Origin of the sequence: Xenorhabdus sp. KJ12.1 (assembly GCF_963876495.1) — a bacterium.
GTDB classification, from domain to species: Bacteria; Pseudomonadota; Gammaproteobacteria; order Enterobacterales; family Enterobacteriaceae; genus Xenorhabdus; species Xenorhabdus stockiae.
The window spans coordinates 57,672-114,695 of sequence record NZ_CAWNQH010000013.1 but is presented as its reverse complement, the minus strand read 5'-3'; the positions used below and the strand labels follow the sequence as shown (position 1 = coordinate 114,695).

63 protein-coding genes and 2 pseudogenes (1 of these 65 cut by a window edge) are annotated in these 57,024 nt (G+C 42.8%); 33 read left to right on the top strand and 32 right to left on the bottom strand.

Annotated elements, in window-relative coordinates; all coding sequences use genetic code 11:
- Nucleotides 1–34: 34 nt before the first annotated feature.
- The 14 genes from AACS92_RS02650 to AACS92_RS02585 form a co-directional block, all read right to left on the bottom strand.
- Nucleotides 35–550, bottom strand: a complete 516-nt coding sequence (locus AACS92_RS02650) for an antiterminator Q family protein (protein ID WP_099109816.1) — start codon at nt 548–550, stop codon at nt 35–37.
- Nucleotides 538–837 carry a Ref family recombination enhancement nuclease gene (locus AACS92_RS02645; RefSeq protein WP_099109815.1) on the bottom strand — a complete coding sequence of 100 codons (300 nt, stop codon included), beginning with the start codon at nt 835–837 and terminating at the stop codon, nt 538–540. The genes AACS92_RS02650 and AACS92_RS02645 overlap by 13 nt, the downstream gene beginning before the upstream one ends.
- A gap of 16 nt (nt 838–853) precedes the next feature.
- Entirely contained in the window at nt 854–1,447 is a 594-nt protein-coding gene (locus AACS92_RS02640) for a DUF1367 family protein (protein WP_099109814.1), read from the bottom strand.
- A 93-nt stretch (nt 1,448–1,540) separates the two neighbouring features.
- The gene (locus tag AACS92_RS02635; RefSeq protein ID WP_099109813.1) at nt 1,541–2,218 is read right to left on the bottom strand and encodes a hypothetical protein; all 678 of its coding nucleotides are present in this window, start codon (nt 2,216–2,218) and stop codon (nt 1,541–1,543) included.
- 82 nt (nt 2,219–2,300) lie between these two features.
- On the bottom strand, nt 2,301–2,639 hold the full coding sequence (locus AACS92_RS02630) for a hypothetical protein (protein ID WP_099109812.1): 339 nt from the start codon (nt 2,637–2,639) through the stop codon (nt 2,301–2,303).
- Complete coding sequence (locus AACS92_RS02625; protein ID WP_099109811.1) at nt 2,632–2,877, bottom strand: hypothetical protein; 246 nt, start codon at nt 2,875–2,877, stop codon at nt 2,632–2,634. Before AACS92_RS02625 ends, AACS92_RS02630 begins: the two co-directional genes overlap by 8 nt.
- 2 nt (nt 2,878–2,879) lie before the next feature.
- The gene (locus tag AACS92_RS02620) at nt 2,880–3,059 is read right to left on the bottom strand and encodes a hypothetical protein (protein ID WP_099109810.1); all 180 of its coding nucleotides are present in this window, start codon (nt 3,057–3,059) and stop codon (nt 2,880–2,882) included.
- 14 nt (nt 3,060–3,073) lie between these two features.
- A complete protein-coding gene (locus tag AACS92_RS02615) occupies nt 3,074–3,841 on the bottom strand; it encodes a phage antirepressor KilAC domain-containing protein (protein WP_099109809.1) in 768 nt (255 codons plus the stop codon).
- A gap of 2 nt (nt 3,842–3,843) precedes the next feature.
- Nucleotides 3,844–4,092: a hypothetical protein gene (locus tag AACS92_RS02610; RefSeq protein WP_099109808.1), complete on the bottom strand. Its 249-nt coding sequence runs from the start codon at nt 4,090–4,092 to the stop codon at nt 3,844–3,846.
- Entirely contained in the window at nt 4,089–4,526 is a 438-nt protein-coding gene (locus tag AACS92_RS02605) for a hypothetical protein (protein WP_099109807.1), read from the bottom strand. The genes AACS92_RS02610 and AACS92_RS02605 overlap by 4 nt, the downstream gene beginning before the upstream one ends.
- 66 nt (nt 4,527–4,592) lie before the next feature.
- Nucleotides 4,593–5,393 (bottom strand): conserved phage C-terminal domain-containing protein, encoded by an 801-nt coding sequence (locus tag AACS92_RS02600; protein WP_241537930.1) that lies wholly within the window; start codon nt 5,391–5,393, stop codon nt 4,593–4,595.
- A 252-nt stretch (nt 5,394–5,645) separates the two neighbouring features.
- Nucleotides 5,646–5,816: a hypothetical protein gene (locus tag AACS92_RS02595; protein WP_193756915.1), complete on the bottom strand. Its 171-nt coding sequence runs from the start codon at nt 5,814–5,816 to the stop codon at nt 5,646–5,648.
- 15 nt (nt 5,817–5,831) lie between these two features.
- Nucleotides 5,832–6,293, bottom strand: coding sequence for a toxin YdaT family protein (locus tag AACS92_RS02590; protein WP_241537929.1), 462 nt, complete (start codon nt 6,291–6,293; stop codon nt 5,832–5,834).
- 42 nt (nt 6,294–6,335) lie between these two features.
- On the bottom strand, nt 6,336–6,584 hold the full coding sequence (locus AACS92_RS02585; protein WP_099109805.1) for a helix-turn-helix transcriptional regulator: 249 nt from the start codon (nt 6,582–6,584) through the stop codon (nt 6,336–6,338).
- A 111-nt stretch (nt 6,585–6,695) separates the two neighbouring features.
- Between AACS92_RS02585 and AACS92_RS02580 the strand changes: the two genes are divergently transcribed.
- From AACS92_RS02580 to AACS92_RS02520, 13 genes are all read left to right on the top strand, one after another.
- Nucleotides 6,696–7,100, top strand: coding sequence for a helix-turn-helix domain-containing protein (locus tag AACS92_RS02580; protein WP_241537928.1), 405 nt, complete (start codon nt 6,696–6,698; stop codon nt 7,098–7,100).
- 861 nt (nt 7,101–7,961) lie between these two features.
- Nucleotides 7,962–8,294, top strand: coding sequence for a hypothetical protein (locus tag AACS92_RS02575; protein WP_099109803.1), 333 nt, complete (start codon nt 7,962–7,964; stop codon nt 8,292–8,294).
- Nucleotides 8,295–8,304: 10 nt separating this feature from the next.
- Nucleotides 8,305–8,556, top strand: a complete 252-nt coding sequence (locus tag AACS92_RS02570; protein WP_241537927.1) for a hypothetical protein — start codon at nt 8,305–8,307, stop codon at nt 8,554–8,556.
- 15 nt (nt 8,557–8,571) lie between these two features.
- Nucleotides 8,572–10,671, top strand: coding sequence for a hypothetical protein (locus AACS92_RS02565; protein ID WP_099109801.1), 2,100 nt, complete (start codon nt 8,572–8,574; stop codon nt 10,669–10,671).
- Entirely contained in the window at nt 10,668–11,162 is a 495-nt protein-coding gene (locus AACS92_RS02560) for a siphovirus Gp157 family protein (protein WP_099109800.1), read from the top strand. The genes AACS92_RS02565 and AACS92_RS02560 overlap by 4 nt, the downstream gene beginning before the upstream one ends.
- Before the next feature lie 43 nt (nt 11,163–11,205).
- Nucleotides 11,206–11,385 (top strand): hypothetical protein, encoded by a 180-nt coding sequence (locus AACS92_RS02555; protein WP_099109799.1) that lies wholly within the window; start codon nt 11,206–11,208, stop codon nt 11,383–11,385.
- Nucleotides 11,386–11,437: 52 nt separating this feature from the next.
- The gene (locus AACS92_RS02550) at nt 11,438–11,629 is read left to right on the top strand and encodes a hypothetical protein (protein ID WP_099109798.1); all 192 of its coding nucleotides are present in this window, start codon (nt 11,438–11,440) and stop codon (nt 11,627–11,629) included.
- A 66-nt stretch (nt 11,630–11,695) separates the two neighbouring features.
- Entirely contained in the window at nt 11,696–11,887 is a 192-nt protein-coding gene (locus tag AACS92_RS02545) for a hypothetical protein (RefSeq protein ID WP_099109797.1), read from the top strand.
- A complete protein-coding gene (locus tag AACS92_RS02540; RefSeq protein ID WP_099109796.1) occupies nt 11,856–12,113 on the top strand; it encodes a DUF4224 domain-containing protein in 258 nt (85 codons plus the stop codon). Before AACS92_RS02545 ends, AACS92_RS02540 begins: the two co-directional genes overlap by 32 nt.
- A gap of 2 nt (nt 12,114–12,115) precedes the next feature.
- Nucleotides 12,116–13,138, top strand: coding sequence for a tyrosine-type recombinase/integrase (locus AACS92_RS02535; RefSeq protein ID WP_099109886.1), 1,023 nt, complete (start codon nt 12,116–12,118; stop codon nt 13,136–13,138).
- Between the two features lie 376 nt (nt 13,139–13,514).
- Complete coding sequence (locus AACS92_RS02530; protein WP_099109795.1) at nt 13,515–14,777, top strand: tyrosine-type recombinase/integrase; 1,263 nt, start codon at nt 13,515–13,517, stop codon at nt 14,775–14,777.
- 240 nt (nt 14,778–15,017) lie between these two features.
- On the top strand, nt 15,018–15,425 hold the full coding sequence (locus AACS92_RS02525; protein ID WP_193756914.1) for an ester cyclase: 408 nt from the start codon (nt 15,018–15,020) through the stop codon (nt 15,423–15,425).
- A gap of 693 nt (nt 15,426–16,118) precedes the next feature.
- On the top strand, nt 16,119–16,328 hold the full coding sequence (locus AACS92_RS02520) for a helix-turn-helix transcriptional regulator (RefSeq protein ID WP_038190420.1): 210 nt from the start codon (nt 16,119–16,121) through the stop codon (nt 16,326–16,328).
- Nucleotides 16,329–16,400: 72 nt separating this feature from the next.
- Here AACS92_RS02520 and AACS92_RS02515 read toward each other — a convergent pair whose 3' ends face one another.
- Nucleotides 16,401–16,580: a hypothetical protein gene (locus AACS92_RS02515; RefSeq protein WP_099109885.1), complete on the bottom strand. Its 180-nt coding sequence runs from the start codon at nt 16,578–16,580 to the stop codon at nt 16,401–16,403.
- A gap of 132 nt (nt 16,581–16,712) precedes the next feature.
- Between AACS92_RS02515 and AACS92_RS02510 the strand changes: the two genes are divergently transcribed.
- Complete coding sequence (locus AACS92_RS02510; protein ID WP_099109793.1) at nt 16,713–19,487, top strand: DUF927 domain-containing protein; 2,775 nt, start codon at nt 16,713–16,715, stop codon at nt 19,485–19,487.
- Between the two features lie 439 nt (nt 19,488–19,926).
- Here AACS92_RS02510 and AACS92_RS02505 read toward each other — a convergent pair whose 3' ends face one another.
- From AACS92_RS02505 to AACS92_RS02485, 5 genes are all read right to left on the bottom strand, one after another.
- Nucleotides 19,927–20,568: a hypothetical protein gene (locus AACS92_RS02505; protein ID WP_099109792.1), complete on the bottom strand. Its 642-nt coding sequence runs from the start codon at nt 20,566–20,568 to the stop codon at nt 19,927–19,929.
- 77 nt (nt 20,569–20,645) lie between these two features.
- Nucleotides 20,646–21,278 carry a hypothetical protein gene (locus AACS92_RS02500; RefSeq protein ID WP_099109791.1) on the bottom strand — a complete coding sequence of 211 codons (633 nt, stop codon included), beginning with the start codon at nt 21,276–21,278 and terminating at the stop codon, nt 20,646–20,648.
- 155 nt (nt 21,279–21,433) lie between these two features.
- The gene (locus AACS92_RS02495) at nt 21,434–22,069 is read right to left on the bottom strand and encodes a hypothetical protein (protein ID WP_099109790.1); all 636 of its coding nucleotides are present in this window, start codon (nt 22,067–22,069) and stop codon (nt 21,434–21,436) included.
- 76 nt (nt 22,070–22,145) lie between these two features.
- Nucleotides 22,146–22,769, bottom strand: a complete 624-nt coding sequence (locus AACS92_RS02490; protein WP_099109789.1) for a hypothetical protein — start codon at nt 22,767–22,769, stop codon at nt 22,146–22,148.
- Nucleotides 22,766–23,053 carry a DUF2515 family protein gene (locus AACS92_RS02485; RefSeq protein WP_099109788.1) on the bottom strand — a complete coding sequence of 96 codons (288 nt, stop codon included), beginning with the start codon at nt 23,051–23,053 and terminating at the stop codon, nt 22,766–22,768. The genes AACS92_RS02490 and AACS92_RS02485 overlap by 4 nt, the downstream gene beginning before the upstream one ends.
- Nucleotides 23,054–23,057: 4 nt before the next feature.
- Here AACS92_RS02485 and AACS92_RS02480 point away from each other — a divergent pair.
- Nucleotides 23,058–23,756 (top strand): annotated as a pseudogene (locus AACS92_RS02480) (transposase); the annotation flags it as partial.
- 130 nt (nt 23,757–23,886) lie between these two features.
- Here AACS92_RS02480 and AACS92_RS02475 read toward each other — a convergent pair.
- The 6 genes and pseudogenes from AACS92_RS02475 to AACS92_RS02450 form a co-directional block, all read right to left on the bottom strand.
- Nucleotides 23,887–24,093, bottom strand: coding sequence for a hypothetical protein (locus tag AACS92_RS02475; protein WP_099109787.1), 207 nt, complete (start codon nt 24,091–24,093; stop codon nt 23,887–23,889).
- 133 nt (nt 24,094–24,226) lie between these two features.
- Nucleotides 24,227–25,090, bottom strand: coding sequence for a Thoeris anti-defense Tad2 family protein (locus AACS92_RS02470; RefSeq protein ID WP_099109786.1), 864 nt, complete (start codon nt 25,088–25,090; stop codon nt 24,227–24,229).
- A gap of 478 nt (nt 25,091–25,568) precedes the next feature.
- On the bottom strand, nt 25,569–26,156 hold the full coding sequence (locus tag AACS92_RS02465; protein WP_099109785.1) for a DUF1133 family protein: 588 nt from the start codon (nt 26,154–26,156) through the stop codon (nt 25,569–25,571).
- A 187-nt stretch (nt 26,157–26,343) separates the two neighbouring features.
- The gene (locus AACS92_RS02460; RefSeq protein ID WP_099109783.1) at nt 26,344–26,964 is read right to left on the bottom strand and encodes a recombination protein NinG; all 621 of its coding nucleotides are present in this window, start codon (nt 26,962–26,964) and stop codon (nt 26,344–26,346) included.
- Nucleotides 26,965–27,097: 133 nt separating this feature from the next.
- Nucleotides 27,098–28,450, bottom strand: a complete 1,353-nt coding sequence (locus AACS92_RS02455) for an SIR2 family protein (protein ID WP_099109884.1) — start codon at nt 28,448–28,450, stop codon at nt 27,098–27,100.
- A gap of 171 nt (nt 28,451–28,621) precedes the next feature.
- A pseudogene (locus AACS92_RS02450) lies at nt 28,622–28,711 on the bottom strand (hypothetical protein); the annotation flags it as partial.
- A 319-nt stretch (nt 28,712–29,030) separates the two neighbouring features.
- Between AACS92_RS02450 and AACS92_RS02445 the strand changes: the two are divergent.
- The 7 genes from AACS92_RS02445 to AACS92_RS02415 all read left to right on the top strand — a co-directional run bounded on the left by AACS92_RS02445 (nt 29,031) and on the right by AACS92_RS02415 (nt 35,961).
- On the top strand, nt 29,031–29,642 hold the full coding sequence (locus AACS92_RS02445; RefSeq protein WP_099109782.1) for a hypothetical protein: 612 nt from the start codon (nt 29,031–29,033) through the stop codon (nt 29,640–29,642).
- A gap of 13 nt (nt 29,643–29,655) precedes the next feature.
- The gene (locus AACS92_RS02440; RefSeq protein WP_099109781.1) at nt 29,656–30,492 is read left to right on the top strand and encodes a hypothetical protein; all 837 of its coding nucleotides are present in this window, start codon (nt 29,656–29,658) and stop codon (nt 30,490–30,492) included.
- A gap of 76 nt (nt 30,493–30,568) precedes the next feature.
- Nucleotides 30,569–32,581, top strand: coding sequence for a type VI secretion system Vgr family protein (gene tssI / locus AACS92_RS02435; RefSeq protein WP_099109780.1), 2,013 nt, complete (start codon nt 30,569–30,571; stop codon nt 32,579–32,581).
- Entirely contained in the window at nt 32,578–33,387 is an 810-nt protein-coding gene (locus AACS92_RS02430; RefSeq protein WP_099109779.1) for a DUF4123 domain-containing protein, read from the top strand. The genes tssI and AACS92_RS02430 overlap by 4 nt, the downstream gene beginning before the upstream one ends.
- Before the next feature lie 71 nt (nt 33,388–33,458).
- The gene (locus AACS92_RS02425) at nt 33,459–33,728 is read left to right on the top strand and encodes a type VI secretion system PAAR protein (RefSeq protein WP_099109778.1); all 270 of its coding nucleotides are present in this window, start codon (nt 33,459–33,461) and stop codon (nt 33,726–33,728) included.
- An 837-nt stretch (nt 33,729–34,565) separates the two neighbouring features.
- On the top strand, nt 34,566–35,441 hold the full coding sequence (locus AACS92_RS02420; protein ID WP_099109883.1) for an integrase domain-containing protein: 876 nt from the start codon (nt 34,566–34,568) through the stop codon (nt 35,439–35,441).
- A 250-nt stretch (nt 35,442–35,691) separates the two neighbouring features.
- Nucleotides 35,692–35,961, top strand: a complete 270-nt coding sequence (locus AACS92_RS02415; RefSeq protein ID WP_099109777.1) for a helix-turn-helix domain-containing protein — start codon at nt 35,692–35,694, stop codon at nt 35,959–35,961.
- A 453-nt stretch (nt 35,962–36,414) separates the two neighbouring features.
- Here AACS92_RS02415 and hppD read toward each other — a convergent pair whose 3' ends face one another.
- Nucleotides 36,415–37,488, bottom strand: coding sequence for a 4-hydroxyphenylpyruvate dioxygenase (hppD, locus tag AACS92_RS02410; RefSeq protein WP_099109776.1), 1,074 nt, complete (start codon nt 37,486–37,488; stop codon nt 36,415–36,417).
- Between the two features lie 193 nt (nt 37,489–37,681).
- Complete coding sequence (locus AACS92_RS02405) at nt 37,682–38,215, bottom strand: cupin domain-containing protein (RefSeq protein ID WP_099109775.1); 534 nt, start codon at nt 38,213–38,215, stop codon at nt 37,682–37,684.
- A 678-nt stretch (nt 38,216–38,893) separates the two neighbouring features.
- On the opposite strand from AACS92_RS02405, the gene tyrP reads away from it, so the two are divergent.
- From tyrP to AACS92_RS02390, 3 genes are all read left to right on the top strand, one after another.
- Nucleotides 38,894–40,099, top strand: coding sequence for a tyrosine transporter TyrP (tyrP, locus tag AACS92_RS02400; RefSeq protein ID WP_099109774.1), 1,206 nt, complete (start codon nt 38,894–38,896; stop codon nt 40,097–40,099).
- A gap of 141 nt (nt 40,100–40,240) precedes the next feature.
- The gene (locus AACS92_RS02395; RefSeq protein WP_099109773.1) at nt 40,241–40,981 is read left to right on the top strand and encodes an SDR family NAD(P)-dependent oxidoreductase; all 741 of its coding nucleotides are present in this window, start codon (nt 40,241–40,243) and stop codon (nt 40,979–40,981) included.
- Nucleotides 40,982–41,143: 162 nt separating this feature from the next.
- A complete protein-coding gene (locus AACS92_RS02390; protein WP_206602243.1) occupies nt 41,144–42,580 on the top strand; it encodes an MFS transporter in 1,437 nt (478 codons plus the stop codon).
- Between the two features lie 383 nt (nt 42,581–42,963).
- On the opposite strand, the gene AACS92_RS02385 is transcribed toward AACS92_RS02390, so the two are convergent.
- Nucleotides 42,964–43,272 carry a hypothetical protein gene (locus AACS92_RS02385; protein WP_099109772.1) on the bottom strand — a complete coding sequence of 103 codons (309 nt, stop codon included), beginning with the start codon at nt 43,270–43,272 and terminating at the stop codon, nt 42,964–42,966.
- An 80-nt stretch (nt 43,273–43,352) separates the two neighbouring features.
- Nucleotides 43,353–43,658 carry a hypothetical protein gene (locus AACS92_RS02380; protein WP_099109771.1) on the bottom strand — a complete coding sequence of 102 codons (306 nt, stop codon included), beginning with the start codon at nt 43,656–43,658 and terminating at the stop codon, nt 43,353–43,355.
- Between the two features lie 596 nt (nt 43,659–44,254).
- Here AACS92_RS02380 and AACS92_RS02375 point away from each other — a divergent pair.
- The 7 genes from AACS92_RS02375 to AACS92_RS02345 all read left to right on the top strand — a co-directional run bounded on the left by AACS92_RS02375 (nt 44,255) and on the right by AACS92_RS02345 (nt 53,226).
- Nucleotides 44,255–47,572, top strand: coding sequence for an inverse autotransporter beta domain-containing protein (locus AACS92_RS02375; protein WP_099109770.1), 3,318 nt, complete (start codon nt 44,255–44,257; stop codon nt 47,570–47,572).
- A 518-nt stretch (nt 47,573–48,090) separates the two neighbouring features.
- Nucleotides 48,091–48,297 (top strand): hypothetical protein, encoded by a 207-nt coding sequence (locus AACS92_RS02370; RefSeq protein WP_099109769.1) that lies wholly within the window; start codon nt 48,091–48,093, stop codon nt 48,295–48,297.
- A gap of 2 nt (nt 48,298–48,299) precedes the next feature.
- A complete protein-coding gene (locus AACS92_RS02365; protein WP_241537926.1) occupies nt 48,300–49,469 on the top strand; it encodes an isochorismate synthase in 1,170 nt (389 codons plus the stop codon).
- Nucleotides 49,463–51,079 (top strand): (2,3-dihydroxybenzoyl)adenylate synthase, encoded by a 1,617-nt coding sequence (locus tag AACS92_RS02360; RefSeq protein WP_099109767.1) that lies wholly within the window; start codon nt 49,463–49,465, stop codon nt 51,077–51,079. The genes AACS92_RS02365 and AACS92_RS02360 overlap by 7 nt, the downstream gene beginning before the upstream one ends.
- 11 nt (nt 51,080–51,090) lie before the next feature.
- Nucleotides 51,091–51,975: an isochorismatase family protein gene (locus tag AACS92_RS02355; protein WP_099109766.1), complete on the top strand. Its 885-nt coding sequence runs from the start codon at nt 51,091–51,093 to the stop codon at nt 51,973–51,975.
- Nucleotides 51,972–52,715 carry a 2,3-dihydro-2,3-dihydroxybenzoate dehydrogenase gene (dhbA, locus tag AACS92_RS02350; RefSeq protein ID WP_099109765.1) on the top strand — a complete coding sequence of 248 codons (744 nt, stop codon included), beginning with the start codon at nt 51,972–51,974 and terminating at the stop codon, nt 52,713–52,715. Before AACS92_RS02355 ends, dhbA begins: the two co-directional genes overlap by 4 nt.
- A 181-nt stretch (nt 52,716–52,896) precedes the next feature.
- Nucleotides 52,897–53,226, top strand: coding sequence for a cupin domain-containing protein (locus AACS92_RS02345; protein ID WP_099109764.1), 330 nt, complete (start codon nt 52,897–52,899; stop codon nt 53,224–53,226).
- 392 nt (nt 53,227–53,618) lie between these two features.
- Here AACS92_RS02345 and AACS92_RS02340 read toward each other — a convergent pair whose 3' ends face one another.
- Entirely contained in the window at nt 53,619–54,215 is a 597-nt protein-coding gene (locus AACS92_RS02340; RefSeq protein WP_099109763.1) for a class I SAM-dependent methyltransferase, read from the bottom strand.
- A 345-nt stretch (nt 54,216–54,560) separates the two neighbouring features.
- On the bottom strand, nt 54,561–56,705 hold the full coding sequence (locus tag AACS92_RS02335; protein WP_206602242.1) for a TonB-dependent receptor: 2,145 nt from the start codon (nt 56,703–56,705) through the stop codon (nt 54,561–54,563).
- Nucleotides 56,706–56,918: 213 nt separating this feature from the next.
- Between AACS92_RS02335 and AACS92_RS02330 the strand changes: the two genes are divergently transcribed.
- On the top strand, nt 56,919–57,024 hold the 5' portion of the coding sequence (locus AACS92_RS02330; protein ID WP_206602241.1) for a condensation domain-containing protein. The gene runs 2,738 nt beyond the window's last position; 106 of the gene's 2,844 nt are visible here — the first part of the coding sequence; the start codon lies at nt 56,919–56,921; its stop codon lies beyond the right edge, outside the window.

Sequence of the window (57,024 nt, the reverse complement as noted above, 5' to 3'; positions counted from 1 at the left end):
TATACTGAAATAGTGGCTCATTGGCTCAAGGATGTCAACACGTTCGTGACAAGATTTTTGTTTTTCTTTCCTGTTCCCGACACGAAAAGGCATCTTGCAACGGTTGATAAAGTAAATATTCGGTGGACTTTAATATCTCTTCAACCTCACGGCGGCAGGTTGATAGTGAAGGTTTTCGAAAAACCAGTTGACCGCTACGGCGTACCATTTTTCTCGGTTTAATGATGGCATGGTAATAACGAGAAATGGCTCTATCTGAACGATTAAAGACATATCGGCTTAACAATATGGCAAAGGCTACCCGGTCCAGATGGTAGATATGATCAACCACTCTGGCAATTAGCATACCTTCGTCGTCATTGCATATCGGGCGTTCTGGATAATCTCGAGGCTCTACTCGTGCCATAAATTCCGCAATCACGCTACTTTGACGTTTATCCAACCTGCCGGAGTAAATCCACGCACCAAATTTTGCTAACCATTCCTGTAACCAGATCGCCTGTGATGTGGTCAATTCCAGCCCATCCGTTGAAAATCTCAAACCCGACATAACCGTACCTCTTTCACTTCCCTTTTAATCTGCGCTAATAATTCAATTTCTGTCCCGTGAGCCGCCTGCCAACTCTTTGGTGCGGCATGAAAACCCGTGGGATAACCAGCTCGATGGTGGCGAGGACATAATGGTAGAACGGAGAAGTGATCGGCGCGTTGTGCCGTGCCCTGCCCGGTTCGTACATGATGAATTTCCGCAGGTGATGCACCCAGTCCCAGATTCCGGCAGGCAATACAGCCGAGCGAGGCGACATCTGACAGCCACTGTTTTTCACTGTTGGTCATTGGTCTTGCCTCTCCTTTACGCAAAATCAAACAACTGAGCCGCCGCATTTTCAGCAGCGTCTCTGGTCGGGAAGTTGCGATACAAGATGAAGTTCCACAGTACGTTTAGGGTGGATTGATAGAGTGCCTGAAATTCCAGCTCATCCATTTTGGCGAAGCTGACGGAACGGGGTTCTCGATACAGGCTGCCGTCTGGCATTTCATAGGTGTCATAGTGACCGGATTCCACCGTCACCCAGCGCCTGAAAGCATCAATGGATTTAGTGGCCGTAATATTGTGAGCACGATTTTTGGATAAACCAGCAAGGTATTCATCAGCGGCAGATTGTAAGGCATCTTCACTGCCAGCGAAGTGAGCCAGAAATTGTACGTAGCCGCGCACAATCGCTTTTTCTTCGGGGGAAATCGTACCACCAGTGGGCTCCCAGTATTCAAAACCGAGATTCAGCAGGGCAAAGTATTTACGGTGGAAACGGGGATTACGGGCCTTCTTAAAATCAGCCTGCAGCACATCGCCGCATTTGATTTTCGAATGCAAGTATTCTCTTGCGGCTGGAGTAGCAGGCCGTAAGGTGTCGTCGGAAATTTTGATAAAACTATGCTGTGCCATTCTGGTTCCCTTAAGGTAATGGCACAGCAGCGTAAGTTTAGGTTCGGATGTTCAGGCCGATGGTATGATTTTAGCGGGTTACAACCCGTTATGCTACCGACTATTTTCTCTTGGTACTCGTTGACTAACAAACGCATCAAATTCGCTGTCTGAATCTGAGCGCTGAAGTCTTGATACTCGTTGACTAGCAAACTCATCAAATTCACTATCTGAATTTGATGATTGAGGATAGTACCACTTATACAAACCATAAGCGGGATCATGCCTCAACTGCCTCTCCTCCTCCTCTGAATAATAGTGGCCTCCTCTATCTGTCTTATCAATAAAATGTCGGTTTATATTGGGTATTGAACGAAATTGCGTCGTTGGATAAACTCGTGTACCCCCTAACGAGCCTTTAACTGGCATATTGATATGATTAGCTAATGCTTGAGCAAGCCCATTTGCTCCAGAGTGGCAAGCTATTATTCTGATACATAGAATATTTTGTCCTCTGTTTTTTATATCAGTTAATAATGCTTTGATTGTTTGGCAAAAAACATTCAAATTCATTCCAGGATTATACGCACATGCTCCCGCAAATAGTATTGAACTGCCTACTGGAGATGCGTGTCCTATAATATTAAGCCGACTTCCCGGTTTATGTTTTGGTGTATCTAAAAAATAATGAAATCGCTTCTCCTGATGAAAATTCAACTCAACCGTTTTCTGCAGCAACACATCATTAGGCATTGCTATAATATTGGAGATTGTGTCCCGATATTGTCCCATAACTCCCCCTACATAAAATTCGGCTTTTAATATACGGGACAGACACAATCTGCAAATGCAACGATACGCCAGAAATAACACTTTATAGCGTTAATTTCAGTTCATGCCAGCCCAATGTATTCCAACACGCGGCCTCACCTGCAAAACAGCATTCCGTCACGGGTAACGATTCACCGCATTTTTCACAACATTGTTGCTGTAACTCAGCCATTTGCTTTTTTAATGAACGGTCATCCATTCGAATTAACATTGTGAGATATTCATTGATCTCATAAGGCTCCCTGCCCGGTCTACGCAATGTACAATTGTGTTTGAGCATCTCCAATTCTTGGGTATCCACCAGCAACTCTATTTTGGTCACGCCAGCCTCCTGCTGGCGTTGACGTTGGGCTGCCTTACGTTCTGCCGGGGATTTAGCCATGGTTAGGCACCCTGAGCTTGTAAACCGAATTCTGGGTGCGGATAAATCCATCGACATTAAAGGTGTGAATATTCTCAACGGGTGATGTAATGATTTCAGCGCCATCAAACCAGCGCTGATGGACATCATGGTAAATACGCCCACTTGCCCGAAAATCATTGTTGCCGTAGAGAATAAACCCGGTCAGTTCAATTTCAGCCGTGTATGTCATGGTTTGTCTATTTAATTGTTTATCCATTATTATTCCCCCAGACAGTTATACACAAATCGGATCAATGCCATCACTGGCAATGAAACCGGAAAGGTCAGGAGCAAGAACAAGGCGAGCATATAGAGCCGGAAATCTTCATCAATAAGGATTTGCCAGTAGCCGATCACTTCTTCTTTCAGGTAATGCAAAAAGCTGTTTGATTGTTTCATTGGTCTTGCCTCTCTCAGTTAGCTTGGTTTCTCAGTGCCCACAGTCGTTGTAATTGGGTTAATCCCTTTCCCGTAATCAGTGATGTCACACATTCCTGAATTCCGCGTTCTGGGTGTTCCCAGCTGCCTAATTTCACATCCATCAGTCCCAACTGTATTTTCTCCTGATACGGTTCATTGCGGCGGGTGATCCAGCCGATTTGTCGCAGAAACGCGAACAGCCGGGTTCTTCCCGTACCCAAAATCTTAGCGGTCTGTGCCATGCTGAGCGCACCGTGTGAAGCTGATACTTGGTCATGAAACTCGACCTTCGGCGCATCCTCAAAAATCTGGTGCTCTAACTGATTCACAGCCAGTGAAAGGCGCTCTTTTTCTTCTTCGGCCTGAATGACCATCAGCGCCAGTTGTTTGGCATTGGGTAAAGTGGATTGCAGTGTTACCAGTCTGCCAGAATGGTAGTCGATAAAGGTCTGGTTAACCTGCAACTGAAATGTCGGACTTATCCAGCCAGCGTAGGAAACAGCCAGCAGTTCATGAGCGAAAGTACCTCGATTTTCCCCGCTTTTGATCGCAGTTACAGGCGATGTGCATTTCTGCATATCAATTAATTTCTGCACTAATTCTTTAGCTGACTGAGTTCTCAGCCACTGTGCAGGGGCTTTATTGGAACCTGCTCCACTTGCCTTATGCAACGCATTCAAATTGAAGCGTCCTTCTGCATCGGTGGTAATTTCAACACCTGCGATCACTGGCAAGCACTTTCGGTTTATGGCATCTAACATCGTTATTCCTTTGTTTGGAGTCTCATTACGCCACGCCAGTAATTCAGGCGTGTTTTAAAAAATGCTTGGTATTTGCCGGAGGTATGTTCAATTTCCCTGAAAATGGTGGCCCGGCTTATCTTCCTCAGTTTGAGCTGCTTGATTAACCGACTGGCCCTTAAATCCAGATGTTCCAACTCACGGTATTTTTGTGGCCATAACCCCCGGTTGTGGGGTAACCCCGCAGGCAAATAATCAGACGGCCTGCTCATGGCTGTTCCTTGGACTCTGCCGAAAGACGTTTAATGATCGCTTTTTCAGTCGGTCTCGGTGCAGCCATGACCTGTTTGTAGATGCGCTTTTTCTTCGGCGTATCGCATACCAAAGTACGCTGAACCGCATTGAGGGGCATTCTCAGTAAAACCGCAATACTTTCCGGCGTTCTGCCAAGACGGGATAACTCATAAATTCCTCTGACAATAGCTTGCCCATAGTGGATACGCTTACCGATACTGATACTGGGTTCAGATACTCTTGCAGGCAGGGAAACCTGAGTTAATTCCGGTTTGGGTTGGAAGGGCTGACGACTGCGTGCCCGTGCAGCCTGATTCAGATTATCGATAATACTGGCTGAATGGTCGCAGCCATCATCCGTAATATTGCGCCGATCAAGGATCAGTTTGTTGACATCGTTTTCGTTGCTCATGGGGTCTTGCCTCGTTTTGGATTTTTCCGCTTTTGGTCAGAAAGCGTTTTACTATTGGTCAGTGTGTTACTCTTTCGCCGCTTGTTCTGCAGCCTGTTTCCAAATCCCCCCCCAAGCGGCTAATGCCGGGACTTCGCTCATTCGCCCTATGCCCGCTTTGCGGGCCAATTGTTGCGCCAGCTCTTGAATACGGTTCGTCGGTGTCCAGCCAGTTGAAAACAGCAATCGGAACGTGGCATCACGCTCTACGGTATCAATAGTGATGGCCGTTTCTCCGGCTTTTAGCCAGCGTCCGTTAACACAGGCAGGACGTCCTGCTTTGTCCCACTTACACGCTTTGTCGAAATATTCCGTACAGTTCTCCGGGCCAAACAGGGTCTTCGGGCGTAAATAATCCCGCATCTTGCCATCATCCCGCCATTTGGTGGTCAGGTAGTCAGTGATCAACATCAGGTCCTCCACCGAATAACCCTCTCCCAACCGCGCACGGATATACCCCATCGTGGTTTTACCATTGCGGTAGTTAGAATCAGTGACCTGATTGAAATAAACCAGAACTTGCCGGGCTGGGTCGTCGGGTTCGGTGAGAACCTGACAAGATTCTGTTGTACTCTCTGTAGTAATCTCTGTTGTAGTCTCTGTAAGATCAGACCAATTTGACCCATTCAGAATGGCGCATTCTGACCCGTTGGAGTGTTTCAAATTGCCCTTGTCGATAAGGTCATTCTGACCCGCTCGAATGTCTTCATTTGCGCCGTTCGAGGGTGTCATTTTGATCTTATCGGCCAACAATGGATGGTCATAATTGATGGCGTAATAATTGGTCCGATCGTGGCTGGATTTATTAATCTGTTCAATCCGCAACACGCCCAGCTTCTTCAAATTCCCCAGCGCCCGTTTAATGGTGGATACCGATAAAAAGGGAAACTGCTCCTGCCATTTCTCAACTGAGTTATAAATCCAGCGGCAACCATAGACCTCAACACCAGATGACGTCTCCGTCAGCCAGTATTGGATCTGCTGCAAGATAATGGCCTCGTTCAGTCCCAGGCGCGTAGCCAACTCAGGAATAACCACCAGTGGGCGACTTTTTAACAATAACAAACTCATATCACGCCCTTACTCATCTTGGCTCTGCGATTTGACCTTCTGCTTTTGGTACTGCTCCCAGTCAGTCAGCGCCGCTTCCTTACGGCTTTCATAAATTTCTGACACTTCCTCAAAAGTGGCAGGCTTATCGTTCCGGCGAAAGCCATTGCGATAAGTGATCTTATCGATGGGTTTCATCATTGGTCTTGCCTCTCGTTAATGCACGTTGGTCAGACGCGGTTCAATGGCATTTAACGCGGATATGGCTATCGCTATTCGGTGTGACATGTCACGCCCTCCTAACAGGGTTTCACTAATGGCAGCGGCAAATTCTCTGATTGCAACCGAAGCGAGATAATTTAACCGGTCTTCACTCGTTATCCTTGCCCGTCGTTCTGCGGGTAATGCCGCTTCTATCGCTGGCAACAGTTCCGTGATCTTACGTTGTGCCGCAGTCGAATCACTGCGTAACCACCGGAAGATCTGTTGGCGGTTATTGTTGATGGCTTTCCAGTCCGCATTTCCTAATGCGTCTTCAATCCGGTGTAACCGGGATTGAGAACCACCGCGATACAGCAGGAAATACATACGACTGACTTCAATGGCTACATGCTCCTGACCTCTCTCCATGGCCCAAGCCTCAACTTCAGCTTTGAGCGTACTGATGCTTTGCTCCACGATTTTCGTCTCCTGTCGCAATTTAATGTTGATTATTAAAAATCAGATTTCGGCAGCCTGTACTGATACGCTACATCTTGTCGAACGATCCTCAGGAGGGAAAACATCATCAAGAGAAAATTCACCACCTAACTCATTCAGTGCTAATACAATTTTTCTACATGAATCTAAATCAGGCTTTCTGATACCAGACTCATAGTTGCCAATTCTGGACTGTGACCATTTGAGTCTTTTAGCTAATGCAAATTGAGTAGCTCCGACTCGTCGTCTGGCATCTGCAATTTTATTCATACTTAATCCTCATTTATTAATGCGGACTCAGTTAAACACAAATCGTGTTATCTGTAAACACAAATCGTGAAAGCGAAATAACACGCTATGTGTTAAATAATGATCATGAAAATGAGTAATCAAATCGGTATGCGCATTAAGCGCCTTAGAGAACAACTAGGACTAAGCCAAGCGGCACTGGCAGAACGTTGTAGTTGGTCATCTCAATCTAGGATAGGTAATTATGAATCAGGCTCACGTAACGTCAGCGCTGACGATGCGGTGATCTTGGCAAATGCCTTAGGTGTTACCCCCGCTGAGCTGATGTTCGGTTCAACTGCTTGTGTGAGCGATCCAATATCTCATGCAACAGGAGATGCCAACCTTACTCCACGTCAAAGAATACTTTTAGAGTTATTTGATGAGTTACCGGATAGTGAAGCCGATCAACTCCTAAAAACTCTTGAGGAGAAAAAACAACATTATAATCAGCTACTAGAAGAATTATTACATAAAAGAAATCAAAAGAAAGCATAGCACTGATAGTTTGCTTGATTATCAAGCTAATAAATTATGTTGATTTTAACTAACTCTACTTATTGAGAAATTAAAATCTTTTTTACTGAAAATTTTAGCGTTAATTGATGTGACTATGACTTTCGCAAGGGTTACTTTCTAAAAGTAAGTCACTATTAACCACAACGCACCACCCGTTAGGGTGGTTTTCTGTATTGTTACAATTCCATTCAAATTTCATCTGCTTTCAAATCGTTAAATTACTCAGATTTCTAACCATAATATTAATAATCACATTTTGTGTTGACAACAAAAACACACTATGTGATTATGATTACATCAACAGCAAACAGGCAGGACGCCCACGAAGTAGCCGCTACCGGCGTAAGAAGAGGTAGATGATTTGCTCAGACAACACGGCACAGCAGCCGTTTAGGTGAAATGTTCAAAATCGAATTTACAGTTTCAGTTGTTATGAAGGAGGAGAACCGCAGCGCTCATTACGACCTGCCACGATTACCACTTGATAACAACTGGCTTTTATCCCAACACCAGGGGATGCCGTTAGCAAGAGACCAATCACCGTAGAGTGATGCTTGAAGAGGCAACTAAACCGGTCGTCAGCCTTGACCAGGGTAAAGCGACGCTGGATAGCGTAACCAGCATAGCTCCTTGACTGTGGGAGTGAAGGAAGCGCCGCAAGGCTGACAGCCCGGAAAGACGGGCAACTTATTACAGACGTAAAAAAACCCACCAAAGTGGGCTCTTTTACCCCGGATCGCCGACCAAAGCTACCGGGAGTTCTTGAGGCGGAGACCAATCCGCCAAAAGAGGCAAGACCAATGATTACTCATCGATCCACCATAATATATAGGAGTTGCTATGAAAGCACAACCTAAGACACTGAGTGTCACCCTCTACATCTATGCCAAAGAAGGTTTTGATAAACAGGTTGAATTCAACACCCTCACTTGCGCACCTGCTAATACAACTTATTGGGGGGCGTTAATCCACCAGCAGGATGTGGAAATTACCCTTCCCTCTATCAATAAATCTGATCTCATCCATGCGCAGATCAACGCACTCAAGGCTGAAAAAGAAAAGGTGCTGGCCAGTGCGCAATTGGAAGTGAACCGGATTGAAGACCACATCCAGTCACTCTTATGCATTGAAGGTCAACCTGTTCCCGCTGCCGATATGGAACTGCCTTATTAGCCCCGGAGGAATGATGCAAAACATCAATGATGTTATTGAAATGATTCTGGACGCTGGTTTAACCGCTGTTGAACATGAAAACAACAGCGATTTCGTGGGAGGAGTCACCCATATCTCCCTTCTTGGCGGGAAACGCCGGGTGGAATATTACCCAACTACGGGCATGGTTTATTCTAACCCGGTGAAGGCGCTTTATTCCACCGTCAGGCTGCCCAAAGCGGGCATCCGAAGAGCCATCAAACTGGCCAAAACAGGCAACTAATAAGAGGCAAAACCAATGAAAGTTTATATTTGTGTATTTGAGCCTACACCGGAGGCTCAAAAGGATGGCGCTATCTCTTTAGCTATCGCGCTTGAGGCTAATTCAGTCAAAATGGTTAAAGCCATGGCCATCGTAAAATTAGGTGAAGTGCATCCTGATGATATGGATAAATTTAATACCGATGCACCCATTATTTGTGAAGATCAGGTAGGTTCACCTCGTCCACCTGTGGGTAAATTTGATGAGCGGTTTGCTGCTGAATATGAATTTGATGGCACAACGTGGAAAACCAAAACCATTAAACAGGATACTCGACATGATCTCGCCAATTTTGGCAAAGTTGCCACTATTGTTCGTGTTGCAGCCATTTTGTTATTCAACACCACTGAGCTGACAAATGGACAGATGACTGATGCAACTAAGTTTATTCATCAAGGAACAGAACAACCCAAACTCCGCAATATCGCCTACGGGTTAGGTGGCATCATAAAAACGTCATTGATGGATGCCGCACAGACACAGAAAATTGCTCTGGCCACTCAGGAACACTTTTCACCAGCAGAACATGTTGATCCAGAACAAGTGACCCAGTTCGGGGAACAGTGGCTGTCAGAGTCATATCAAAAACGCGAATTTAATCATAGCTACGCCACACTGGACTTAGAAATTGCCATGGCCTTACTGGATGGTGATTTTGACTGCTGGGAAATTATGTCACAGGAAATGGCTGCAGCGAAAAAACTGATGACTGACAGTGATGAGACATGGCGTCGCTGGTCTACGCAATTTCGCATCAGAACCGATGCCCTGTCTATCCCGCGTGAAGATATCTTTCGGGTAGTACGTGCAGGTAAGCAACGTCCTGAGTTCCTGACCGATACAATCGCAATGAAGGCATTTATCAGCCATGCGTTGGGTGATACTCCATCTTCCGATGAATTATCCGATACCACGGACAAATCTGTGCCAACACCAGAAACTGCCGTCACAAATGACTCTGCCGGTGAACCTGAGACTCAGCAGGCCGTCCCTGAAATTAAAGAAGCCAAACCCCGCAGAACGAGAAAAGCCAAACCAACCAAAGAGGAAATCGTACCAGAACCCGAAGAAATCACGCCAAAAATGGATACAGACGTACCAGCAATAGCGGAAACCGTACCGGAAACTGACAAAACCGCACCAAAAATGGCAGCAAATGATGAAGGCACTCTATTACCGCCAGACAGTCGCCAGAACGCCAGTAATGATAATTTCCAACACCGGGCCGATCTGTTGGAAGAAACTATTAAGGCACAAGGTAACGAACAGCAGGCCAATCTTCGCATTTGGAAAGCGGTCCAACGTACCGACCCGCGTTTTACTAAGCCACTGGATGGTATGGGATATAGCGGTACCAGCATCAACAGTAATTATATGTTTATGCGGGCGACTGAACAATTTGGCCCAGCAGGTGGCAGTTGGGGATATCAGGTTCTGGAAGACAAAATGCTGGACGGTGCTCCAATGACTGAACCTGTTTATGACGCCAATAACAAGCAAACGGGTTTTCGTTTACTGCGTGATGGTGATGGCACTTTAATATTTGAACAAAACCACTCTATCAAAATTGTATTGTGGTATCCGCTTGGTGACGGCACACGTGGTGAAATCGAAAGCTACGGTGCAACACCTTACCGCTATAAATCTAAAAACGGCATCAAAACGGATGGCGAAGTACTTAAAAAATCCCTGACAGATGCCATTAAAAAAGCCTTATCTATGCTGGGATTCAGTGCCGATGTCTTTATGGGGATGCACGATAATCCGGAATATCTGGCTGAAAACAAAATTGAATTTGGTATCAAGGCAGCCAGTGACAAAGCCGAAGATCTCACCCGCTTACGTAAAGAGCTGGACGAGAAGTTCGCACGTAATACCGAGACCATGAAAACGTCGGTCACTAAAAATGAACTGAGAGGCATCACATCCACCCTAACCCGTGAAATCGATGTACATCTCAAGAATGCGAAATCGACAGGTGACAAAGAGTATGAACGTTACCTGTCAGGTCGTTTACGCCGTTTAACTGAAATTGAAAAAGTATGCTTAACCAAATTGGAGGAGGCAAACCCATGACCACCGCTATTGCATTAGCTGCCGATTATGATCAGCTGCAAAAACTGATAGCCACCGGTGAATTTTCTCCGGAAGCCATCGCCGACACACTCGAAGGTTTGGAAGGTGCTTTAGGTGACAAGCTGGATGCGGTCATGATCCATGTCCGTAACCTTGAAGGACAGGCCAGAACGCTGGACGATGAAGCCAAGCGACTGGCTGATCGCAAAAAGTCCTTTGAAGGTCAAATCAAACACCTGAAAAAATATGTGTTGGATTGCTTGCTAAAAGCGGAACTGAACAGCCTGAAAACCACGAAAAACACGTTCAGTGCGCGTCAGGGTATCGCCAGAGTCATTATCGATAACGAAATGTTATTGCCTGATGAGTTAGTGGATGTTCAGACCATTACCGCCCCGGACAAGAAAGCCATCAAAGAAGCGATTGAACGCGGAGAAACCATTCCAGGCGCACATATCGAAATTGGGGAACGAAGTTTGCAGGTTCGTTAACTATCAGATTATGCCCGATAATTCGGGCATGGAGGAGCACATTATGGCAGCAAGACTTGAAGTCAGTATCTTTTATAACGAAGAAATCGGGCAGTGCGAAGTAACGTGGGCTGCGGACAAAACCGAAGATTTTTCGCCAATGGAAAAATCAACATTGGAACAATTGAAAAGTGCTTTGATGAACCAACTCAATTCCGGCATCCGTCACGGTCAAGTGCATTGAGAATGTATACATCATAAAAATACCTAGACCAATAATAAAAGAGGCCAGACCCATGCTTAAACATCAACATAAACGTTACCAGCCAGTCACGATCACTCTGCCCGATGGTACAAGCGGCCAGATCATTGCTGACCGCCGCTGTGCCATCTTCTACGACTTCCCGCCCGAAGTAAAAATCGAGCAGGCTAACAACAGTCAAAAGGCGGAGGTCGATAGTTCATTCCTCACCCGTAAACCTGATTAAGCATAATCAGAAATTCAGCCACGTAATCACTAGCATGATGGTACATCCACCGAATGGAGCACCATCATGCAACCCTGGCAACCGGGACAACAACTATTAACTGACTTCGATATTAAACTGGGACGATTAGCCGCCAGCGTCAAAAATACGCCCTGTGATCAGGTGGATATTATCCGCGCCTGTGACACTGCTGATCGAATCATTGCATCGATGATGAGGCAAGACCATGACCATAAATCGCGATATTACCATCGGTAAAAATAAAGAACTTATAAATAGTGACATTATCACCGATAAAGAAATGGAAGAGCTGACCGGTTTTGAAATGCCTTCCAAACAGTGCCTGTCATTGGCTAAACACGGCATTTTCTTTATCACACGCCAAGATGGTAAGCCCAGAACGACTTGGACGCATTTCAATAATCCAATGGCTGCTATACGCCGTTCTCATACTGCTGAAGAGCCTGATTTTGAGAGTATGTGATTGTGGCCAGAACAAGAAAAAATGCTGCCGATAAACGTTTGCCAAAACGTGTTTATCGGGGAAAAACCAAATATGAATTTCATCCGGCAAGAGGGGGATCTATCTCCCTATGCCCACTGGATGCCCCTCTTTCAATTATCTGGGCTGAATACGAAAAAATTCTTTGTGACATGTCACGGGAGGAAAATTCAGTGTCTAACTTAATCAAACAATTTCTGGCCTCTGCTGATTTTAAGGATCTGGCCCTTGATACCAAAAAAGACTACCGGAAATACGCCAACAAGCTGACTCCAGTCTTTGGAAAGATGTCACCGGATAATGTCAAACCTGAACATATCAGGAAGTACATGGATAAACGCGGATTAAGTAGTAGAACGCAGGCGAACCGAGAAAAAACGTTCTTTTCCCGTGTCTACAAATGGGGTTATGAGCGTGGGATGGTGAAAGGTAATCCCTGTAAAGGTGTAAAGCAATACAAGGAAAAAGCGCGAGAGCGGTATATTACCGATGCCGAATATGCGGCGCTTTATTCAGTATCACCTACAGTGGTTAAGGTCGCAATGGAATTAGCCTATTTATGCTGTGCCCGACAAGCGGACGTTCTGACATTAACCCATTCTCAATTAATGGAAAAAGGTATATTTATTCGTCAGGGAAAAACTGGGAAACAACAAATTAAAGCCTGGACAAAACGCCTAGAAGATACCATCAAAATGAGTGACACATTAATTACCGAACCCGGCATTGCGAGTATTTATGTAATTTGTCAGGCCAATGGTCATAAATATACGCGTGACGGTTTTAACAGTCGTTGGAGAAAAGCCAGACAAATGGCAAAAGATGAATTTCCTAATTTAGATTTTAACTTCACTTTCCATGATTTAAAGGCGAAAGGTATTTCTGATTTGGAAGGTACGCTGGCAGAGAAACAGGTAATATCAGGTCATAAAAACATAACCCAAACTGCACGGTATGATCGGAAAATTGAAGTTGTCCCGGTTGTAGGAGGGCAGAAGAAAATATAGAAGTTACTTAAAGTACCTTGTGCCAAATCAAGGCTTTTTTGTTCCTAATATTCAACAAAATAATCGCCCAATAGTCTGATTTTAAAGGGTGAAAATAAAAGCTCATATTAGGCAGAACACCTGTAATATATTGATTTTAAACAAAACAACAACGATTTTAAAATCCCTCGGCTGTAAGGCTGTGCGGGTTCAAGTCCCGCCCTGGGCACCAAATATAAGTTTACTAACGTCTACACTAGTAAACTAACTCCTAGAAAGACCTGATTAATCAATCAGGTCTTTTCTTTTTAGGTCTACTCTAGTCTATTGCAATCAATATGCACGGCGGGGCATAATCAGGGGCACCTACACTTCTATTTTAAATGTGCCCCTTATAATGAAACTAAACGCACGACAAATCGAAACAGCAAAACCCAAAGAAAAAACCTACAAACTCGCTGATGGTGGTGGCCTCTATTTAGAAGTCACGACACGCGGCTCGAAGTACTGGCGTATGAAGTACTACCGCCCCACCGATAAAAAAGAAGACCGACTGGCTTTCGGTGTCTATCCGGCCATCTCTTTAGCTGATGCTCGCACCAAACGAGATGAAGCAAAAAAGCTAATTGCTCAAGGGATTGATCCCAAAGCCGAGAAAAAAGACGCACATGCTGGAGTAAAGGGAAAACATACCTTTGAAAAGGTCGCCCGTGACTGGCACGCCAGCAACAAACGCTGGAGCGAAGATCACGGCAACCGCATTCTACGCAGCCTTGAACATTATATATTTCCGCATATTGGCAAGCTTGATATTTCCACTTTACGGACAAGCCAACTGTTAGCGCCGATCAAAACCGTTGATGCTGATGGAAAACATGATATTGCCCAGCGATTACAGCAACGTGTCACTTCCATCATGCGTTATGCCGTTCAGAATGATATCCTTGATTCCAATCCGGCTAATGATATGGCTGGTGCACTTTCTACTGTTAAATCTAAACATCACCCCGCCCTGCCCCACGAACGTTTACCTGAATTTTTGAGCCGACTTTCTCGCTATCGTGGACGTTTAATCACCCGTATCGCGGTGGAGCTGACTTTATTAACGTTCGTCCGTTCCAGTGAACTGAGATTTGCGCGTTGGGAAGAACTCGATCTTGAAAATGCAGTCTGGAAAATCCCTGCCACAAGAAAAACCATTGAAGGCGTTAAATTCTCCGAACGAGGCATGAAAATGAAAACGGAGCATATTGTTCCTTTGAGTCGTCAGGCTGTCATTTTGTTCAAGTCATTGCGCGAGCTGAGTGGTGATTGTGAAGTCATGTTCCCTAACGATCACGATCCACAAAAGGTCATGAGTGAAAGCACGGTTAATAATGCCCTTCGTGGCATGGGATACGACACCAAAACCGATGTTTGCGGGCATGGGTTCCGAACAATGGCACGTGGTGCAATGGGAGAATCAGGATTATGGAACGATGACGCCATCGAACGCCAGTTAAGCCATGTGGAAAGAAAAAACGTCAGAGCCGCCTATATTCACACCTCTAAACATCTGGATGAACGGCGACTGATGGTGCAATGGTGGGCCGATTATCTGGATGCCAACCGCGAAAAACATATCACGCCGTATGATTTTGCTAAGAAACGCCGGAAGTAACATTTATTAATACTTATAATATACTGAATAAAAGATGATTTTTTAGACTTTGTTGGTAGTGCCAACAAAGTCTGCTTTTTATACAACCCATAGTTGTATTATTTCATCTTTAATCTGATAGTCAGCTTTATGCATTGAGTCATTCAACAAACTTTTTATTCATTCGCAATGGCTAATTTCCATTGATTTAGACCACATATGCTGAGTATGGTAGTTTCACAATCCACAATGGAGAAAACTATGAGCAAGTCGCTTTCCTCAATCGTCCAAGCCGCAGCAAACAGCCTTTTTGAGAGAGGTGAAATTCAATCAATCGGCGAGTTTTTCTCGTCAGACTATGTTGTGCATCTTACGAGCCAAGACTATTCCGGGGGGCACAATGTCATCCAAGCAGCCATCAACCAAGTTCGTGAGGCGTTTCCTGAGCCACAAGTAGAAGTGGAAATTCTTCTTGAGGGCAGCGATAGAGTGGCATGGCAAAGGACACTGCGCGGAGTACAAAAAGGGGCTTACAAGGGGTTCCCAGCCTGCAACCGCCAGATCGTGTGGCGAGAAATGGCGGTGAGTCGCTTTGAGGATAAATTGATCGTAGAAGAATGGGTAAGTACAGATCTAGCAGAGCAGCTTCTATCATCAAGAAAGAAATAAAATTCATCTACATTTTCTGGTTCGAAAGAAAAGCGGCGATCATTAAATGATTCTTGCTCACTATTCGTAACCAGTGAGTACATACCCTGAATCACCTGAAAGTGTAATTCTTAGGGTGTGAGTGTACATAATTCGCTCATCGCCGACTTTCAGCTTTAGCCGTGCCTTTCTACAGAATACTGCCAGATAGAGTAATGGATAAATCCATCATAGTATAACAATCATCATATGGTGATTTTTTATCCTTTTCTGGCAGTACTAGCAAAGTCTGTTTTTTATGCAGTTTATAAACAGATAAGAATTTTATATTCTGATCCTGTCAATAATTTATTTTACCTTTCTTTTGGTTGAAATTTACGCAAAAGATGTTTTTTTAAACGGTGTTGCCCAAGACAACAAAGACTATTTTTCATACAAAAAATAAATAATTAAAGCCCCACTCTCTGAATAAATAATATATTCCTTTATTTTTCAAATTATTAATGAAAGGTATTCATTATACACATGATTGCTTTTTAATCTTCTGTGCCCGTGGCACGTAGGGCTATTTTTCATACAGTCAATAACCCGCATTTAATTTTACGAATTGCATAAAGAGTTTACGCTTTCAATTAAACAGAATTTTTAAATAATCCTCTGTCATCAAGTAACGTCTACCAAGGCATTTCAAGGACTCGATAACAGGGGGTATACATGCCAACGATTACAACATCTAAAGAAAGTCTTATTCGCCTGCCAGAAGTTCAGCGCAGAACGGGCTACAGCAAGGCATGGATCTACAGGCTGATTAAAGAAGATAAGTTCCCGAAGCAAGTCAAAATCGGCCCTCGTTCGGTTGCGTTTGTTGAATCAGAAATTGATGGCTGGGTAGATCAGCGGATTGCTGAGTCTCGTGGAATTTAATGACATGTACCTACCATTTGATAAGAATAAAAAAACTAAGGGTAGCACTTGCCTACCCTTAACTTGCTTTTTTCAGAGGTTAGATTCAATACCTCTTGACTGCAATTCTCTGCGGACAATGCGCTTAATCCACGCAGCTAAAGACTCATCGCCATCTTGTGCCTGGGCTATTTCCATGAGCGCCCGTAGTTCAGGATCAAGTCTGAATTGGAATGGGGGATTGCCCCGACGAGTATTTTTGTGTGTTGACATGTCAATTACACTCACTGTAATGTGTTTATGTGTCATTACACATTACCTATATCAATATGAAAAAACAACGCCCCAGTGTGCTGGAACACATCTGAGGCGTCTGACCAATAACCGTTAATTGGAGTAACGATAATGGCTGATACACAGCATAACCAAACTCGCCCTAAATTGACATCTTTGGATAAATCAGACAGCCAAAAACCGCTCGAATTTATCCAAACCGTGAAGCAATCCGCTATGTACCATTGGGAAAATCTGTTACCTGCCTGTGGTATCGATATTCCTGCAAAGGGTAAACATAGCGCTTGCCCTGTCTGCGGCGGCACCGACCGTTTTCACTTTATGGATGACCACCATCACGGCAACTGGCACTGTCGCCAGTGTGATCTTCCGAATTACGGCGATGGATTGGATTTAGTAGCGAAAACCAACCGTATCTCAGTTCTTGAGGCTGCTAAGATTGTTGCTAAAGTACTGGCATTACCTTTGCCAGAATCCAAACCAGCCAAAGAAATCACTTATCCAGTACAGCCGATTGCCAAAAGAGTCGCGGCACTGATGGCTCAAACTGTTGCTGGGCCATCGCCCTATCTGGCTGCAAAGGGACTACAACACCATAATCAGCGTTTACTGGAAGATGATTCCCTATTATTGGTACTGACAGCGTTAGATAAAAAGGTCACTGGTGCACAAATCATCAAACCTGACGGTGAGAAAAAATTACTGTCTGGCAGCCAGAAGAAAGGCGCGTTTATTACTGTATCAGTACTGGAAAAAAATCCCGACACGGTAATCATTACCGAGGGTTATGCCACGGCACTGACGGTTAGCAAGCTCTATAAAGGTACTGTTCTGGCGGCGCTGGATGCTGGCAATTTGTATTCTGTCGCTAAAACCGTTAGGGAGCGTTGGCCGGACACGAAAATTATTCTGGCAGCAGATAATGACTGGCATCACCCCGACGAACTGGATAAGAACGGCAGACCAAAAGTAAATATCGGCAAGGTTTCAGCAGAAAAAGCGGCCCTTGCAGTGAATGGTTGGGTTACGTTGCCACCAACGGAATACAAAGCTGATTGGGATGATTATCGCCAGCAGCATGGTATTGAGGCCGCAAAGCAGGCATTCAGTAATGGGTTATATCAGGCGGCAGGGAATGTAGCAGTGCCAAACTCTGTAACCACTCATTCAGATGAATACCAAGAGAAAGAATACGATCCGCTAAAACCTCATATCGATATCCGCAAGAATGGAATTTACTGGGTTGAACCGAAAGAACAAGGTGGCGAAATCATCGAAGTTGAAAAATGGCTGAGTGATTACATGGAAATCGTTGGCATTGGCAATGATGGCAGCGAAGGTTATCTCATTATTAAGCTACGTCAGGAAGGCACAGGAAAATATATTGTTGAGGCACTTCCGCGCCGTGAAATCGGGATGCCGGTTGGCTGGGCCAGACTGCGTTCGCGGGGAATGAACATCACCGTAAAAAATAGTCTGTTGCCTGTTTTAGCTGAGCATCTGCAACGCAGCGGCGATCGCCGTGAATGGGTTGTGACACAGAAAGCAGGCTGGCACTGCGGTGCATATGTCATGCCGGACGGTGAAATCATCGGTCAGCCTTATATGCCTGTGGCGTTCAGTGGTGGTACCTCCGCCATTGCCGGTTATGTGGTCAGAGGAAGCACCGAACAGTGGAAAACACACGTTGCGTCATTACTGCAAGGCAACCGCTCAATGATACTGGGCGTACTGGTGGGATTGTCTGCCCCACTTAATTCGCTGACAGGCGGGAGCTGCTTTGGTGTGCATTTATTCGCCCAATCCTCCGCAGGGAAAACCACCACCGTTGAAGCGGCCAGCAGCTTATACGGTGATCCCGAAGAATTGAAATTATCATGGCACGGTACTAACCACGGGTTAAACAACGAAGCCGCAGCCCGTAACGATGGTTTTATGCCGATTGACGAAATCGGGCAAAGTTCTAACCCGAAGGAAGTCGCTAACAGTGCCTACAGTCTGTTTAACGGTGTCGGCAAAATTCAGGGGAAACGGGAAGGCGGAAACCGTGCAGTGATCCGTTGGAAGATTGCTGCCCTTTCGACAGGCGAGGAAGATTTAGAAACGTTTCTGATAAAAGGTGGGATCACCCCAAAAGCCGGACAGCTTGTCAGGCTGCTCAGTGTGCCCTTTATTGATACGGCATTTTTCAATGGCTATGAGGATGGTGATTCTCATGCAAGAGCCATCAAACGGGAATCCAAACGCTATTGTGGTGCTGCGGGTCGTGAATGGATTCGGTGGTTGTCTGAGAATCAGGAGCAGGCAATAGAAATGACTGCCCGTAAAGAAAAAGAGTGGCTTGATAACCTGCCAGAAGAAGCCTCAGCGCAAGTCAAGCGCGTTGCCGTGCGTTTCGCGTTACTGGATGCCGTTGGAGAGCTGGCAACCCATATTACCGGCTGGAATAAAGATGCGTGTCATGCTGCGGTAAAGCAAAGTTTCGATGACTGGTTAGCCGACTTTGGCATCGGAAACCGGGAAAAATATCAGGTGATCACACGAACGCGTGACTTTATCCAGAAATACGGGCTGTCACGCTTTCAGCCTTATACCTACGGCAGGCCAAATGGCGATATTGATACCTCACACGCCATGAGAATTAGTGATCTTGCCGGGTATCTGGTGCATAACCGCCGTCATGATGGACAGGCAGAATACCACATTATCCCCAGTGTATTTGAAGCAGAGATATTACAGGGATTACAGAAAAAATCCGGCTTTGAAGCCTTAGAAGAGGCCGGAATGCTGGTTAAAGCGGAGAAAGACCGTTTTATCAGCAAAACCATCTCAGTAAACGGCACTCAGGGACGGTTTGTGGTGCTGATTTTCAGAGATGAGGATTAACCCCTCACGCAAGAGGAAAAAACGTTGGGATAACGGGATATTGGGATAATAAAGGTTTATTTTAAGATATATCAGTTAGTTATAGATATTTTATTTATCCTGTATTATCCCGCGCTATCCCGTAACATTAGATGATTACAAATAAAGTGATATCGTGGCAATGGAAGTTATCCCGAAAAAGATTTTTCTCTGGTAGGTATTAATTTATTGAATTTTAAAAGATTTAAATTAGTAACATGATGTTACGGGATAGGCTGGGATAACATGGGATAGAGTAACGCAATGAAATATATAATAAATAGGTCATTTACCCCGTTATCCCGTGAAAATTGGTGTAGTTATATAAAGAGAATCGATAGTAACGGTTATTTTTTTCAGCTCTCCGAGCTACCGGGTTAATGTATTAGCCCGGTAGCTCGGAGAAGACAAGCGTAGCGCGTCAGTCTGAATAATTTTTTACCCACGGCTCAGCAATCGCCTGCGTGATTAAATATCGTTCTTCGCGTGGGTGTCGGTCATCTCTGAAACGTCTCATAATCAACATGACCTGATACTGTTCTCCCGCTTGCCAATAGGTCGTCCCTGCTGAACCTTTCCTATTGCGAAGATCGTTACGCAATTCGGGTGTGTTGGCCAAAGCCGGACGCTCTTTAGCTTTGGTAAGTACCCAGCCTGCTTTACGCCACTGATCTTGTAAATCCAGTACAATCTTGATCGCATCGTCATAGAGTAACGGTTCAATTTGTGGAGACATGCGCACACTCTCGATCATTCCTTTATTATAGGAAACAGTGAAAAATCTTGCTGAGGGGGTAATAAACCCGTATTTTGGTTCGGTAAAACGTAAACTTGCATCCGTTTTTGGGATTCTGAACCCGATGCTATTATCGTATGGTGGGCTAATTTTAGCGCTAGAGCGTTGCCGCATCGCCTCATAAGGTTCACCGATCACTAAGGCTATTTCGGCTGGTTCACGGGAATTAAAAGAATGGTAAAGATAGATGCCAATCAGACTCAGAACGATTAATGATGCCAATATTAAACGCCCACGTTGCTGCAACACGCGTTGTAACAGATTCATTTGACACCTCCATTTGACACAACATCCTAGATAATGGGTGTGAAAATATTATCTTCCCACACCCACCTAAGATTACGCTATGGCTTTATCCACGGCTCGGCAATCTGCAATGTGATCAAATAGCGCTCTTCATCAGGATGAGCATCATCGTGGAAAAGCGCTATATTTAACATTATCTGATACTGTTCACCTGCTTGCCAAAAAGTTGTTCCAGCCCCCCCTTTCATACTACGCAGTTGAGCATGCAATTCTGGAGTGTTGGCTAAAGCCGGGCGTTCTTTAGCTTTGGTCAGTACCCAACCCGCTTTGTGCCACTGTTCTTGTAAATCCAACACAATTTTGATCGCATCATCGTAAAGTAACGGCTCTATTTGTGGTGACATGCGTACACCATCGATTACTCCGTCATCAAACATAACAGTAAAAAATCGGGCTGGAGGGGTCACAAACTCATATTTGGGGTCAATAAAGCGTAAGCGTGCATCCGTTTTTGGAGTGTTATACCAAGCGTGACCAGGCATATGAGGATCAATAACAGCACTAGAACGTTGTCGCATTTCCTCATAAGGCTCACCGATCACCAAGGCTATCTCGGCGGGTTCGCGAGAATAAAAGACATGATAAAGATAGATGCCTGCCAGGCCTAGAATGATAAGCAAAGATAAAACTAAACTACTGCGCTGCCAATCTATGCCTTGCAACAAACTCATTCTACACCTCGCTCTGAAGCAATTGCTTGTATCGATTTTTCGATCAAATTTCGTATACTATTCCTGTGTAACAGCTCATCAAAATGTTGTGCAGCTCCCCGATTTATCGAGTTAATTCATTAGCCCGGTAAATCGGAGAAAACAAGTGCAGCGCATCAGTCTGAATAATTCTTTACCCACGGCTCAGCAATCGCCAGCGTGATCAAATATCGCTCTTCGCGTGGGTGTCGGTCATCTCTGAAACGCCTCATAATCAACATGACCTGATACTGTTCTCCCGCTTGCCAATAAGTTGTCCCTGCTGAACCTTTCCTATTGCGAAGATCATTATGCAATTCGGGTGTGTTGGCCAAGGCCGGACGCTCTTTAGCTTTGGTAAGTACCCAGCCTGCTTTACGCCACTGATCTTGTAAATCCAGTACAATCTTGATCGCATCGTCATAGAGTAATGGTTCAATTTGTGGAGACATGCGCACACTCTCGATCATTCCTTTATTATAGGAAACAGTCAAAAATCGTGCAGGAGGGGTAGTAAATCCGTATCTCGGATCGGTAAAACGTAAGCGTGCATCCATTTTTGGGATTCTGAATCCGATACTATTATCATATGGTGGGCTAATCTTAGCACTGGATCGTTGACGCATCGCCTCGTAAGGTTCACCTATCATCAACGCGATCTCAGATTCACGAGAATTAAAGGAATGATAGAGGATGACAGTCAAACCTAGAACGATGGATAGTGCTACAATTAAACCACTACGCCACCAGCCTATGCGTTGTAACAAATTCATTCTATACCTCATCCTGAAGCAATACCCTAGATAGTGGGTGTGAAAATATTACCTTCTCACACCCACCGAGGTTACGTTATGGCTTTACCCACGGCTCGGCAATCTGCAATGTAATCAAATATCGTTCTTCACTAGGATGCCGATCATCTTTGAAACGCGCAATATTCAGCATAACTTGATATAGATTGCCTGCTTGCCAAAAGGTCATTCCAGTACCTTTCATACGGCGAAGGCTATCATGCAATTCAGGTGTATTTACTAGAGGTTGGTATTCCCTAGTCAGCTCCCACCCCGTTTTACGCCACTGATCTTGCAAATCCAGAACAATCTTAATTGCATCTTCATAAAGCAATGGTTCGATTTGTGGGGACATGCGCACGTTATCGATTATTCCGTTTTCATAGGAAACCGTAAAAAATCGAGCCGGAGGGGTAACAAACCCATATTTCGGGTCGATAAAACGCAAACGCGCATTGGTTTTAGGGATTTTGAATCCGATGTTACTCGCACCTTGTGGGGCAATTTCCGCACTGGAGCGCTGCCGCATAGCCTCGTAAGGTTCACCAATCACTAAGACTATCTCAGCAGGCCCAGGAGAATTAAAAGAGTGGTACATATAGGCAGCAGTTAAACTCAGAACGATTAATAATGCCAATATTAAACGCCCACGTTGTTGCACTATGCGTTGTAACAGTGTCATTTAACACCTCCATTTGACGCAATCTCTTCTAGAGACTCGGTGATCATATTTCGTTCACTGCCACGTAGCATCTCATCAAAACGCGTTGCTGCTTTGTAGACAAATTCCATACGTTGATCTACATCGGAGAGATCACCCGTGATACCATCTAGTATACCATTGGTAAATTCGATTGTTCTGCCATCATTAGTAGTCTTACACTGAGCAGCAAGTGGCAATTCAACAGGCTGTGTTATAGAAGTCACTCCAAATGAATGGAACACCTGATTTCCCCACAGTCCCATGACTACCTACGCCACAGCCGGCCATGTCCACGACAGCCAACCGCTGATTGGACGCCTAAAGCGTCAGCTGGCGCGTTTTCCGCTGAATCCTGTCGCTGTCGTGCTGGATGCGGGCTATTTTACTGCGTCGGTTTGCCATCTGACCGCACAACTGGGACTGATCCCGGTTATCAGCTATCGTCGCCCAAACAAAGGGCCCAATAGGTTTCAGAAGAAACAGTTTATTGATGATCCGCAACAGGACTGCTATCACTGCCCGCAGGGTGAAACGCTGATTTATACGACGACAGGTCGTCAGGGATATCGTTATTACCGGACGGCGGCCGGTATTTGCCAGGGCTGTCCCCTGCGAGCGGCCTGTACCCACGCAAAAAAAGGAAAAACGATAGCGCGGCATATCTGGGAAAGGGACAAAGAAAAGGCGAGAGACATGCGTTTAACCCCGTGGGGTAAAAAGATGCATAAGCGCCGGAAAGAAACGATAGAGCGCAGTTTTGCGGATGCGAAACAGCATAATGGGCATCGTTATGCGCATTTTCGGGGTTTATTGAAAGTCCAGATCCAGTGTCTGCTGGCGGCAACAGCTCAAAATATCAAGAAGATAGCCTTACTGGTGGCGGCCCTTTGTTGGTTTTATCTGCGGTGCTTTCGTGTATTTAACGGGGCCAGAAGCCCAATCACGTGCCCAAAAAGGATTGTTTAGGGATGAGGCAGGAAAAATCGAAAGATAAGGATTTATAATGAAGGCAACAAACCGCGTTATTTTCAACGCGGTTTGTCAGCAGTCTGAAAGGTCGCATATAGCGACCTTTGATGAATTCATATTGTTGATATCAGGATGTATGGCAAGCCGGTGAGCACCAGTAACAACCATCGGCAGTTTTATAACCAATCTCTTTTGCCCGTGCGACAGCAAGAGTGCAACTAGAAAAATAGCCAAGGTACTCTCTATTCCTAGCTAGTGGGATATGAAGACATCCGGCATGGTGTACTTCGTAATCACCCTGATTGTCAGTTTCAGTATGAACATAATAGTGCATGCATTTTCTCCTATTGTTGCGTACGCCAGGAGATAATATGATCAATAAATAAACGCTTCTCAGCTAAGTGTCACATCATTAATAGATTAATAAAAAAGGCCGCATTAAGCAGCCTTGAATTCAGTGTGTGGATTTATTTCCAGTTGAAGCAAAAAAACAGTGTATTACCTACGTTTTGTTTCAGTAGATCGCCTAGTTTTGATGCATCAGTGTTATTATACTGCCCGATGAATTCGTATGGGCCTTCACCAACAATAGATGCTTCGCCAGCGCTTCCTAGATGATAAAGTACCCCATCAACATTTACAGAAAGAATTTTATCAAATAACTCTACCATTTTCTGATGGCCTTCTTGATTGTTATCAGAGGAGACCCTGATATAAATGCCCTTACCTTCATCATCCCACACGAAATATGAAAATTTCGTAATATCAGTTTTATTTTTAAGGTTAGTTAAAGTACCAAAAGGCCCTTGATTCCCACCAGATTCAAACTCATCGTCAGCGAGGTAGCCATATATCAGCTCAACGTTTTGGTAACTGCCTTTCTCTACATTTAGATCAAAAGACAGCATACAATCCATCAAAACCCAATCACAGGCCATCATATCTTTTGATTCAGGCACCCAAGGTGAAGGACTACCATCTGTATCTGACTCCTGAATATAGATAAGATGGCCAGAACTGTCGTTTTTGGGAATAAGGTATATATTTGCATTCCAGCTACTGCGTCTCACTGGCTTATTTAAATACACTTGAATAATTGCCCACGGGAAAGTACCTGCTGGCGCACCTACACTATCATTAAATTCAATAGATTTAATCTTAGGTTCAATCGCTTCATATTCAACAGATTTAATTTTAGGCTCAATCGCTTCATACTCAACAGATTTAATTTTAGGTTCAATCGCTTCGTACTTAACAGATTTAATTTTAACTTTAAATTGTTCAGGATCAAAAGAACATTGCGTACCATCCTGCTTATTAACATCAGACATAAACACCTCACTTTATTATTCGTTAAAGGTCATTTCATCCTACTGCTAACTAGCCAGTTAATATTACTGAGGTCAGGTTCCTATCTCAATTGAATAGCCTGTAACAGAATCAATACGCCTTAAAATAAGGTGACGCATGATAAAGTTTGTCTGTTAGTCGAGTGCGTGATTCAGTGAGGTGTATATTTGAAGTTTGGTGCTGGTATGAGCTTAATCTATGGCGATCAGCATGTTGACCGAAACACTTAAAATCACACTTAATATATTGATTTAACTATAATATAGGTATTGATCGTAACGTACACTTTGAGCTGAAAACTCTAAATTAACTACTGGTAGATACGAAAAAGCCCCACTTGGTTAGTGAGGCTTTAATCTGCTTTCGGTTTTACTACTCGAGCATAACATAAAACATATAGTTTTTAGGCGCGTTTGTTAAATATATTTCTCCTTATTTTTCATTTTATAAAAATAAATTCTATTTATTCTCTGTCATAATGGAATAAAGCATATCTTCAGCAGCGTTATTAGCCCACCTGACGCGCCGTTTTGCAGAATCAATATCAATACCTGTCTGATGAGAAAGGCTCTCTAAAATGCTTTGAGAGCTTCTGCGCATCTTGTATCGTTTAATAACTACATCGCGAATGGGATTATCAATCGTGAATACTTCAGTCATACACTTTTCAACAAATTCGGCATCATCTTTTTCTTTGGCGAAGCGAAGAGCACCGAGAGTTGATTTATTTGGCATGATTACTTCTTTCACTTTCTCTAATAATTCCTTTCCGGTGTAGCCTAATTTCGCATAATTAGTCATCACTAAATTAATTGCGGTAGTGGTTCCGTCATCCCATGTTTCCCTCACCATCAGGCGACCAATGATATTAATATTTCCGCCACCCGGTGAATCATCACCTTGATTTTCAGCCCCCCATAACATCAACATATACCTTACCCATGTGCGATCTGAGGGAGTTATTTTTTTCACCCCTCTGCACCATTTTTGACGAAGTTGTTTTTCAGACCTAAAGCCGGCTAGTTCCGTGTAATCTCCCTTTCTCATCTTACCTCCGGCAATACCGTATGCTCTTTATCGAGACGCGTTGTATACATCAAAATTCCCGCCATTGATTTTCTATGTACCCTAACAACCATCCTCCCGCCCTCCAGTTGGAGAATGCAGCGGTGATGACCCTTTCTCCTTTTCAGATATCTGGCCTCTTCGATTGCAGGCTCTAGTTCGGTAAACACTATGCTGCCTCCATTTGTTTCTGTTTCTGCCGCTTTTCGTAATACCTGGCACGACGAGTGAAGAGCTTTTTCACCCGTTTCAGGTACTCGATATTGAATTTGCGTGGTTGGTTGTCGCGCTCCAATTGAGTGACTCGCTCTTCACCAATTTTCTCAATCAGGTTTATGCGGTACGGGATTAAATTCCCTGATAGGTCGCGGTTGCATTGGACACAACCAGCATGAATATTGAATAGATTAAACCTTAAATGTGAGGCCGATCCTCTTGACCTGTAATGGCTTGCATCAACTGCCCCTCCTCTCACGCCGTAATTCAGTGCCCTGCCACAGGCAATACATGGCTGACCATAATCACGCCAAAATATGTATTTATTAACTGCGGCTTGCGCTTCTTTAGTCCAGTCAGATTTAGACTTTAGCTTTTCCCGTCTAGCTTTCAGTTCCTGACGTTCAATAGAACGCTGACGCCGGAGTGCTCTGTCCTCCTTGCGTTGGATGTTTCTATTTGATAATTCGAGGGTGCATTCGAGAGAACAGACGGTGTGAGTGGTACTTCTAGGTGTGAATTCTGATTGGCAAATCTTACAAGTCTTGGGCTTCGGCGTTCTCGCCTTTGCCACCTTATCCCCCTAAAGCCAATCCAATAATCAGTGTGACTGTTATCCAAAAGAGTGTGAATATGAGGTATTTCATTTGATTCCCTTTTTCCATAAAAAAACCGCCATCAGGCGGCTTTTGCAAATAGCCAATAACTTAACCCATATCAAGGCTGAACTTTTTTCCGTCTTTTACTAAAATTAATAATTCTTTCGCTTCATTGGAGTATCTACTGGACACTTTTATTTCTCCATTCATTATGGCGCAATGATATTTATTATCAGATGATTTTAGATCGACCCCTGTAATTTCTTTCACATTCTGGAGTAAGTCATTAGCACCATGCCATCCTTTAAAACCCAATGCCTGCCCTAATCTTGTTAAGCTAAATGGGTAATTCGAATTAAACGCTTCCGGAGTTGAAGCATCCGTTATCCCATACAAACGAGGTAATTCATTACTTTCATTAGCAATAGAACTTAATCTTTTATAGTCTATTTGCACTGGGTTTTTAGGAATATCAGTTCTTATCAACTTATAACTTCTTGCCAATAATGCCCTTAAAACCTTAGGATCAAAATTATTTATTGTTGGATTATCTGAAAAAGCATCAAAAACCCATGTGAAATCATTAGATACTATTCTTTTCACTCGAATAGATTTATTATTATCTATTGGAATTAGAGCTTCTCGAGACGGATAAGCATTATCATTTAAATCAGCATCTCTATGCAAAATGTATATATTGCTAATTAACCCCCCTCCCTCTGATAAAATTTCATCTATATCAGATAAAATTTCTTTTATATTCTCATCTTCAATGCTATAACCAATAAATATTAACGGGTGTTCAGCAAAGAAAGTTAATAATTTAGCACTAAGGTATTTTTTCTTGCTTAAAAAAATATCATAATCATTTTTATTAATGACTATTGACTCTGGTTCATCACAAGAGCCATGTATTTTAAATATTTCCCCAATACTTCCATTAGCTAATCTAATAATCTGTTGACCAACGATAACTTCATAATCAGGAAAAATATTATTTATAATATTATCATAATTTGTTGTGACTATAGAATGAGGCCTTATCTTTTTTAGCGCTTCTATTTCTTTAGTAAACTCTCTTTGATTAACTATATTTAACCCTTTAAAAAAATCAGCTATCTTATGCTTCAGATAGATATCCCCTTCATAATCTTCACAAAATAGTTCTTCTGGAAACTCATTTCGTCCATCACCCCACGCCCAATCACGATAAGCGTCAGACAAAATAGTTCCGATATCTATGTTTGTTACTTTTTTTTGTGTGTAATAAGCAAATGGATGCTTAATTTCTGGGCACTTCGCCATTAAATCCTTCAATAAACCTTCCCAATCTGGCCCGTTTGCATACCTCCTAGCTAGGCCTGATCCAATAAAAAGAATTGGTTGACACTCAAGACTTTCTAAACATGCCTGGATATCATCCGTTACATCTGATTGATATTGCTTATAATCGCGAATCATAGGGTTTATCATAGATAATGAATATATAAGATAATCCTCTACATAAGTTAATACGCTGTCTATTGAGATTAGTGGTTTTTGTTATGTATCACACAAAGTTATGTGTTTCTTTTGTCCTAGCCATTTCAGTTATTGTTTAACCTCATTGATTAAATACCACGTCCTTATCTGTCACTGTTCCTGCCTCCACTTGAGTTGCATATACTCGCTGTCATGCGGAATTGTCAGTGCCAGACCAAACTGAGCACACCATGCTTCAACCCATAGAAGACAAGCGTAGCGCGTCAGTGTAATTTGAATCTATTGTGTTACGTGAAATTTAAATGATGTAATTAACTGATTTTATTTAAGAAGAGAAGTTAATCACAATTCTTTTGAGGTATCTCTATTTACACTTGAATAGATAAATTATTCTGTTATATCTTATTCGGTATATGTACTTACGGTAAGTCGTTGTCATTGATAAGAAACAGGTTTTAGTCGGCTTAGCTTCTCAGATGTAATGAGATCGTAGCTATTAATTTAACTGTGGCACGGAATCCTAAATTTTCTTTGCTTCTGATGAATGGAAAGAGCAAATATGGTGAAAAAAACTATGTTACTGGCTTTGGCTGCTTTTTTAGGTGCGGGTATCGTAATACTAATCCAGTGGATGCGTCCCCCCACAGAAGATCCTTACTTTTTTTTAAATCCTAAACCAACTACACTTGGTGGTTACCACGCGATCGAAGCTCCGATTAAGCTGTATGAAAAAGGGGAAAAAGTAGATTTGGTGTTTTGGAAGGTTCCTCAACCTAAACCTAAACTTCTCTATCTTATTCCTGCTAATACTCCATCACCTAAAATTAGTTTGAATATTAAAAAACGCGAAAATTCTAATTTAGGGTTCTATGTTAGTGACATATTTAGAGGAAGCAGCCCTATACATAACCTTAAAGGAAAGCCTATTTTTGATATAAAAATATATAAAATAAATGATGATTTAACAGAAAGCATAGTATATGAAAAAACTCACACAAGAGTAACTTCTTCATCTGGGTGGTCAGGTAATAATTTATTTGGTTTAGTGGATTTTGGATCCCCATATCAATATGGGCAATATCGGTTGACAGTGGAAGTACTAGCTGATTTGTCAGCATTAAAAATGAATGACTTAAGTTATTCCATTTATATTGATCAGAGATCAATATAAATGGATTTAAAAAATGACACCAAAAAACACGACAGAAGAATTATTAATAGAAATTGCTAACGACAATACTCTTTCAAAAGAAAATAAAGAAAAACGTATCAATGCCAGTGCTTATCCTGATCAAAAAACAAATTATGCCGCAGGAAAACCATGTGCTACGTGTGCACCTCCACAAGCAAGACCCGAATTTGTAGAAAATTTAATTAAATCTTTAGACAAAAGGTATATCGTTATTATTTACGCAGCGCATCCGGGCACGCCTCTTAATAACGATGATGGAACGCCTCACTTTGAAAAAGGTGAAAGAGTAACATCGGCGGCTGGACATATGTGGTATGAAATTTCAGACAGTTATGTTAATGACTCCTATGGATTTGCACCTATTGTATCAGGAATTACGGGAGCAGGTAGGGTGACAAAAGAAGATACAATACATTATGAAAATCCACGATATAGTCGTACCATGGAAATTGCAGAAGAACACTATAATAAATTGAAGAAATACGGCGAATTAGCTAAAAGTGGAAATAACCCAGATTTTAATCTTGGATATAATGGTGCGACGAATAGTTGTATTGATTTTACTTGGAAAGCACTTCGCAGTGCAGGACTCATACCCGAAATAACATGGAATGACTTTACTGGAATTAATAAAATCAATAAAATATTTAAAAAATTTGATGGTGATTTTAAGGTGGATAATAACATCCCGCATATAAAATCAATTCCTGCGCCATTCCCTGATAGTGAGCTAAATAAACAACATTACAATAAACCGCCTAAAAAAACACTATCACAAATAATACTTACTCAAACAAATAGCAATAAAACAGATATTAAAATCAGCTAAATGGAAATATCTCTTGAATTCATAGAGTCGTAGTGAACTAATAAATTGATCCACCCCAATATCATGGAGAGCACAAATGAGCAGGGTAATAGATAAAATCAACCAACTATTTGATCGCTCAGGGTTAAGATTTACACTGATTACGGAAAACTTACCCGAACAAACCTTTGCTGTTGTCGATTTTTCCCTACATGAATCACTATCTTCTCCCTTCCGACTGGAAGCCACTCTAACCTGTAAAAGCCCGGAGATTGACTTTGCCAATGTTCTCGACAGTAATGCCGCTTTTGCCGTACATCGCAATGGACAAGTTGAACGACAAATCACAGGGATGGTCACTCAATTTTCATTGATTTCCACCGGACGTCATGTTAGTCATTATCGTATCACTATTCAACCTCCGTTATGGCGTACTTCTCTGCGGGTCAATAGCCGGATTTTCCAAAATCAGTCCGTTGTGGATATTGTGGAAAGCCTGCTCAGGGAAAACGGTGTACGCAGTTTTTTCTTTGCTCTGGGTTATAAACATCCACCACGGGAATTTTGTGTTCAGTACGATGAAAGTGATTTGGCCTTTATTCAACGCTTACTGGCTGATGAGGGTATTTTTTACTATTTCGTTTTCGATCAGGAGCAGCACGAGCAACGCATCATATTTCACGATTCCAGTCTGTCCCTTAATCAGGTCATTAGCGTTCCTTATCGCCCCGAAGCTGACGTCACAGGTGAAACAACCTGTATTCACCAATTTAGCTGGTCAGAGCGTGTTGGTGTTGCCAATATCACCACTAAAGACAGAACGTTTAAGAACCCCCGCTGGAACCGTGAGTTCTGGTATGAAGGGCGCAATCTAAATAATCAGCGGATCTTGAACAGCTATCATTATTACGATTTCCCCAGCCGCTTTAAGGACGATGATCTAGGCCAGCGGGCAAGCCAGTATCGTCTTGAATACCTGCGACGGGATACTCAGCTTGGCAACGGCCATGGAGACTGTTTTGCCATGTGGCCGGGGCAACTGTTTAACCTGACGGATCATCCCAGGGAAACTTTCAACGACCAATGGCAGCTTATCCACATTACTCATTCTGGTCGCCAGCCACAAGCAGATAAAACCCAATCCGGTGATGGTGGGACATGGCTGTCCAACCAATTTACCTTCACCACCCGAAAAAATTCTTACCGCCCTTCCCCCTATCCCAAACCCAGAATGGAAGGCCCACATATTGCCACTGTCGTTGGGCCTGAAGGAGAAGAAATCTTCTGTGATGAACATGGGCGTGTTCGTATACAGTTTGACTGGGACAGGTATGGTGAATTCAATGACCAAAGTTCTTGCTGGGTACGTGTCAGTCAAGCCTGGGCTGGACAATTAATGGGAATGATTGCTATTCCCCGTATTGGTCATGAGGTGTTGGTTGATTTTATCCACGGCGATCCCGACCAACCGATTATTGTCGGGCGAGCTTATCACGCGAACAACATTCCACCAAACCGCCTGCCTATGGCAAAAACTCAGATGTCGATACGTTCAAAAACCCACAAAGGCGAAGGGTTTAACGAATTACGTTTTGAAGATGAGAAAGATCGCGAAGAAATCTTTATTCATGCTCAAAAGAATCTGGCCATTCAAGTGCGCAATTCGCGGAGTGAACGTATTAACTACGACCGCACAACCAGTATTGGTCACGATGATGAGCTGGTGATAGCTAATAATCGCAAGATTACCGTTGAAGGTCAGCAGGATCATAAAACCACCGGCAACTATATTGAGCAAATTGATGGTGACCGTTCATTACAAATCAAAGGTGACCTGGCCGAAAAAATTCAAGGTATCGTCAGTGTTGATGCGCAAGGAGATCTGACACTACAAAGTGGCAGCAAACTTACCCTTCGTGTTGGCGGGAGTTTTATTGTGCTTCATGGCGGCGGCATTGATATCAAAGGCATAGCTATTAATCTGAATTCCGGTGGTAGTCCCGGTGATTTACTTGCACCCGCTAACCCCGCCATTCTACTTGCAGCGGCAAGTGAAGGTTCAATGTTCGTCGCCCACTGCCCAATGAAAGATAAGGAGAATCAAGAATGAGCCAAGAAACCCTTTACGCTATTATTGACGGTGCAGCAGAACCTGACCTATTTTTGATGCTTGAACATTATGATCCACCCTCCACCTGCCTCTATGGTGAACCTCTCCAACCAGAATTAGTTAAAATTGCGCCTTATCTGGTTCAAGTAAATGAAAAAGTTAAAATTTGGCTGGAGTGCCGTAGAACACCGTGGGGAGTCTTCGTTCACAGCGAAGCAAACATGAAAACCGTTCGACAACATTTACGTAAATACCTGCAAGTATTGCTTCCTCAGCAGGATAAACCTGTATTTTTCCGTTTTTACGATCCGCGTAATATCTGGGATTTTCTTGATGTACTGAGTGACTGGGAAATTCATTGTTTTTTAGGACCGATTCAAAAAGTAGCGACAGATTACCAAAGTGAATATAAAGAAGATAATTTCCTAAAAATTAGAGAAAAATACCCTGATAATGCCAAAGGAAGATATAAGATTTTCAAAATCAGCGAAGAACAGTATGAGTTAATAGGAATAAAGCAAAAAGAAAAATATTTACAAAAACTTTATTCGATTTTGCTATCTGAATTGGCAGAGCTGAGAAAAAGCATAAGTATCGTCAATTCCATGCCATTTTTAGCTTTTTTCTATGATCACCTGCTTTCCGAAAAAATCACTGACACGGGCTCTATAGAAGGAATTCTTAATAAAGTGATTAGAGAAGATAGTTTTGACATTGATAATTTTGATAAATCAATCTTATCCAGTCTTGTTGATGATGGTACTCCCGGCTGGTATAGAGCTAATAAATTTATTGATAACATTTAACCGGATGTCACTACTTCCTTGGGAACTTGCAAATATGTTTCCATTTTCTAATATCCATGGAGAAAAACAGTATGGGAAATGCAGTCAAAATCGGTGATATTGGCACAAAACATGGTGATTGTCCGGCAACACCCGTTATTGCTGGTGCCAGTAGCGTCAAAGTTGATGGTGTTTATCTCGCTCGGCAGGGAGATGCTCTGCAATCACATTCATCTCATTCGCGAACGATAGCAAGCGGATCGGGATCAGTTTTTATTGAGGGGAAACCGGCTGCCAGAACGGGTGATACGGTTGATTGTGGTGGTGTTGTTATCGGTGGAGGCAGCGTAAATATTGGTTGAGGATATTTAATAAATCAGTTAGTCTGAAACGAATTACCGACCACCACAGATGGTCACATAGCTGTAATGGCAAAAAAACTCCCGTAGCCTGAAAGGGAGAGCAAAACTGCGGTACATCTGCACACCTTTGGAAGCAGATATTGTCAGACATAAACCCCTTGTCTGGTGATGAAGGTTTTTTAAACTAAAAATACACCCCAAAAGGTGTTTTTATATTGCCACCGAATCGAAGTGTGTTGGATATTGATTAATGCACTGACGTTTCAAATCAACATAACCCCTATTTTCATTTATCTTCAATGAACAACAGGATGGTTTCCGTCCGCCCAGTTCATATTTCTCACTATTTCTGTTTGAAATATTCAGCAAACAATTTTTCCACGCCCAAACAATTAACTCATTGTACCCGTTTGATACTGAACCTTGCGGCGTTTTGCCGTACCTGTGGGCATTTCAACGCTTGTACGACTTTTGCTGACCGTTCGCGGAACTCAAGGCGTCACTTTTTGCCGGTTTACCGCTGAAAGTGACGCCGCAGCCAAAGAATAATCGAACCCTGACAGGCTCACGCCTGCTTCACCACGCAGTGAATCTGACACTGCATTTTTAGATTGAAAAAGGAGAACTTGACGATATCGAGGCTGGCATTTGGCCGGTGGGGATGACCTGTTAACACAGGCGGCAGTACCGCGTACTCAACCGATACCCCGCAATACCTCAACCTGCGTTCACTCTGGCGCACAGATATTCGTCAAGGGCAAAACCGGTGCTTTCTGTTTTGCCGCACTGACGCGCGCCAGAGATCGCATATCGTTAGGTATCAACAGGGAAAATGAGATGAGTCGATTGATGAAAGAATTAAAGTTTTTTGCCCGACAAGGTGGCGGCAGTCATAAGACCTGCCATGATCGTATTCGGATTGCAGGACGTTTGGGTGGGTTGTTATTGAGCCTGAATATTCAGGTGAAAAGCCTTAAGAGTTTGAAAGCCAAACATGTAGAGCAGTACGTTGATACCCGTTTATCTCAGGGGATTGCCAAACGAACAGTACAAAATGAAATGTCCGCGTTGCGTAATATCTTCCGCATGGCAGGCCGGGAAAAATTGGAAACTTCGCCGCGTTTGAGCAATCAGGCATTGGGATTAAGCGGCACCAGCCGCGCCGGAACTAAGCAGGCGATCCCTGATACTACGTTTCAGGTTGTTTATCAGAAAGCACTTGAACGTGATGCTGGATTTGCCGTCACCTTAAAACTTGCCCGATTGTTGGGATTACGTTCTCAGGAAGTAGTACAATGCAGTGCATCATTGAAAAGCTGGCGCAAACAATTAGAACAGCCAGAGCCGAAACTGCATGTTGTTTTCGGTACAAAAGGCGGCCGGCCAAGACAAACCCGTGTATTGGATGTTGCAGCAGTAAAAGAAGCTGTCGAGCAGGCCATGGCTATTGCAGAGCAACGTGGCGGCAGATTGTTTGATAAACCGGATCTCAAACAGGCCATGAATTACTGGCGGACACATACCACAAAGATTGGTTTAACAGGCCGCTATTCTCCTCATAGTCTGCGCTATGCGTGGGCGCAGGATGCGCTTAATTTTTACCAAAAAAATGGTTTTAGCCGTCAGGAATCAAGAGCACTGGTATCAATGGATTTGGGGCACGGTGATGGTCGCGGGCGTTACGTTGAACGGGTTTATAGTCGTTCAACTTAGCCGTTCGGTTATTGAGTTAGATAAAACAATCAGTTAAGTATTCCCGCCATTAGCAAAATCTAGTGGTCAGGGCTTCGCATCCCTGTAGTATCCAAACACTGGTAGGATGTTTCTACCAGTGCGTCTGCTATCACCCTTTCAATGGTGATTCAGGCAGGGGAGGCTTCGGCCTCACCGGTGGATACTCCGGTAATGCGAACCTTGCTTGAATCACCGCCATCAATATTAATTAATGGAAGGGGTAGCAGGAATGAATAACAACATTAGAACTGACTGGCATCAGGCCGATATCATCGCAGCATTACGTAAGCGTGGTACAACCTTAGCGGCTGTTTCTCGAGAAGCGGGGCTCAGTTCATCAACATTGGCAAATGCATTCAGCAGGCCGTGGCCTAAAGGTGAATGGATTATCGCAAATTACCTTGGCATCCATCCCTCAGAGATCTGGCCTAGTCGGTATTTCGATTCTTATACTGGAGAATTATTAGAAAGGAAAGCCCGTTCTAAGCCACAGGAATAACTGACTTTAATTTGTGATCGATTTCGTAAAAATGATAAATTTTAATATGAAGCCCTGAGCGTGAAATGGCAGCCCAATTTGACCATTTTTAACCCTCACGGCTTTTTTTCTTTAATGTAAAGATGAAAAATAGTTACAAACCAAATTTTCTCGCGCAACATTGCAAATTTTTATTGTGAAACTCTTTCACAAATCTCCAGAGCCCAGTAGAGTTCTCATCCCTCTCATGTCTTCTGAAGATCGAATATAATTCTTTTATTTATTTTTATCGTGACACATCTTATAAAAGATTTATTGTGATATGTCACGAACTTTAATTTTTCATATCAATCGGAAGACAGTTGTAGCTATATTACAAAGTGTTACAGCATAACCTCAAGTTAATAAATATAATACAAGAAAGATACCGACCCAGATATAAAGCACATAGTGGTATTTCTTTGTTTTCAAGTATTAAATTGTTATAACTCCACGTTCAACCTGATCTCGCTCAATGGATTCAAATAATGCTTTGAAATTACCCTCTCCGAATCCCTGGTCTCCTTTACGTTGGATAAATTCAAAAAACACTGGACCTAATAGATTAGCTGAGAATATTTGTAATAGTAAGCGGGGCGTTCCATTTTCGATAGAACCATCCAAGAGAATACCTCTTCTTTGAAGTAGCTTAGGATCCTCACCATTATTAGGTATGCGCTCAGCAAGCATTTTATAATAACTTTCTGGAGGAGCTTTCATAAGTGGAACCCCTGCTTCAATTAGTTTATCCACACTATGAAAAATATCATCAGTAAGTAATGCTATATGTTGAATACCTTCTCCATTGAATTTCATTAAAAATTCTTCTATTTGACCAGGACCTTTATCTGATTCTTCATTAAGAGGTATTCGGATCTTACCATCAGGTGCAGTCATTGCCTTAGAAACTAAACCTGTGTATTCACCTTTAATATCAAAGTATCTAATTTCACGAAAATTAAATACACTCTCATAAAAATTTGCCCAAAAGATCATACGACCTCGGTAGACATTATGAGTAAGATGGTCAACTTTTGTAAAGCCATAGCCTCTTGGATACTTATCTATACCATCTAGATATTGAAAATCAATGTCATATATTGAAATTATTTCTTTAGAGTCATCAATCAAATATAGTGTCGTACCACCAATACCACGAATAGCAGGCAGACGTAGTTCCATCGGACCAGTAGGAATTTCGATAGGTTGTGCTCCTAATTCTATAGCCCGGTTATAGGCCTGATGAGCATCTTTGACACGAAAAGCTAAGCCACAGGCACCTGAACCATGTTCAGAAGCAAAATAAGCAGCGGCACTTTGAGGCTCTCTATTGACAATGAAGTTAATTTCACCTTGACGGTACAAAGAAACATTTTTAGAACGATGTCGGGCTATTTCAATGAACCCTAATAGTTCGAAAGTACGTTCAAGTAAATCTGGTTCTGGTGATGAAAACTCGATAAATTCAAATCCATTTAATCCCATTGGATTTTCGAAAATATCAGTCATAATTCCTCCTAATAATTAACAAGAAAATTTACAGAGTATAATCCCACCTATAAATATAGGAGACAAAATAATATTCAACAATAGAGTTACAGCTGATATTTAAATGAAATTCAAACCCAACAAATAGAAATAAGTAATTATAAAAACCACATATTTAGTTTATTTTAATATTTTGAAAAACTTTAGATAAGGTTTATTTTTTATTTTTCACATCAGTAGGATAGCTATCGAAATTCCCACCTTCTAATTCGATGTAGGATTTATATTTTTTACGAATCTCAGCTAATTCACTGGCTGAAAGTGGAATTACCGGATCGCCAGAGGGAACTGATGTTGCCCTAACATATTCTTCAAATCCGGGGGTAGTAAAAATCCATATTATCGTTGCAGTTGTATTACCTCTATTTTCGAACCCCATCCACGTATTTTCTGGAGCATAGGCCATTCCACCTGCACTTAAAGCACGCCTTTCATTGCCTATGTCAGCAATTACAGAGCCTGATTGTACGATTATTAGCTCTTCTGAATGTGTATGACGATGACGAGGAATAACCTTTCCTGGAGGAATATCCTCAGTACCAACAGAAAATCTTTTTGCTCCAGTAGTAACAGGATCTACCTTAATTGTTAAAGGATATCCCCAACGCCTGGTTAATTGCTCCCCCTCTTCTACTGATAGAATAGCTGGTGTTTGTTCTTTAATATTGTTGTTTGGATAACTACTCATGATGTTAATTTCCTTTGCTTTTTTGCTTCTTAAATGGGTCGTTTCTATTAACACATAAAACAACAAATCACACTCAATTATTAATATAGTCTCAATTCAACAAAAATAAAAATTTTCCTCAGAGAATACTCTGAAAAAATAATTAATTATAATTATCAACCATATGAAATGTGGTTAAATGTCTAGTGTAAAATAAATTTATTACCTATATAAATAAAACACCTATATTCAATTAACACCTTTATCACTTTGTCGTTCATAAGGAGACAGTCATCTCTCCCCCTATCAGCAGTGTATTGAAAATATATGATTTATTTCAATAAAGAGAGGCCATCATAATGAACAATGTCACACCTATTAACATCATCAGTTCAATCAATAAAAAATGCAATACTATCCAGACAGGGCTTAATGCGACAGAACCATTCATTGTTATTATACTATTAATATAAATGTATCTACTCAACGCCAAATTGTATTAATAAGATTACGCAGGGTATTAGTACAGGAAGTTACGCTTTAAAATTTTAATTTCTAACCACAGTATCTATGCTTCGTAATTCTTTTACAAAAATGGAGAACTATGAAAATCAATAAAGTGGCGCTTTTCGCTGCATTCCATTGAGGAATAATTTTTATTGACACAATTTTATCAACCCATGCAAAAATGAGGCTAGCGTGAAGAATCGCACTATTGGTAGTACTTTTATCATAGCCAGCACGACTATTGGAGCAGGAATGCTAGCTATGCCACTGGCTGCAGCAGGTGTCGGTTTTGGAACGACACTGATTATGTTAATCGTACTGTGGGCATTGATGTGCTATACCGGACTCCTGCTGGTAGAAGTTTATCAACATAATAAGGCCAGTACCGGTCTGGGAACGATTGCAAAACACTACTTAGGTACCGGTGGGCAGGTATTAGCGAGCTTCAGTATGCTATTCCTGATGTATGCTCTGACAACGGCATATATCAGCGGGGCTGGTGAATTGTTGGCTGTCAGCCTGTCTTCTTGGCTGGGTAAAAAAATATCTGTTTCCATTGGGATCATTGCGTTTACGATAATTTTCGGTGGTGTCGTATGTATCAGCACCCAATCCGTTGATTTTATTAATCGTTTAGTGTTTACTGCCAAAATCGTGTTTCTGGTGATAGTACTCAGCGTGATGATGCCTCATGTTGATAAAATCAATCTCATATCAATGCCGTTAGAACAAGGGCTTGTGTTATCTGCCATCCCGGTGATTTTTACTTCATTCGGCTTTCACGGAAGTGTACCGAGTATCGTTTCCTATATAGGAGGGGATACAAATAAACTACGAAAAATAATTATTATCGGTAGTGCTATTCCCTTGTGTGCTTATATTCTGTGGCAATTAGTCACTCTTGGGGCAATTTCTTCCAAAACCTTTGTTGGAATCCTTGCTCAACAATCTGGATTAAATGGTTTATTGCAAGCCATAAGGGAAATTGTTATTTCACCAAGAATGGAACTTTCCGCCCGTCTGTTTGCTGACCTTGCATTGGTAACTTCATTTCTGGGTGTTTCACTCGGCCTGTTTGATTATCTTGCCGACCTACTGAAACGCCGCAACCATACCATCGGACGTTTGCAAACTGGCCTGATAACATTTCTTCCACCTATGTTATGTGCCCTATTTTACCCTAACTTTGTTATGGCATTATCGTTCGCCGCTGTTGCGTTATCAATTCTGGCGTTACTACTGCCTTGCCTGTTGGTCTGGCGTTGTCGTAAAGAAAATCAAGGAGGATATCGTGTTAAAGGCCGTAATCCAACGTTGATACTAGTTTTTCTTTGTGGCCTTACGGTAATTGCTATTCAGATTGGTATTGTTAGCGGAGCACTTCCGGAAATAGGCTAATAAAAAACATTTCCACATTTTCAATGATGCGGTCATGATGGCTTAGAAAAAGTAATGCATCGCTTTAATGAATGTTCCTATCACTTAACCCTTGCCTCAGAAATGATCTTTTAGCTTTAATTATAAATAGGAGTTTTAACCATGAGTTCACTCACAGGTAAAGTTGCTCTCATTACTGGTGGCAGCCGCGGTATTGGTGCCGCCATTGCTCGAATACTGGCTGCACATGGCGCAGATGTTGCTATTACCTACAACACATCCAAGAACAAAGCAGAAGCAGTTGCGGCAGAGATCCACACACTCGGTCAACGAGCTGAAATCATTGCTGCCGATGCCTACGATGTCAAGCAAATGATTTCCGCTGTAGATACGGCAGTCGCTAAACTTGGGCAACTCGACATTCTGGTCAACAATGCTGGCAATTTTCTGACAGGCACTATTGATTCACTTACACCGGACGATTTTGAGCGCACAATATCAGTTAACCTACGAGCTGTGTTTGTTGCCATCATGCAAGCGGTCAAATATTTACCAGATGGTGGTCGTATCATTTCTCTGGGAAGCTGCCTTGCCACTCGAGCCGGACGATCGGGTATCAGCTTATATGCTACTAGTAAGTCAGCTCTGGTTGGTTTAACAAAAGGTGTAGCCCATGACCTGGGTAAACGAGGCATCACAGTCAACTTAATTAATCCTGGACCAGTCAACACCGATATGAATCCAGCCAATGGACCGCGAGCTTCATCTACATTGGCTAAACTAGCTCTCAATACCTATGGTCAACCCGAAGATATTGCTAAAACCGTATTATATTTAGCTAGTAACAGTGGGCGTTACATTACGGGCGCAGTGATTGACGTAGATGGTGGCTTCAACGCTTAAATCAATCCAAGCAGACGAAAATAGCTAATTTACCAATAGGCTATACGTATTGGGTAACCCCAGCCCTATTGAAGCAGAAATGATTATGCAGACTAACTTCTGTATAACACACTCAGTTAATTTTGAACTGATTTACGCCTATATGCATAAAGGTAGCAAAACATGATAAATACGAATGCCGCTAAAAGGGACTCATCTCCCCAGCGCTGGATTATGTTTGCCATACTGCTAGTCGGTGCATTTCTTCCTCCACTCGATTTTTTTATTGTCAATGTGGCGTTACCCGATATCAGGGATGAGCTAGGTATGAGTCCAGCAGGACAACAGCTGGTTATCTCTACTTATGCAACCATGTATGCCGTTATGTTGATTACGGGTGGTCGCCTGGGAGATATTTATGGCCGTAATCGCATCTTTTTCATCGGACTGACCGGGTTTGCTCTCGCTTCAACCTTGTGTGGCCTTGCCACGTCACCTTGGATATTAATTATCGGACGGGCCTTACAGGGACTAACTGCAGCTATCATGGCTCCACAGGCATTAGCATCAATTCAGGCCATTTTCCCTGATGCCGAAAAACCCAGAGCATTGGGAATTTATGGTGCAATATTTGGCTTGGCCTCTGTAATCGGCCAAGTATTCGGAGGAATGCTGATTTCCTTAAATATCTTTGGACTGGGGTGGAGACTCATCTTCCTTGTGAATCTACCTATTATCATTCTCGTCCTTATTTTTGGCCTTCCGTTATTACAGGAAACAAGAATACAGCGTAGCCGTCGGCTAGATCTCACTGGCGTATTACTGTCCGTGTTAACACTAGGCTGTGTAGTCATTCCATTAATTGAAGGTCGTGAAGCCGGATGGCCACTATGGGCCTGGATATCACTGGCTCTATCTCCAGTGTTGGCAGTAGTTTTCTGGCGTTATGAAACCCGCCTGGCTGCAAACGGCGGTGAACCTCTGATTAACCCAGCAGCACTCCAAACTCCTGGCCTACGCTCAGGATTAGTTGTCGCACTGCTTTTCTACTCCATTGCCGCCTTCTTTCTCCTGTTGTCCATCTACCTTCAGGGAGCACTCGATGAAACACCATTAACAGCTGGTTTGGTTTTTCTGCCTTTTGGATTGGGCTTCCTACTGGGTCCATTATCCATCCCAATTGCTGGACGATGGCTGGGTCGATTCGTTAATTCTGCTGGCATGACGCTAGAAGCAGCAGGTTTCATCGCATTGATAATCCTTATTTCCGGAACTCTACCAGACCATCCCCCGTCTGGAGTTTTGCTGGCTCTGATATTATTTTTGATCGGGTATGGTCAAGGTCTGGCTCTACCAACTCTGGTCAAGATGATTATCAGCCGTGTAGATGCAGGCTATTCTGGAATGATTTCTGGAATTATAAACTCAACACTACAAATCAGCGCAGCACTCAGCGTAGCTGTTATTGGCGGTATTTTCTTTACCGTGCTTGGCCCACGGCATGATGTATCAGCCATATCATCTGCATTTATCGCTGCCATGCTTTGTATCGCTATTCTTCTAATATTGGGCGCAATACTGAGTTTTCGGATAGTCAGACGAGAGCAGACAGAGAAATGATGGCACTGATGCAAATAGGATTTTAGCACTACAGCCATAACTGCTTTGAGCAGGCGTTCTCCCAATAGGAATAATGTGTGAGACCTTGTTTGATTTTACGGGTTGGTGCGTGGAGTAGAAGGTTTTATACAATTGTGCATAAATGGAAGAGTGTTTACCAATACTGGGCTAATAACAGTTTATAATACAAAGATAAATTGTAATATTTTGTGACTTAACAGTTAAATGAAGTCTGGTAGACTCCATTTTGTTTGGGGACTACCAGATAGCAACTTTTAGGAACTGGAAAATCGCGAATAGGAACTATTATAACCTTTTCTCTTATCCGTTTTAAAAATAATTCTTGTGACTCAAAAGGTTATTTAATAAGTATTTTTATAATCCTACTCTCTGACCAACCCTATATTATCTATATAATGTGTTCCTTCGTGTATATGCTTTGTTATTTTCACTATTCTATTATGAACTAGTGCTAATTCTAAAACCTTTAATAACTTGTCACCTGGACTTATATCTATTCCATAGGTTAGTCGACCATCCTCAAGTATTGTTCTGTTAGAACCATCTACTATTTTAACAGATATATTATTTGAAACAGGAGATGCGACATGAAGAGCAGAAACATACCCGCTAACTGAGTCTAAAATCTGTTCTCCTTCGATATTATTAGGGCTTGTCCTATTTTTATCCATTTTCAACCTCATTTAGTATCATCTGTTTTAATAATATTAAAATTATTTTTTAGAGTAAATAATCAACCATTCCTTGGTCGTTATTTATATATAATCACTGACTGTATACTTTTTTCTCTATCACTTCCATAGCCTATCACTCTTACTTTCTTGTTATAGAAAAAAGCCAATTCTAGCACCGAAAGCAATTTAGCCCCAATCACCTCGTTTATACCATAGGCTAAACGAGCATCATGAATACCTTCTCCTGTATTTATATTTATTATGTTAACTGAGATATTATCTTTATTAGGTGTTGCTACATCTAGAAAGATGATATTACCCTCTACTGTAAAATAATCATATGCTTCACTAGTATCATTATAATCCATTGTATCTTTATGCATATTAAACCTCTATCAGCATCATATATTAGAAAAGCAAAACTAGTCTTATCATGAAAAAATGATAGAAACCCTAATATATAGGAACTTCATTTAAATAGCATAAAGTCATTACCTTAATATTTGTTATATAAGTAATATGTCAATTCTCTCTTTCAGGCTTTTGTGCTGTATGAAATATTCTACCATTGTGATTTATTCTTCCTGATTAAACCCGCTCATGCGCCAAACGGCACAAAAACACCCCTTCAAACGGCAAGGTTGTTACGCTTCGGGAGGTTGCATTTTTTAGTGTTTTCATCACTATGGAGGTAGCAATTCTCAGTACATGTGCGGTATCGCTAATATCTATGCTCCCGGGGATAAACTCTCTTGCCGCCGCGACGCATCTTGAAATCCATTGTGTATAGAATAGTAATTCTCTCACCCTTAAATAATAAAAAGTGATTACTTTTATTTATCGCCTGATAAAAACCTTTCATTACTTAATGATAAAAAGGTTTCATGATTTAGATTTATTGTGCAAAAAAATTTATTTCAACTAAATATTTAATGTGAATTTGCTGGTGAAACTTTGCGTTTTATTGAGGAATGTATCTATGAAGTTTATTTTTTTGAATAAATTCAGGCGGTTTTTCATATTAATGTTTGCTTTTTTATTACCGTTTGTCGCTATGAACACATTTTCAGTGAGTGAAAGCCATCAGGATCTGACAGTAAGCACTATTTCTCCGATTGAAGACGAAGAAAATATTTCTGGTTATATAGAAAAAGATAAAGCCAGCATGATCGCACAAAATATTCAGAGGATTAGTGGCTTATTATCATCTACACCATCCCAATTGGCAGAGCAGGCTAAATCTTACGCGTTGGGCAGATTGAACGGAACAATAAATAGCGAGGTACAAGAGTGGTTGTCACAATTTGGTACAGCAAAAATTAATTTATCTGTAGATAGAAAAGGTAAACTGCATAACAGTTCATTAGACCTATTATTTCCACTTTATGATAATAAAGTAGACTGGCTGGTTTTTTCTCAGTTGGGTTATCGTAATAAAGACAGTCGAAATACGGTTAACCTCGGTTTTGGCAGCCGTTATTTCATTTCAGATTGGATGTATGGTTTTAATACTTTCTTTGATCAGGACATCACTGGCAAAAATAACCGGTTGGGATTGGGTGCAGAAGCATGGGCTGATTACCTGAAATTATCAGCCAATACCTATATTCGCCTGAGTAAATGGCGCCAGTCACGGGATGATAAACTTTGGGAAGAGCGCCCTGCTAATGGTTTTGATATCAATGGCGAGTTCTTCCTGCCTGCTTACCCGCACATCGGCAGTAAACTGGGTTACGAAAAATACTTTGGCGATGATGTGACTCTGTTCAACCGTGATACCAAACAGAAAAACCCCGGCTTTGCCAAAGTAGGCATGACTTATACACCAATTCCGCTGATAACCATGGGCATAGATTATCGGCATGGCACCAACAAACACAGCGATGCCCGCTTTCAGGCCAATTTAAATTATAGATTTGGTGTCCCGCTGAGCGTTCAGCTATCACCGGATAGCGTTTCATCAATGCGCACACTGGCCGGCAGCCGCTATGATTTAGTGGAAAGAAATAACACCATTGTGCTGGATCACAGGGAAAAACCGAGTCTGGAAATTAGATTACCGAATACCCTTCATGGAGATAGTGAAGATAAGGAAACAATAATCGCTACTGTCACGTCAAATAAACCGACTAAACCAGTGACATGGCGGGCAGAAGAAGCATTCAGCAAAAATGGTGGGAAACTTCCGAGCGCAGGTAATCCCATTGAAATTAAATTGCCCAAATATATCCCCAATGGTGTAAATAGTTACCCGATTTCTGCCACGGTGGAATTAGAGAACGGGAAACTCTCCAAAACCGCAGAAATGACTGTCACGGTTAAGGAGGTTAAATTGGAAATCACCTTACCGAAGATCCTTGATGGAGATAGTGAAGAGAAGAAAGAAGTCACTGCTACTGTCACGTCAAATAAACCGACTAAACCGGTGACATGGCAGGCAGGAGAAGCATTCAGCAAAAATGGTGGAAAACTTCCGAGTGCTGGTAATGAAATTCAAATTAAATTACCCAAATATATCCCCAACGGTGTAAATAGTTATCCGATTTCTGCCACGGTGGAATTAAAGAACGGGAAACTCTCCAAAACCGCAGAAATGACTGTTACGGTTAACGATAAAAATACTGAATTGGAAATCACCTTACCGAACACCCTTGATGGATACAGTAATCAGAATATATCAGTCACTGCTGCTGTGATTTCAAGTGAGCCGACCAAACCGGTGACATGGAAGGCAGAAGCATTCAGAAAAAATGGTGGGGAACTTCCAAGTGTTGGTAATCCCATTGAAATTAAATTGCCCAAATATATCCCCAATGGTGTAAATAGTTACCCGATTTCTGCCACGGTGGAGTTAGAAAACGGGAAACTCTCCAAAACCGCAGAAATTATTGTTACGGTTAAAGATGAAGATAAAGATACTGAATTAGAAATCACCTTACCGAATACCCTTGATGGATATGGTAATCAGAATATATCAGTCACTGCTGCTGTGGTTTCAAGTGAGCCGACCAAACCAGTGACATGGCGGGCAGAAGAAGCATTCAGCAAAAATGGTGGGGAACTTCCGAGCGCGGGTAATGAAATTCAAATTAAATTGCCTAAATATATCCCCAATGGTGTAAATAGTTACCCGATTCATGCCACGGTGGAGTTAGAAAACAGGAAACTCTCCAAAACCGCAGAAATAACTGTTACGGTTAATCCTTTTACTCCTGGAGATAAATCGTTCATAAGTGAAATGGAAGTTTCTCCAAAAGAAACTCTCTTTGGGAATGGAAAAGATGAGTATACCTACAGAGTCTTAATTGTCGATCCTGAAAACGGGCAACCACTTCGTAACTACAAACTGCTGACAAAATGGGGAATTATAGAAAATAAATTGGCGCATAATGATTTGTATTTTAAAGAACAAGAACAGGAACAAACGACAGATAATGATGGATATTTAAAAGCTTTACTGGTGAGTAAAGTGGGAGTGGATGGCGTCAAAGTCAATCTGAATATCACGACTGATGATGGTAAAACATATGCCAGTAATAGCGACAAAATGCCCGTCAATTTCAAACCGGTAGTGCAGGAAGCAGGGCTACTCATCTTCGGCCGTCATGCTCATGCGTATAAACATACTTATGCACAAGATAAACCGTATAATGTTTATGAAGGGTTAAAAATAACACTGATACACCGAAGACCAGGCCATTATCCTGTGGTTATTGCCAGCAATGACGATGGTATTGAATATGACACGTCTTCTGATCTCGTGAAAATAGTGAATAAAAAAATTACTTTTCCTTTTGAAACTTTTAGCTCATCTAAAACCGCAACAGTTATTGCAACAGTGACTAAAGCCAAGTCGGGAGCTAAATATGCGTATACATATACATTCAATCCAAAGAAGTATGTTTTTAGCCCGGATGTTGGTAATAACGGAAAAGTAAAACTGGGAGATAATAGTATAAATAACACATGTGACAATCTTGATCTTCAATATTCAAAGGGACGTCAAGCTGAATCAATGACTGAGGAGAATGTTATTGAAGAGTCAACTAACAGTAACTCTTTGGGGCGAGAATATCCTTATGCTTCTGAATATCCTTATGCACCTTTAGAGGGCTTCTCTGGCTTTGGTTTTTTGCCTTATCTGGGGCAGCCAAAGGATCTGAAAGTAAAAATAAAAAGTAAAGACAAAACAGGAAAGTTTATTTTATATCACTATTATGAACAGGGTGGTTTAATTGAATTCAATCCTGATGCTTCTAATGATTTCGGTAGATTACTGTGTCAATTGAAAGAGTGAGTGTATGGTTAATGTAAATTAATCTAACACATTGAATTAAATTCAATATTTTTAGGTTAAATCGCGTTTTTGTTAAAGGCCGCCTAGTGCGGTCTTTTTACTTTTTGGCGGGATATCCAAATTTACCACAGCATAACAGCTCAGGATGATTCACTTAATACAACAGAACCGTTTTGACACAAAAACAGCAAATAATCAATAATGATAATTATATTGATAATCATTTCTATTTGCAATATTGTAGTAGCGTTTTCTTCTTCAGGAGATCATACCTCTTCATGATAAATGTTTTATCAAATTGGGTTTCCAGCGCCGCCTGTAAGCAGCACAAATTAATTGATGGTTATTAGATTATTTTTATAAGGCAAAGTCAGACGGTGTTTGATTATGTTTAAGATAAGAAAAAAACTTGTGATGAAACTCATCGCTCTATGCGAAAAATTTGGGATTCAGGTGGTGATGTTTTCAACATCTATTCTATCTGACGGAGCGTATGTAGTTAGCGAGGGATTAGCATCGTGAGAGTTACAACCTCAGCGCTGAAAATTTCCGTAAAGAGGCGTGTTTCCCCTACTTTTGCCGCAGCATTTTCTCCACAGCCAGCTATAACAGATAACATCTGGTATCCGACACTACTGGCGGTTGGCATTTTCTTTGCCAGCGGTATTTTCCTCCTCTCCGGTATGGAGAAAAAACTGACCATTATACTAACAAGAGGGACCTGATTTTGTCTGGTATCGTCAACAACCTTCTGCCACTTACGTTGCAAGAAGATGACTTCATATTTCTGTCACCTCATAAAAGTCTGCTCGCCCGGGGATGCTTCGCCACTTTGACACTTCCGGCCTCATCCGGACATCATGTCGAAAGCGAGTTCCAGCAAAAAGTACAGCAGCAGCTTCATCAGGCTCAGCAGTCCGGAGTAGAAAATCCTATTGTCGTAGGAGCTATTCCTTTTGATAAACGCCAACCTTGCTCGCTGTTTATTCCACAAACCTGTCATTGGTTCGATCGCTATGCCTTTAACCTCTCCGATTCTCCGGTACAGGTGGAGGGCCAGGCTCACTTCATTCCGGATCACGATGCGTATTGCGCCATGGTGGAAAGTGCGCTGAATCCTCTGCGCATTGGTGCGCTCGATAAAGTGGTGTTATCGCGCCTGCTACAGATTGAAAGCATTCCCCCTCTGAGCGCACTGAACCTGTGGCTACAACTCAACAGACAGAATCCACAAAGCTATAACTTTCACTTGCCGTTGATGGATGGCACTCTGATTGGTGCCAGCCCTGAACTGCTGCTACGTAAAGAGGGGAATACCCTGTGCTCCTGCCCTCTTGCAGGTTCTGCGCGACGGGGCGAGAATAACGCCAGTGATCAAAAGGCCAGAGAAAAGCTGTTAGCCTCCGTAAAGGATCGCCATGAGCATTTGGTGGTCACGGAAGCTATCCGTCGTCAACTAACAGATCTCTGCAATTCTCTGACTATTCCTGAACCTTCGCTACTCAGCACACCTACACTCTGGCATCTCGCTACTGAAATTGAGGGGACACTGGCCGATGATCGCGAGACTGCTCTATCACTTGCCTGCTTACTTCACCCCACTCCTGCATTGTGCGGCGCTCCTTATACCTCATCCCGCAATCTGATCGGCGAGCTGGAACCATTCGATCGCGGCTGGTTTGGCGGTATCGTCGGCTGGTGCGATACCCACGGAGATGGGGAATGGGTTGTGGCGATCCGCTGCGGTAAAGTTCGATCTCATCAGGTTGAGCTATTCGCCGGTGCCGGCATCGTTCCAGACTCTGTTCCGGAAAATGAATGGATGGAAACCCGTACCAAATTTAACACCATGCTGAGCGCACTTGGCTTTGCGACGCAACAGGAGCAGACATTATGATTGAATTCAACCGCTGGCCTCAGGATCTGGCTGAACGCTATCGCTTGAAGGGATATTGGATTGACCGTCCATTGAGCGATATTCTTGATATTCACTGCGAGAACGATGCCAAAGCACTGTTTTGCGCTGAGCGGAGCTGGAGCTACCGCGAGCTTAATGAGTCAGTAAACCGATTAGCCGCTTCTCTGCACCGACGCGGTGTGCGTCAGGGGCAAACTGCGCTGGTTCAGCTCGGCAACGAGGCGGAATTTTATATCGTCTTTTTTGCCTTATTACGTCTGGGTGTCGCACCTGTGAACGCGCTTTATAGCCATCAAAGCAGCGAATTAACCGCGTATGCGCTCCAAATTAAGCCCCAAATACTCATTGCCGATCGCCAACATCGCCAGTTTCATGATGATGTTCTTATTGACCATCTGATGGATAAATGCCCGGAACTGAATATAGTCGTACTTCACCATACAGATTCAGACCATTCGCTTTCACGTCTGATATCGGAAGAGCCGGGCGACTTCACTCCAACGCCAACTCCGGCAGATGAGGTCGCATTTTTCCAGCTTTCCGGCGGCAGTACTGGCACCCCCAAGCTGATCCCACGCACCCACAATGACTATTATTACAGTATCCGCGCCAGCAACCCAATCTGCAACGTAAGCAGTAAAACCCTATATCTCTGCGCACTGCCTGCTGCACATAACTACCCTATGAGTTCACCAGGAGCTTTGGGCGTATTCTATGCGGGCGGTCAGGTTATTCTCGTTCCCGATCCAAGTCCAGATGGGTGTTTCCCGGCTATAGAACGTCATCAGATCAATCTTGTCGCCCTAGTGCCACCCGCGGTCAGCATCTGGCTGGAATATACTAGTCTTAAAGGCCACGCCGAGGAACTCTCCAGTCTGGAGGTCATGCTGGTCGGCGGTGCTCCTCTGGGAGAAACACTGGCCAGACGCATTCCAGCAGAACTGGGTTGCCAGCTCCAACAGGTATTTGGTATGGCTGAAGGCCTGGTGAACTACACCCGACTAGATGATAACGATACACATACCTTCACCACTCAGGGACGCCCTATCAGCGAGGATGATGAGGTATGGGTCGCAAATCAGGAAGGTCTCCCGGTACCGCTCGGAGAACCGGGATTATTGATGACCAGAGGCCCATACACTTTTCGGGGCTATTACCGAAGCCCGGAACATAACCAAACGGTGTTCGACAGCCACGGGTTTTATTGCTCCGGTGACGTAGTTATTCAGCTTCCCGGCGGATATCTGAAAGTCGTTGGGCGCGAGAAGGATCAGATAAATCGTGGCGGCGAAAAAATTGCCGCTGAAGAGGTTGAACACCTTCTGCTGCGCCATCCAGCAGTGGTATACGCCGCATTGGTTGCTATTCCTGACCCTCTGATGGGTGAAAAAACTTGCGCATATGTAGTGACGCGCGAGCATGAATCGGTAAAACCAGTGGTGTTCCGTCGCTGGTTGCGAGAACAGGGTATTGCCGACTACAAAATCCCCGATCGTTTCGAAAGTCTGCCTAAACTACCGCTTACTCCGGTAGGAAAAATTAATAAACAGGCGTTACGAGCACTTGCCGGCGCCGCCTTAGAAAATTGAGAAAATAAACCATGAGCATTCCTAAACTTCAGGATTATACCCTGCCCGATGAGGCCACCTTACCTGCAAATAAAGTGGAATGGCAGTTAGAGCCGCAGCGTGCCGCTCTGCTGATTCACGATATGCAGGAATATTTCCTCAACTTTTGGGGAAAAGAAAGCAAAATGGTTCAGCAGGTTATTAACAACATTGTTATTCTGCGTGCCCGTTGCCATGAACTCGGCATCCCAGTGTTTTATACAGCTCAGCCGGACCAGCAGAGTGACGTCGAGCGAGCGTTACTAAATGATATGTGGGGACCGGGGCTGAACCGCTATCCAGAACAGCAAAAAATCGCGGCAGCACTGACCCCCGAACAACAGGATACTGTGCTGGTGAAGTGGCGCTACAGCGCGTTTCAGCGCTCTGATTTGGAAACTCATCTGAAAGAACGTCAGCGCGACCAGCTTATGATCTGTGGCGTGTATGCTCATATCGGCTGCCTGACTACGGCTACTGACGCCTTTATGCGTGATATACAGGCGTTTATGGTAAGCGATGCACTGGCAGACTTCAGCCGGGAAGAGCACATGATGGCGCTACGCTACACTGCTGGCCGTTCCGGACAAGTGTTGAGTACCGATATGGCATTATCGGCACTCGATTCTCCCGCAACAGAAAATAAATGGGATCGGGACCGTTTGCTTACCATACTGCAATCCACACTGGATGAAGATGTGTGCGACATCAATGATGACGAAAACTTGCTTGATTATGGTTTAGACTCGCTACGCATGATGTCTTTCGTCTCCAAACGCCGGCAGGAAGGGTACGAGCTTGATTTTACCTCCTTAATGAAACAACCAACATTGCGAAACTGGCTCGTATTACTGAACGGCGAGTTGGAGGCGAGATGAATAGCTTCAAGGGAAAATCCGTCTGGGTGACGGGAGCCGGGAGCGGTATCGGTTACCGCACAGCTCTCCGCTTTCACGAAGCAGGAGCTAAGGTTTTAGGATTCGATCTCAAGTTCCCCGATTCAATGCCGTTTGAGACGCTCATTCTGGATGTCAGTGACGATGGTTCGGTGCAAAAAATCTGCCCTCCACTGCTGAAGGAAAACGGGCTGGATGTACTGGTTAATGGCGCAGGAATTTTGCGTCTTGGCTCAGCAGAAACGTTAAGCCGTGAAGACTGGGAAAGCTCAATCAACGTTAATGCTGGTGCAGCATTTAATCTGTTTAAAATACTCATTCCACATTTCCAGCGTCAGCGCAGTGGTAATATCGTTTCGATAGTCTCTAACGCCGCCCATGTACCGCGCGTGAATATGGCAGTTTATTGTGCGTCTAAAGCAGCAATGCGCAGCCTGTGCCTGAGTGTGGGGCTTGAACTGGCACCATTTGGGGTACGATGTAACATTGTTTCGCCGGGTTCCACGTTAACCCCAATGCTGGAAGGGATGCTCAATGGTGACATAGCGCATCAGCGTTTGATTCACGGCATTACCGAACAATTTAAACTGGGCATTCCACTCGGGAAAATCGCACAACCCGATGAAATAGCTAATGTCATTCTGTTCTTAGCCTCTGAGCAAGCAAGTCACATCACGTTACAGGATATTGTCATTGATGGAGGTGCTACGCTTGGTGCCTGATACTTAATATATCTATATACTGCGTATAAATCTGTAATGACGTAATAACCAAATAGGTTAAGAAATAGCGATAAAATATTTTCCTGTCTATAAGATAAAAAAACCGGAAAACGATAATTCCATATAATTGGTAAGCATTAAAAGTTAAAATCAAAAACTAGCTAAAGGAAAGGTACATAACATGAACCCTATTGCTGCATTGAGAAAAGTAACAAATTTAAAACAAGAATTTGATTTAATCAAAGAAGTATGGTCACCGAAGGTAATAACTGAAACAAACGAATATAAGATAATTATATTACTCGCAGATGGTGATTTTATATGGCATACACATGAAAAAGAAGACAAGGTGTTTATGGTGATTGAGGGTCAGCTACGTATAGATTTTAAAGATGAACACGTAATAATAAATCAAGGTGAGTTTTTTGTAGTTCCTAAAGGAGAAGAAAGTAAACCTTCTTCCACAGTATTAACCAAGCTGCTATTAATCGAACCTATAGTTGCGAATTAATAAAAATTGACAAGTCATAAATTCAGATAATTATTCCTATACACAATGGATTTCAAGATGTGTCGCGGCGGCAAGGGAGTAACAAATTCGTCGGGAACGAATTTGCCCAGCCAAAGGCTGGCCTCCGGTGAAAGGCCGGAGCCTCTCAGTAATCCCCAGGAGCATAGATAACTATGTGACTGGGGTGAACGAACGCAGCCAACAAAGAGGCAACTTGAAAGACGAAATGTATATACGTGATTTGAAATAAAGGCAGGGGAACAGACAATGATTAGTTCCCCCTGCCCTATCGTTTATTATCTTTAACTTTCAGTCAGGCTGAGTAATCCATTAATTGCGCAGAAAAACCGATGTATACACATCGGCCTTATAAAGCGCCGGAAGGATATTAATCAACTCGGTTTAAATGCGACTAAATCAATCAAAGCAGATATACCAGAATGACCTGTTCCTTCTTGAAGTTCACTATCATATTCATCCAATTTGGATATTCTGAAATCCCCAAACATTTCTTCTAATAACGTCCGTGTGTAAAAATATTCAAGCTCCCTAGGTCCCCCAGTCCCATATTCTAACTGCTCCGGTCTGTAACCCTGCATCAGTATCATCCCTCCTGGCCGTAGTGTCGTTTTCATTCCTTCAAAGATTTTCCTACGCATCGCAGGTGGTGCGAACTGAATAAAAATGGCAACCACAATATCAAACTGTTCCGGAACCCAGCGCCAGTTTTCTATGTCAGAGAGTTTGAAATTAACCGACACATCATTAAGGGTAGCTAGCTTTTTCGCTTTTTTCAGGCCTTCATCGGACATATCGAAAGCCGTCACATTCAGCCCCTGCGAAGCAAGCCAGATACTGTTCCGACCTTCTCCATCCGCGACAGATAATACCGACTTTCCTGGTGATAGCAGGTGTTCACAGGAGGTAAGGAAGATGTTCGGTTCGGTACCAAAGATGTAATCAGAGCATGAATACCTTTCGTTCCACATCAGTAATTTAGCCTTATATTTAAATAGTTATAAATAATTGAGTATATTAAACACGATACCCAGTGGATTTGTTTTTTGTCATACCACCATATTTACCATAATGTCCTGTTGAAAGTTTATACATTTATAGGTAATGGTAATTCCAATCAAGATATCAATGCTAATATTGGCTTTTTGCTTGTCATATCACAGAACATCTAAAGGATATTTTTGCTCGATATCCAGTTAAGAATTTTGGCATGAGAGTACATAGAAGGCGTGGGTATCTAGGGAACAAGTCATTTTCTACTGTGGGAGGCGCCAATCCTGCTCAAGCGAAGATCGGCGCACTCAATGCTGTTTTTTTTAGAAGCTCATTTTCGCACCAATACCCACTTCACGCGGCTCTAGCATATTGCCAGAAAGCCCGGCAGTACGGTCACGATACTTATTTGTCGGTGCACGTCTGTCAAAAATGTTATTTCCGTAGACGAAAAGTTCCAGATTATTAGTCGGATTATATGAGAAACGAAGATTGGAAACTGAATAAGAGCTGACTCGTAATTCAGGATCGTTTTGGTCATCAGAGAAGTAATGATCCACGTAACGAAGAGATCCACTCAGACGGAATTGTTCGGTGATATTCCAGTCAGCTCCGATATTAAACATATAACCGGGTGCTTTAGAGAAGTGTTTTCCTTCAAACGAGTTGCCTCGATAATCAGCGAATTTTTTGATTTCAGTATGAAGTAATCCAAGCCCGCCGTTTAAGCTTAAATTGTCCAGTACCCGATAATCTGCGCTGAGTTCAACCCCATAGCTTACCGCTTTATCGGCGTTAACAAGAATCGAACCGTTAGATTTGTCTTCCCTGTAATCATCTACAGCACTCTGGAACCCCTTATAATCTGTATAGAAAATATTGCTGGTTACCAGTAATCGGTTATTGATGGCTTTACCACGGGCAAACAACTCATAATTCCAGGCCTTTTCCGGGGCAAAGGTATAATAAGAATGCCCGGAGAAATTCACACCTGTACCACCCGGAGCATAACCTTTACTGACTAAAGTACCGACAGTGACATCATCAGTAATATCGTAAGCGAGGGAAACTTTCGGCAGGACAGCATGGAACCCTTTACTATATTCATGATAAACATCGGGTACATAGCTGTTGATCCCTTCATGCTTAACCTGATCATATTGATAACGCAAACCGCCAGTCAGAGCCCATTTTCCTGCAAAACGTCTGGTCGCCTCAGAGAAAAGGCCAATGCTCGTGTTAGTCAAATCGGCATCAGCCTTGCCCAAGACATTATTAAGCACATTTCTGGCCTTATCACGCGAATAATAAAGCCCTGTCACTCCGCTCCAGATTGAATATTCATCACCAAAGTTCAAATGTGTTTCGTTAGTGATATTGTTCGAATCACGGTTTGCGATACCTGGCAACATCTTCGTGAAAGTGTAACGGTATTTCGATGCAGAATATTGAAGCTGGTTGGAGAGCACGATATCGTTGTCAAAATCATATTGAAGATCGAAGATACCGATATCACTGCTGGTCTTAGATCTGTTTATGCCCGCGGTCATACTCTTCAAATTACGGTAAGGCAATGAAGCAGACTCGGCATCAGAGTTTTTTGCTGCTGTATGGAAGTAGGTGAGTTTAGCCAGCCAAGGACTATCCAGTGGTTGCCAAAGTGCTTTAAACCGGGCATCCAGATTTTCAGAACCTTTCTTCATATCAGAATCATAGAATCGAGGGTTGGTATATTTCATAAACGTATTTCTGCCGCTGTAATCCACCGCGAGGCGTACCGCGAGATCATCTGTCAACGGCCCATTAACAGTAAAGGACGCTCGTTTCTTTTGGTGGCTTCCATACAAAACCTGACCATCGAATTCGGGAGTAAAGGTGGGATCGTTTGTCTTGATAATAATTGCCCCGGCAATACTGTTTGCTCCCTGTGTTGTGGTTTGTGGGCCGCGGAAGACTTCTATTGAATTCACGTCCCAAATAGGCCCTCTTCCCAAACTGAATTCCGCCGCACTTATATAACGACCATCAACACTGGTGGTTGCTCGGGGTATCGGTTTGGAAAGAAAAGTATTTCCCCCGACAAGAGGGCCGTTCGTCTCAATGCCGCGAATACTCGGTGCCTCTGTATTACTGGTATAAAGCACATTGGGTGTACCCTGCAACATACCACCGATGGTTGTCGCTTCGGGCTTATTTCGTATCTCCTGTCTGGAGATAACGGTAACTGAACTTGCCGTTCTTTGTAGTGATCTTGCCGTTTTTTCACCGGTTACAGTGATGATATCGGCTTCATCGTTCCTCTTTTCATTTTTCTCTACTTTATCAGACGCAATCGCTTGCCCCCCCAGAGAGGATAAAGAAAGCAAAATTGCGCTGTTAAGTAACATTTTTCTGCGTGAAAAAATCTGATTTCCTGCCTTGATAGCTAGGGGAGTTACTGTCTTTTTCGGGATGATTCTCATTATCATTATCATTATCATTAGTGTTCACAGGCGGGTAATATTATGTTAACCTTCTAATTTGTCAATTACATATTTGTTAGTATTTCTTCAAATACGGGCCGTTACAGCACATATTCTTCGGGTAACATCTGGCTTCCCTGAGCAGTATTTAATGGCTATTAGCCCGTATTAATACACTTTAAAAAAACAACTAATTAGTTTGATAAAGCGGGATTTTTTATGTTGAATATTGATTCAGGAAAGTTATCGCACGTAGCCGTATCCCGTTATGAAGAACATATCTGGTTACTCCAGCAACAGAATCCTGACCGCGTACTTAAACAGC

Excerpts from the sequence above, each read along its gene's own strand:
- AACS92_RS02650 (WP_099109816.1), bottom strand. The coding sequence starts at position 550 with ATGTCGGGTTTGAGATTTTCAACGGATGGGCTGGAATTGACCACATCA.
- AACS92_RS02645 (WP_099109815.1), bottom strand. The coding sequence starts at position 837 with ATGACCAACAGTGAAAAACAGTGGCTGTCAGATGTCGCCTCGCTCGGC.
- AACS92_RS02640 (WP_099109814.1), bottom strand. The coding sequence starts at position 1,447 with ATGGCACAGCATAGTTTTATCAAAATTTCCGACGACACCTTACGGCCT.
- AACS92_RS02635 (WP_099109813.1), bottom strand. The coding sequence starts at position 2,218 with ATGGGACAATATCGGGACACAATCTCCAATATTATAGCAATGCCTAAT.
- AACS92_RS02630 (WP_099109812.1), bottom strand. The coding sequence starts at position 2,639 with ATGGCTAAATCCCCGGCAGAACGTAAGGCAGCCCAACGTCAACGCCAG.
- AACS92_RS02625 (WP_099109811.1), bottom strand. The coding sequence starts at position 2,877 with ATGGATAAACAATTAAATAGACAAACCATGACATACACGGCTGAAATT.
- AACS92_RS02620 (WP_099109810.1), bottom strand. The coding sequence starts at position 3,059 with ATGAAACAATCAAACAGCTTTTTGCATTACCTGAAAGAAGAAGTGATC.
- AACS92_RS02615 (WP_099109809.1), bottom strand. The coding sequence starts at position 3,841 with ATGTTAGATGCCATAAACCGAAAGTGCTTGCCAGTGATCGCAGGTGTT.
- AACS92_RS02610 (WP_099109808.1), bottom strand. The coding sequence starts at position 4,092 with ATGAGCAGGCCGTCTGATTATTTGCCTGCGGGGTTACCCCACAACCGG.
- AACS92_RS02605 (WP_099109807.1), bottom strand. The coding sequence starts at position 4,526 with ATGAGCAACGAAAACGATGTCAACAAACTGATCCTTGATCGGCGCAAT.
- AACS92_RS02595 (WP_193756915.1), bottom strand. The coding sequence starts at position 5,816 with ATGATGAAACCCATCGATAAGATCACTTATCGCAATGGCTTTCGCCGG.
- AACS92_RS02585 (WP_099109805.1), bottom strand. The coding sequence starts at position 6,584 with ATGAATAAAATTGCAGATGCCAGACGACGAGTCGGAGCTACTCAATTT.
- AACS92_RS02580 (WP_241537928.1), top strand. The coding sequence starts at position 6,696 with ATGAGTAATCAAATCGGTATGCGCATTAAGCGCCTTAGAGAACAACTA.
- AACS92_RS02575 (WP_099109803.1), top strand. The coding sequence starts at position 7,962 with ATGAAAGCACAACCTAAGACACTGAGTGTCACCCTCTACATCTATGCC.
- AACS92_RS02570 (WP_241537927.1), top strand. The coding sequence starts at position 8,305 with ATGATGCAAAACATCAATGATGTTATTGAAATGATTCTGGACGCTGGT.
- AACS92_RS02565 (WP_099109801.1), top strand. The coding sequence starts at position 8,572 with ATGAAAGTTTATATTTGTGTATTTGAGCCTACACCGGAGGCTCAAAAG.
- AACS92_RS02560 (WP_099109800.1), top strand. The coding sequence starts at position 10,668 with ATGACCACCGCTATTGCATTAGCTGCCGATTATGATCAGCTGCAAAAA.
- AACS92_RS02555 (WP_099109799.1), top strand. The coding sequence starts at position 11,206 with ATGGCAGCAAGACTTGAAGTCAGTATCTTTTATAACGAAGAAATCGGG.
- AACS92_RS02550 (WP_099109798.1), top strand. The coding sequence starts at position 11,438 with ATGCTTAAACATCAACATAAACGTTACCAGCCAGTCACGATCACTCTG.
- AACS92_RS02545 (WP_099109797.1), top strand. The coding sequence starts at position 11,696 with ATGCAACCCTGGCAACCGGGACAACAACTATTAACTGACTTCGATATT.
- AACS92_RS02540 (WP_099109796.1), top strand. The coding sequence starts at position 11,856 with ATGACCATAAATCGCGATATTACCATCGGTAAAAATAAAGAACTTATA.
- AACS92_RS02530 (WP_099109795.1), top strand. The coding sequence starts at position 13,515 with ATGAAACTAAACGCACGACAAATCGAAACAGCAAAACCCAAAGAAAAA.
- AACS92_RS02525 (WP_193756914.1), top strand. The coding sequence starts at position 15,018 with ATGAGCAAGTCGCTTTCCTCAATCGTCCAAGCCGCAGCAAACAGCCTT.
- AACS92_RS02520 (WP_038190420.1), top strand. The coding sequence starts at position 16,119 with ATGCCAACGATTACAACATCTAAAGAAAGTCTTATTCGCCTGCCAGAA.
- AACS92_RS02515 (WP_099109885.1), bottom strand. The coding sequence starts at position 16,580 with ATGTCAACACACAAAAATACTCGTCGGGGCAATCCCCCATTCCAATTC.
- AACS92_RS02510 (WP_099109793.1), top strand. The coding sequence starts at position 16,713 with ATGGCTGATACACAGCATAACCAAACTCGCCCTAAATTGACATCTTTG.
- AACS92_RS02505 (WP_099109792.1), bottom strand. The coding sequence starts at position 20,568 with ATGAATCTGTTACAACGCGTGTTGCAGCAACGTGGGCGTTTAATATTG.
- AACS92_RS02500 (WP_099109791.1), bottom strand. The coding sequence starts at position 21,278 with ATGAGTTTGTTGCAAGGCATAGATTGGCAGCGCAGTAGTTTAGTTTTA.
- AACS92_RS02495 (WP_099109790.1), bottom strand. The coding sequence starts at position 22,069 with ATGAATTTGTTACAACGCATAGGCTGGTGGCGTAGTGGTTTAATTGTA.
- AACS92_RS02490 (WP_099109789.1), bottom strand. The coding sequence starts at position 22,769 with ATGACACTGTTACAACGCATAGTGCAACAACGTGGGCGTTTAATATTG.
- AACS92_RS02485 (WP_099109788.1), bottom strand. The coding sequence starts at position 23,053 with ATGGGACTGTGGGGAAATCAGGTGTTCCATTCATTTGGAGTGACTTCT.
- AACS92_RS02475 (WP_099109787.1), bottom strand. The coding sequence starts at position 24,093 with ATGCACTATTATGTTCATACTGAAACTGACAATCAGGGTGATTACGAA.
- AACS92_RS02470 (WP_099109786.1), bottom strand. The coding sequence starts at position 25,090 with ATGTCTGATGTTAATAAGCAGGATGGTACGCAATGTTCTTTTGATCCT.
- AACS92_RS02465 (WP_099109785.1), bottom strand. The coding sequence starts at position 26,156 with ATGAGAAAGGGAGATTACACGGAACTAGCCGGCTTTAGGTCTGAAAAA.
- AACS92_RS02455 (WP_099109884.1), bottom strand. The coding sequence starts at position 28,450 with ATGATTCGCGATTATAAGCAATATCAATCAGATGTAACGGATGATATC.
- AACS92_RS02445 (WP_099109782.1), top strand. The coding sequence starts at position 29,031 with ATGGTGAAAAAAACTATGTTACTGGCTTTGGCTGCTTTTTTAGGTGCG.
- AACS92_RS02440 (WP_099109781.1), top strand. The coding sequence starts at position 29,656 with ATGACACCAAAAAACACGACAGAAGAATTATTAATAGAAATTGCTAAC.
- tssI (WP_099109780.1), top strand. The coding sequence starts at position 30,569 with ATGAGCAGGGTAATAGATAAAATCAACCAACTATTTGATCGCTCAGGG.
- AACS92_RS02430 (WP_099109779.1), top strand. The coding sequence starts at position 32,578 with ATGAGCCAAGAAACCCTTTACGCTATTATTGACGGTGCAGCAGAACCT.
- AACS92_RS02425 (WP_099109778.1), top strand. The coding sequence starts at position 33,459 with ATGGGAAATGCAGTCAAAATCGGTGATATTGGCACAAAACATGGTGAT.
- AACS92_RS02420 (WP_099109883.1), top strand. The coding sequence starts at position 34,566 with ATGAGTCGATTGATGAAAGAATTAAAGTTTTTTGCCCGACAAGGTGGC.
- AACS92_RS02415 (WP_099109777.1), top strand. The coding sequence starts at position 35,692 with ATGAATAACAACATTAGAACTGACTGGCATCAGGCCGATATCATCGCA.
- hppD (WP_099109776.1), bottom strand. The coding sequence starts at position 37,488 with ATGACTGATATTTTCGAAAATCCAATGGGATTAAATGGATTTGAATTT.
- AACS92_RS02405 (WP_099109775.1), bottom strand. The coding sequence starts at position 38,215 with ATGAGTAGTTATCCAAACAACAATATTAAAGAACAAACACCAGCTATT.
- AACS92_RS02395 (WP_099109773.1), top strand. The coding sequence starts at position 40,241 with ATGAGTTCACTCACAGGTAAAGTTGCTCTCATTACTGGTGGCAGCCGC.
- AACS92_RS02390 (WP_206602243.1), top strand. The coding sequence starts at position 41,144 with ATGATAAATACGAATGCCGCTAAAAGGGACTCATCTCCCCAGCGCTGG.
- AACS92_RS02385 (WP_099109772.1), bottom strand. The coding sequence starts at position 43,272 with ATGGATAAAAATAGGACAAGCCCTAATAATATCGAAGGAGAACAGATT.
- AACS92_RS02380 (WP_099109771.1), bottom strand. The coding sequence starts at position 43,658 with ATGCATAAAGATACAATGGATTATAATGATACTAGTGAAGCATATGAT.
- AACS92_RS02375 (WP_099109770.1), top strand. The coding sequence starts at position 44,255 with ATGAAGTTTATTTTTTTGAATAAATTCAGGCGGTTTTTCATATTAATG.
- AACS92_RS02355 (WP_099109766.1), top strand. The coding sequence starts at position 51,091 with ATGAGCATTCCTAAACTTCAGGATTATACCCTGCCCGATGAGGCCACC.
- dhbA (WP_099109765.1), top strand. The coding sequence starts at position 51,972 with ATGAATAGCTTCAAGGGAAAATCCGTCTGGGTGACGGGAGCCGGGAGC.
- AACS92_RS02345 (WP_099109764.1), top strand. The coding sequence starts at position 52,897 with ATGAACCCTATTGCTGCATTGAGAAAAGTAACAAATTTAAAACAAGAA.
- AACS92_RS02340 (WP_099109763.1), bottom strand. The coding sequence starts at position 54,215 with ATGTGGAACGAAAGGTATTCATGCTCTGATTACATCTTTGGTACCGAA.
- AACS92_RS02335 (WP_206602242.1), bottom strand. The coding sequence starts at position 56,705 with ATGATAATGAGAATCATCCCGAAAAAGACAGTAACTCCCCTAGCTATC.